This window comes from Aciditerrimonas ferrireducens (assembly GCF_023130475.1).
In the GTDB taxonomy this organism is placed as follows: Bacteria; Actinomycetota; Acidimicrobiia; order Acidimicrobiales; family UBA8190; genus Aciditerrimonas; species Aciditerrimonas ferrireducens.
Map to the genome: position 1 here is coordinate 1 of NZ_JAKHEX010000013.1, position 55,790 is coordinate 55,790.

Sequence of the window (55,790 nt, forward strand, 5' to 3'; positions counted from 1 at the left end):
CCTCGCCGCCCCCATCGTCGGCATCGCCCCCACCCCAAACGGCCAGGGCTACTGGCTCGTCGCCCAAGACGGCGGCGTGTTCACCTTCGGCAACGCCCCGTTCGAAGGCAACACCTACACCGACGGCCTGACGGGACTGGGGGGCAGCAACCCGCTCCCGTCCCCGGTCGTGGCCATGGCCGCCACCCCCAGCGGGGAGGGCTATTGGCTGGTGAGCCGGAGCGGCCACGTCTGGACCTTCGGCGACGCCCCGACGCTCGGCTCGACCTCCAGCGAGGTGACCCAGCCGATCGTCGCCCTGGTCGACGCCCCAGGCGACGGCATCCCGACCTACAGCGCAGCCTCGCCGGGCTCCTACGGCTACGACGTCTCGAACTACCAGTGCGCCGATCCTTTGCCGGCCAGCACCCAGCTGGGCATCGTGGAGACCACCGGCTGGGCGCTCTCGGCGCCCAACCCCTGCCTCCAGCAGGAGGCCGCCTGGGCCGGCAGCAACCTCGAGCTCTACGTCTTCCTGGCCTACGGCTCCTCGAGCCAGGACCAGCCGGGGTGCAACGGGAACGCCCAGTGCAACTTCGGGTACGAGGCTGCCCAGTACGCCTACCAGTACGCCCAGAGCCAAGGAGTCGACGTCGACGTGCCCTGGTGGGTGGACGTGGAGCCGGCCAACTGGTCCTCGAACACGGCCGCCAACCAGCAGGTCGTGCAAGGTGCCCTGACCTACCTCCAGGACGAAGGGGTCAACACGGTCGGCGTCTACACCTCCCCCCTCACCTGGAACGGCCTGGTGGGGAACTACCAGCCGCCGGTGCCCATCTGGCTGGCGTGGTACACGAACAACCCCCAGGGCAACTGCCAGAACGGCGTCTCCTACGCCGCGAGCGCGAACAACATGCTGCCGACCGGCGGGGTCCTGGTCACCCAGTACTCGGACCAAGTCCAGGTCGAGGGCAACGCCTTCGACGGCGACTACGGCTGCTGACGACAGGCCGCGGGCTCGCCCCCGGGGGTCGTGTCGGGCGAGCTCCGGACCCCTCGCTGGTCGTTGCCCCGCAGCAACACCCAGGTCGACCCTCGTCGCTCGAACCAGGTGAGGGACCCATGGGCGATCGGCAGGCCAAGGCGGGGGCGCCGGCTGCCCAGCCAGCCGAGCACGGCGGCCTCGATCACCCCCGCGTGGCACACCACCACCAGGTCCTGGCCCCGGTGCCGATCGGCCAGCGCCTGGAGGGCCGCGTGGGCCCGGGCCACGAACCCGGTCCAGCTCTCCGCCTCGGGGCCGAGAGGCTCGTCGGGGGCCAGGTCCCAGTCGGGGAGGGCCTCGCTCGCCGCCACCTCCGCCCAGAGCCGGCCGTCGAGCAGGCCTGGTCGCAGCTCGGCCAGGTCCTCCTCGACCTGCACCACCAGCCCTCCCCCACCCACGGCTGGCCGGAGCAGCTCGGCCGTCTCCCGTGCTCGGGGCAGCGGGCTGCTGTAGAGGGCGCTGGCCGCCCGGAGCTCGCCGCTGGCCGCCAGCCAGGCCGCCAAGCGGCGGACCTGGGCCCGGCCAGTGGCGCTCAGCCCCCGACACCCCTTCGGTCCCCCGACCACCCCGGCCACGTTGCAGACCGCCTGGCCGTGGCGGACGAGCACCAGCCGCGTCGGTCGGGCGCTCACGCCAGGTCGGCCACGAAGCGTTCCAGCTGCGCCAGGTTCCGCACCTCGACCACCTGGTCGCAGTAGGGGGCGTAGGCCCCGACCACCGAGTCCCCGGTCCCCCAGTAGGCCCGGGGCTCGGGGTTCAGCCAGTAGACGTGCCGGGCCCGCGCCGCCAGGTCGGCCAGGACCTCGGCCTCGGGGGTGTGGTAGTTGCTCCGGGCGTCCCCCAGGATGAGCAGGCTGGTCCGGGCGCTCACCTCGGCCCCCCAGCGCTCCTGGAACACCGTCAGGGCGTGGCCGTAGTCCGAGTGGCCGTCCAGCCAGACCACGTCGGCTTCGGTCGTGACCCGCCGGGCCGCTTCTGCGGGGTCCTCGGTCCGATCCAGGAGGTCGGTCACCTCGTCGATGCCGTCGATGAACACGAAGCTCCGCACCCGGCTGAACTGGCTGGCCAGGGCGTGGAGCAGGAGCAGGGTGAAGCGGGCGAAGGACGCCACCGACCCCGAGACGTCCGCCACCACCATGAGCTCGGGCTTCGCCGGCCTCGGGGGCCGCCAGTGCAGCGCCACGGGCACCCCGCCGCTCGACAAGGAGGCCCGCAGGGTGGCCCGGACGTCGAGCCGGCCCTCCCGGCCCTGCCGGCGTCGTCGGGCCAGCCGGACGGCCAGCCGGCGCGAGAGGGGGGCGATGGCCCGGTGCAGGGCCCGGAGCTCCTCGGCCGAGGCGTGCATGAAGTCGACCTGCTCGAGGAGCGGTTGGCGGACCGAGCGGTGCAGGGCTTGCGCACCCCTGTCGGCGACCAGCAGCCGCCGGATCTCGTCCTGGACCGCCCGCCGCAGGGCCTCGATCCGCTCGGCCACCTCGTCCTCCAGGAGCCGGCGTCGGAGCCCGTCGGTCGGCTGGCCGGCCTGGCCGGCGAGCGCCTCGAGCAACTGGGCCTCGATGCTCGCCAGGTCGAGCTGCCGGAGGGTCCGGTAGAGGTAGTAGGTGCCCCCGACCGGCCGGCCCGGCTCCATGCCCGAGAGCCGGGCCACCGCCTGGCGGGCCAGCTCGGCCACGGCCGCCTGGTCCCCGGCGAGCAGCGCCCTGACGAGGGCTGCGGCCAGGTCCTCGGGGCGCTGGGCGGCCCCCGGTCCCCCGCCGTCCCCGGGCGCGCCCATCGAGGCCGCGCCCCGGTTCGGCGACGCGGCCTCGGGCTCCGAGCCCTCGTCTTCCCCCAAGACTCCAGCACCGCGGGGAGCGAAGTAGACGGCGAAGGCCGTCTCGAACGCCGGGAGGTGGCTGGGCGACTTCACCAAGGTGGCCGCCAGGGCCTGGTGAAACGCTGCCCGGTCGGCCGCCGGCACGACCTGGACCGCCCGGGCGGCGTCGGTGGCCTCGGCCAGGGAGACCGGCACCCCGGCCGCCCGGAGCTCCTCCAGGAAGCCGGTCAGGACGTCCAGCATGCGACGTCCGCCTCAGTCGTCCCCGCCTGCTGCCGCCAGGTCCAGCTCCTTCATGGCCTTCTCCAGGTCGCTCCGGTACTTCAAGAGCACGTTCAAGGTGGCCCGGGTGCTGGCCGGATCCACCTGCTCGATGCCCAGCAGCACCAGGGTCCGGGCCCAGTCCAGGGTCTCGGAGACCGAGGGGTGCTTCTTCAGGTCCAGGCCCCGCAGGCTTCGCACCACCCGGGCCACCTGGTCGGCCAGCTCCTCGCCGATGCCCGGCACCCGGGCGGCCACGATGGCCCGCTCCCGCTCCAAGCTCGGGTAGTCCAGGTGGAGGAACAGGCAGCGCCGCTTCAGCGCCTCGGAGAGCTCCCGGGTCCCGTTGGAGGTCAGGAACACCAAGGGGATGCGGGTGGCGCGGATGGTCCCGAGCTCCGGGATCGTCACCTGGTGCTCGGAGAGGACCTCGAGGAGGAGGGCCTCGGTCTCCAGCTCGATCCGGTCCACCTCGTCGACCAGCAGGACCACGGGCTCGGGGCTGGCGATGGCCTCGAGGAGCGGTCGGGCGAGCAGGAACTCCTCGGAGAAGATGTCGGACTCCAGGTCGTGCCAGCGCCGCTCGGTGCCCTCGGGGTCCCTCGGGTCGCCAGCGGCAGGTTCGGTGCCCTCGGGCGCCAGGACCGCCTGGGCCTGGATGCGCAGGAGCTGCTTGCGGTAGTTCCACTCGTAGAGGGCCTTCGTTTCGTCCAGGCCCTCGTAGCACTGCAGCCGGACCAGGCGGCTGCCGGTCGCCCGGGCCACGGACTTCGCCAGCTCGGTCTTGCCCGTGCCCGCCGGCCCCTCGACCAGCACCGGCTTGGCCAGGCGGTCGGCCAAGTGGACGACCGTGCCGATGGCCTCGTCGGCCAGGTAGCCGACCTCGGCGAGGCGGGCCACGACGTCGGCCACCCCTCGGAAGCGGGCCGGGCCGGGGTCGACGAAACCCAGGTCCTCGACCAGGCCCCCGGTCGTCTCGAACCGGCCCCCGAGCGGGGCGGCGTCGCTCATGACCGCACCTGCCCCTCGCCCCGGATCTGGTACTTCACCGAGGTCAGGGCTCGAAGGCCCATGGGGCCCCGGACGTGGAGCTTCTGGGTCGAGATCCCGATCTCGGCCCCCAGGCCCAGTTCGCCGCCGTCCACGAAACGGGTCGAGGCGTTCACCAGCACCGCTGCCGCGTCGACCTCGGCCAGGAAGCGCTCGGCCGCTCGGAGGTCCTCGGTGACGATGGCCTCCGAGTGCCCCGTGGAGTACCGGGCGATGTGGGCCATGGCCTGCTCCAGGTCGTCCACCACCCCGACGGCCAGCTTCGGCCCCAGGAACTCCTGGGCGAAGTCCTCCTCGCTGGCCGGGCCGACCCCTGGCAGGATCCGCCGGACCCGCTCGTCGCCCACCAGCTCGACACCCTGGAGGGCCGCCGCCACCCTCGGCAGGAACGTCTCGGCCACCTCGGCGTGCACGAGTAGGGTCTCGGCCGCGTTGCATACCGAGGGCCGCTGGGTCTTGGCGTTCACCACGATGGCCTCGGCCATGGCCAGGTCGGCGGCCCGGTCCACGTAGACGTGGCAGTTGCCCTCGCCGTCGATGATGGTCGGCACCGTGGCGTACTGCCGGACCGCCGCCAGCAGCTGCCGGCCGCCCCGGGGCACCAGGCAGTCCAGCACGGGCAGCTGCAGGAACGCCCGGACCGTCTCGTGGTCCCCGGGGGGCACCGCGAGCACCGCGTCCTCCGGCAGCCCGGCCTTCGCCGCCGCCAGCCGCAGGAGCTCCACGATCTGCCCGTTCGAACGGGCCGCCGCCGAGGAGCCCCGGAGGACCACGGCGTTGCCCGCCTTCACCGCCAGGGCCGCAGCGTCGGCCGTCACGTTCGGGCGGTTCTCGTAGACCACGCCGACCACCCCGAGCGGTACCCGCACCTGGCTGACCCGCAGGCCCCCACCGGGTCCGCCTGGGCGGCCACCGCTCGCAAGCCCTCGGCCATCTGGGCCACCCGGGCCGGGGTGAGCCGCAGGCGGTCCAAGGCCGTGGCGTCCGCCCCGGCCGTCTCGGCTGCCGCCACGTCCTGGGCGTTGGCCGCCAGGACCTCCTCGCGGCGCTCCTCGAGCAGGGCTGCGGCACCGGTCAAGAACGCGTCCTTCGCCGCTCGCCGGGCCCGCGCCAGGGCCCGGGCGGCGGTCACGGCGCGCTCGCCCAGCTCGTCGAGGTCCTCGGCCATGGCCCCAGGGTACTCGGCCCCCACCCGCCGAGCCCGCACCCCTGATCTGCACTCCTGATCCGAGGGGCCTGGGCCCCGACCGGCCGGGAACGCCCCCGCCGCTGCCGGAGCGCTCAGAGGAGCAGCACGAGGTCGTCCCGGTGCACCGCCTCCCCCACCGACGGCGGCAGTTCGCTCGATCGTCGGCCGGCGGCTCGGCGCAGGGCTTCGGCGTCGTGGCGGCTCAGGCCCTTGGCGAACACCTGGCCGTCGCGCCCGGCGATCTCGACGGCGTCGTCCGCCCCGAAGTACCCCTCGACGGCCACGATACCGGCCGGCAGCAGGGAGGCCTCCCGCTGGACCAGGGCCTCCTTGGCCCCCTCGTCGACCACCAGTCGGCCCGCGGGCGCCACGGCGAAGGCGATCCAGAGCTTCCGGGCTGACAGCCGTCGAGGCCGGGCCCGGAACCGGGTGCCGACCCCGGGCCGCCCGGCCACCACGGCACCCAGCACCCCGGGCTCCTCGGCGGCAGCGATGACGGTCGGCACCCCGGACCAGGTGGCGATCCGGGCCGCCGCCAGCTTGGCCGCCATGCCCCCGCTGCCCACGGCGCTGCCCGGCCCGCCGGCGGCGGCCTCGAGGGCCTTGTCGATCTCGGCCACTTCGGCGATCAAGGACGCCTCGGCGTCGATCCGGGGATCGGCGGTGAACAGGCCCGGGGTGTCGGTCAGGAGGACCAGCAGGTCGGCGGCCACCAGGTGGGCCACCAGGGCAGCCAGCCGGTCGTTGTCCCCGAAGCGGATCTCGTCGTCGGCGGTCGCGTCGTTCTCGTTGACGACCGGCACCGCCCCGAGCGCCAGCAAGGCGGCCAGGGTCCGCCGGGCGTGGAGGTACTGCTGGCGGTGGCCGAAGTCCAGCGGAGCCAGGAGGACCTGGGCGGCCACCAGGCCGTGGCCCGCCAGGGCGTCGTCCCAGGCCCGAAGGAGCCGGTGCTGCCCGATGGCCGCCAGGGCCTGGAGGAGGCTCACGTCCCGGCCGTCCCGGCTCCGCTCCCGAGGGCCGCTCCCCTCGCTGGGCGCCGCCGAGTCGAGCCGTGGCAGCGGCCGCTCGCCGAGGACGGCCCGTCCGGTGGCCACTGCTCCCGAGCTGACCACGACCACGTCCGTGCCGGCCTGGCGCAGCGCCGCCACCTCGCCGGCCAGCTTGGCCAGGGCACCGAGGTCGGGCCCCCCCTCGGGTCGGGTGACCGAGGACGACCCGACCTTCACCACCACCGTCGCCCGGCCTCCCCCGGCACTCATCGGAGGTCCTTGCGCCGCGAGGGCCGCTTCGGCACCGGCACCACCACGTCGTCCCGGTGGTAGGTGAACTGGAGGGGGCCGAGGACGACCTCGTCGCCGTCCTGCGCCCCGGCTCGCCGCAGGGCCCGCTCAACCCCCAAGCGACGGAGCCGCCGCTCGACCAGCTCGAGGGCCTGGTCGCTCGTGAGATCCGAGAGGGCAACGGCCCGGCTGGCCGCCGCCCCCCCCACCACCCACCGACCAGGCCCGGCCGGCTCGACCACCAGGTCCTGCTCGAGGGGACGGTAGACGACCAGGGGGGGGCGAGGTCCTGGGCCCTCGGCGGCCCGGGCCTCCTCGACGAGCTCAGCCAGGCGGGTGAGGAGGGCCGGCAGCCCCGTGCCCCGGACCGCCGAGACGACCAGCTCGACCCCGGGGGGCGGGGTCGAGTCCCCGGCCAGGTCGGCCCGGGACCCCACCAGCACACGCGGCCGGGTGAGCAGCTCGGGCTGGTAGCGGCCCAGTTCCCGCAGGAGGATGTCGGCCTGGGCGGCCGGCGGGGGGGCCAAGCCGTCGGCCAGGTCCAAAAGGAGGCAGAGCACCCGGGCCCGCTCGACGTGGCGGAGGAAGCGGTGACCGAGCCCTCGCCCTTCGGCCGCACCCTCCACGAGGCCGGGCACGTCGGCCAGCACGAACTCGACCTCCTTCGGACCCTGCCCGACCCGGACCACCCCGAGGTGGGGCCGGAGGGTGTTGAAGGGGTAGTCGGCGACCTTGGGGCGGGCGGCAGAGACCCGGCTGATGAGGGTGGACTTGCCGACGTTGGGCAGGCCGACGAGGGCCACGTCGGCCACCAGGCGCAGCTCCAGGCGCAGCCAGCGGTCCTCCCCGGGCTCCCCCTGCTCGGCGAAGTCCGGGGCCCGGCGGCGGGCCGAGGCGAAGCGGGCGTTGCCCTGGCCGCCCCGGCCCCCGCGGGCGGCCCGCCAGCGATCCCCGGCCACCGCCAGGTCGGCGAGCACCGAGCCGTCGCGGTCCTTGACGGTGGTACCCACCGGCACCGGCACCTCCAGGTCGGCCCCGCGGGCCCCGTGGCGGCGCTTGCCCTGGCCGTGCCGGCCGTCGCCGGCCTTGCGGTAGGGCTGGTCCTGGAAGGCCAGCAGCGAGGCGTGGCTGGTGGAGGCGACCAGCCAGACGTCCCCGCCGTCGCCCCCGTCGCCGCCGTCGGGCCCGCCAAGGGGGACGTGGGCCTCCCGGCGGAACGCCACCGCCCCCGCCCCGCCGTCCCCGCCCTTCACGTGGAGCTGGGCCTCGTCGACGAATCCAGCCACCGCCCGATCCTAAAGAGCCCCGGCTAGCCCCGGAGCCGCTCGGCGCGGGCCTGGACCTCCCGACGGGCCCGGCCCAGGTCGACCCCGAGCACCTCCCCGTCCCGGACCACCTGTCGCCCCCCGACCCAGACGTCGCGCACCAGGTGGCTGGCGGCCGACCAGACCAGGCGAGCGGGGACCTCCTCGGGCCGAAGGATCGGGACCAGCCGGGGGTCCTCGGCCTCGAGGTGCACCAGGTCGGCGAGCTGGCCGCCGGCCAGGCGACCAGCCGGCAGCCGCAGGGCCCTCGCCCCACCGAAGGTGGCGAGGGTCAGCAGGGCCGGGGTCTCGACGACGCTCGGGTCCGCGGCCAAGGCCCGGGCCAGCAGGCCGGCCAGCCGCAGCTCCTCGAAGAGGTCCAGGTCGTCGTTCGAGGCCGGCCCGTCGGTCCCGAGGCCCACGGTCACCCCGGCCCGGAGCAGCGCCACGAGCGGGGCGCAGCCGCTGCCCAGCTTGGCGTTGCTCTGGGGGCAGTGGGCCACCGCCACCCCCCGCTCGGCCAACGTGCTCAGCTCGGCTCCCTCGAGCCAGACCCCATGGGCTGCCAGGACCGGGGCGTCGAGCACCCCGAGGCCCGCCAGGTAGGCCACCGGGGAGCAGCCCCGCTCGGCCCGGAGGGCCTCCACCTCCCGGCGGGTCTCGGCCAAGTGGATCGAGAGCAGCAGGTCCCCCTCGCACGCGGCCCGGCCGACGGCCACCAGGGCCTCGTCGGGCAGGCTGTAGGGGGCGTGGGGACCCAGGCCCACCTGGACGAGGCCGGCCCGGCCCTGCTGCTCCTCGACCAGGCCGAGGGCGGCCTCGAGCATGGCCTGCCAACGCCAGCGAGCCCCTCGCGCCGGCAGGTCCAGGATGCCCGGGGTGACCACGCAGCGCAGGCCGGCGTCCACGGCAGCGTCCAGCAGCGCCCGGTCGTGGAAGTAGGTCTCGCAGGTACTGGTCACCCCGTTGCGGAGCAGTTCGGCCGCCCCGAGGGTCATGCCCCAGTAGACGTCGTCGGGGGTCAGGCGGGCCTCCCGGGGCCAGATGGCCTCGGCCAGCCAGCGCTCCAGCGGCAGGCCGTCCCCCACCCCTCGCAGCAGGGTCATGGGGCTGTGGCCGTGGCTGTTCACCAAGCCGGGCAGCACGATCCCCGGGAGCTGCCGGACCGGCCCGTCGAAGGCGGGGGCCCCCTCGGGGGGGCCGGCGTAGGCGATCCGCTCCCCTGCCACGTCGACCACCCCCGGCGCCCAGACCGTCCCCGGCGGGTCGACCGGCACTACGTAGGAGGCCACCAGACGCCACCGGGCTGCCACGGGCGGGGGCACGGCGGGGCATGCTATCGGGACCGCTCGGGCCCGCCACCGGCGCCGACCCGGGCATCGACCGGGGCATCGACCGGGCGGCTCGCCCCACCCCGCCGGTCAGCGCCGAGGAGGACCGACCATGCCCGACCCCACCCCCTTCCGCCCGGCGGCCGAGCCGGGGCCGGCCGAGGCCCTGGCCCTCGCTGGGGAGGCGGCGCAAGCCCTGCGGGACGCCCTGGGGCAGGCCCCCCGAGCCGCGGTGGTCCTCGGCTCGGGGCTCGGCGCCGTGGCCGAGCAGCTCGGCTCGCCCGTCGGACCAGACCTCGACCTCGTGGCGCTCCCGGGCTTCGTCCCCGCGGGGGCGCCCGGCCACCGCCAGGCCGCCCGGCTGGTCGACGTCGACGGCACGCCCGTGCTCGTGCTGCTCGGGCGCGTGCACCTCTACGAAGGCCTCGGGGCGGCCCAGGTGGTCCACGGGGTCCGCACGGCGGTGCTGGCCGGCGCCGAGGTCGTCGCCCTGACGAACGCGGCGGGGGCCCTCGATCCGCACCTGCGGGTCGGCGAGCTGGCGCTCGTGGCCGACCACCTGGACTGGACCGGGGACCCCGGGCCCTTGAGCGGCCTCCAGCCGCCGCCCTTCCTGGACCTCACCGACGCCTGGTCGCCGCGCCTGCGCCTGGCCGCCCGGCACCGGCACCCTGGTCTGGCCGAGGCGGTCTACGCCCAGGTGCGGGGCCCCCAGCTCGAGACCCCCGCCCTGGTCCGGGCCCTGCGGGCCCTGGGGTGCGACCTGGTGGGCATGTCGACCGCCCTCGAGGCCGTGGCCGCCCGCCACCTCGGGGCCGAGCTGCTCGGCTTGTCGGTGGTCGTCAACCTGGCGGCCGGGGTCGACCCGGGCCCGGTGCACGTCGAGGACCTGGCGGCCCGCACCGCCGAGGCCGTGCCCGCGGTGGCCGACGTCCTGCGGACGGTGCTCGGGTCCGCGCCCCGCCGCTGAGACGAGCTCAGGCCGACTGGTCGCTGGGCAGCACGTCGACCAGCCGACGGTTCCGCCGGCTGGCGAAGCGGACCGTGCCGGCCCGCAGCGCGAAGAGGGTGTCGTCGCCGCCCCGTCCGACGTTCAGGCCAGGGTGGAAGCGGGTCCCGCGTTGGCGCACCAGGATGGCCCCGGCTGGGACCTGCATCCCGTCGAAGGCCTTGGCCCCCAGGCGCTTGGCCGCCGAGTCCCGGCCGTTGCGGGTCGAACCACCACCCTTGGTCTTGGACATCGCCTCCGTCCCTCTCTCCGCTGCCGTCCTGCTGTCCCGGCCGGCGCCCTGGACCTGCTCAGCCGGCTCGGACCTCGAGGATCTCGAGCTCGGTGTGCCGCTGACGGTGACCGAATCGCCGCCGCTGGTTCGTCTTGGGCTTGTAGGTGAAGCCCCGGATCTTCGGCCCGAGGCGCTCGCCGCGCACCCGGGCGGTCACCCGGGCCCCGGCCAGCTCGGCCGGGGTGGCGAGGACCCGCTCCCCGTCGACCACGAGGACCGGCTCCAGCTCGACCTCGGCTCCCACGGGTGCCGCCAGGCGCTCGACGAGCACGGTCGCGCCGGGCTCGACCCGCTCCTGCTTCCCTCCGCTGCGGACGACGGCGTACATAGCGGGGAGAGTCTAGCCCGCTGGCGAGGACCCCTCGGTTCAGAGCAAGGAGCGGTCCAGGACCAGGCCCCGGCCGCCGCAGACCTGGCAGGTCTGCGAGAGGGCCTCGACCAGGCCCTCCGAGACCCGCTTGCGGGTCATCTCGACCAGGCCGAGCTCGGAGATCTCGAAGACCTGGGTGCGGGTCTTGTCCCTGGCCAGGGCGGCCCGCAGGGCCTGGGTGACCTGCTCCCGGTGCTCTTTGTGCTCCATGTCGATGAAGTCGATGACGATGATGCCGCCGATGTCCCGCAGGCGGAGCTGGCGGGCGATCTCCTCGGCCGCCTCGAGGTTGTTCCGGAAGACGGTCTCCTCGAGGTTGGACCGGCCGACGTTCTTCCCGGTGTTCACGTCGATCACCGTGAGGGCCTCGGTCCGCTCGATGATGATCGAGCCCCCCGAGGGCAGCCAGACCTTGCGGTCGAGGGCCTTGTGGAGCTGCTCGTGGACGTGGAAGCGCTCGAAGATCGGCAGGCGCTCCTCCTCGGGGTCGTAGTACTCGACCCGGTCGGCCAGCTCCGGCTCCATCTCCTCCACGTAGCGCCGCACGGCCTCGTAGAGCCCCCAGTCGTCGATCAGCACCGCCCGGTAGTCCCGGTTCAGCTCCTCCCGGACGATCCGGACCGCCATGTCGGGCTCCCGGTAGAGCAGCTGGGGCTGGCGGGCCTCCCGGGCCGAGGCCTCGATGGCCTGCCAGCGGGCCAGGAGCCGCTGGACGTCGGCGGCGAGCTCCTCCCGGCTGGCTCCCTCGGCCGCCGTCCGGACGATGAGGCCGTGGCCCTCGGGCCGGACCTCGTCGAGGATTCGCCGCAGTCGACGCCGCTCCGCGTCGTCGAGGCGCTTGGAGATGCCGAACGTCCGGGAGTTGGGCACCATGACGGCGAAGCGCCCCGGCAGCGACACCTCCTGGGTCAGCCGGGCGCCCTTCGCCCCGATGGGGTTCTTCGTCACCTGGCACACGATGAGCTGCCCGGGCTCCAAGACGTCCTCGATCCGGGGCTGGGCCCCCGGCTCCCCTTCGACGTCCTCGGGGTCGTAGCGGACGTCGCCGCGGTAGAGCACGGCGTTCTTCGGGGTCCCGATGTCCACGAACGCTGCCTCCATGCCCGGCAGCACGTTCTGCACCCGACCCTGGTAGATGTTGCCGTCAATCTGGTGCACGTCGTCGGCCGCCCGGGACACCAGGTGCTCCACGAGGGTCCGACCCTCCAGGACGGCGATCTGGGTGGCCTCCGGTCGCACGTGGACGCACATCATGTAGCGGCCGACGGCCCGGCTGCGCCGCTCCCGGCGCCGCTCACCCCGGGGCCGGCTCGGCGGATTCGAGGCACCCTCGGTGGTGCCCGCCGGTCCCTCGGTTCCCCTGCCCGCCCGCCCCGCCGACGGGGCCGGGGGCGCCGAGACCGACGGGGCCGCCGACGGGCCCCGCCCACCGGCCACCCCACCGGAGCCGCCCTGCCCGCCGCTGCCTCGCCGCCGCCGGCGAGAGCGGCTGGCCCCCCCGGACGGGGGACCTTGGACCGGGGGCGCTGGCCGGGTGTCGCCGATGCGGGGCTTGGCCAGCACGGGGGGCGCTGGCCGGGTGTCGCCGATCCGAGGCTTGGCCGGGGCGGCCTGCCCGTTCGTCGGCCCCTCAGCCGGCCCCGGGACGGGACGGGCGGGGGAGCCGCTGGGAGCCGCCGGCGCAGGCCCCGGGACCGGCGGGCTGTCGTCGGCAGCCCCGGCCACCGGGGTGCCGGCAGGGTCGTCGGACATGGGAACGATCCTTCCTCGTGGTCACCGGGCCGCCCCCTCGGGGACGAGGGCCGGGGGCCCGGCATCGAGGGGCTCCCGCCGGGAGCCCTCGACGTTCGTCCATTGGTGGGTCCGGCGCACCAGGGCGCCGGGGATGCCCAGGGCGCGGGCCAGGCCGTCGGGGCGGGCACCGGGCACCCCGGTGGCCAGCTCGGCCACGACCTGGGGACCGGACGGTTCCGGGTCGGCCTGGGGGTCCTCGACCCGCAGCGCCAGCAGGCCGGGGCGGAGGTCCTCTTCCACGAGGGCCCCTCGCCGCTGTCGGGCCACCGGCACCGACTCCGCGTCCAGCAGCTCGGCCGCCCGCCGTCGAAGCGCAGCAGGGTCGGCCCCAGGGGCGAGGAGCTGCCACTCGCAGGCGGTCACGATCTGCTGGAGGGAGCGCGAGGATCCCTCGAGGACCGCGGCCGCCAGGACCGCCACCCCCTGGGGCAGGGCCGGCCCGAGCTCCCGGCGGACCAGGTCGGGGAGGGCCGGACCGGCCTCCAGGAGCCCAGGCGTGGGTTCGAGCCGCACGTCCAGGTACTCCGCCGTGGACTCGCACCCGGTGGGCAAGGCCAGCCCGAAGCTCAACAGGGGATGGGGGGAGAAGCCGGCGGAGTAGGCCACCGGCAGGCGGGCCCGGCGCAGGGCCCGCTCGAGGACCCGGGCCAGGTCCCGGTGGGAGAGCCAGCGAAGCTTGCCCAGCTTCGTGTACCGCAGCCGCAGCACCAGCCGGCCGTCCCCGCCCTGGTCGGTCACCGGCCGGCCCCCACCGGCAGGAACCGGACCGGGACCCGGCCCCCGCTCGCCAGGTCCTGGCCGGTGCCCTGGCTCCCCCCCGCGGGCGGCGTGGTCGAGGCCACGACGTGCTCCAGGCCGAACCCCGTGCAGGCGCCGCAGTCGTAGCACGGGGTCCACCGGCAGTCCTCCACCCCCTGCTCGGCCAGGGCGTCCTGCCAGTCCTGCCAGAGGAAGTCCCGGTGCAAGCCGGCGGAGATGTGGTCCCAGGGCAGGGGCTCGTCCTCGGCGCGCTCCCGGTGGACGAGCTCGTCGAGGGAGAGTCCCTCCTCGGCCAGGGCGTCCTCCCAGCGGGCCAGCTCGAAGCGCTCCGACCACTCCTGGAAGGTGCCCCCGGCCCGCCAGACCCGCTCGATGACCGCGCCCACCCGACGGTCGCCCCGGCTGAGCAGCCCCTCGACCGCCGAGGCCGCCGGGTCGTGCCAGCGCAGCGACGCCCCCCGGACCCCCCGCAGGGCGTCCTTCAGCAGCCCGACCTTGCGACGCAGCTCCTCGGGGGTGTCCTGCCGGGCCCACTGGAAGGGCGTGTGGGGCTTCGGCACGAACCCGCCGACCGACGCGGTCACGGTCACCGACCGGTGGTGGGCCCGGCCGATGGCCACGCAGCGCTTCGTCAGCTCGGCGATGCCGAGGACGTCCTCGTCGGTCTCGGTGGGCAGGCCGATGAGGAAGTAGAGCTTGACCCGCCGCCACCCCTGGGCGAAGGCCGCCTCGACGGCGGCGTAGAGGTCCTCTTCGCGAATCAGCTTGTTGATGACCCGCCGCATCCGCCACGTCCCGCCTTCGGGGGCGAACGTCAACCCGGTCCGCCGGGTCCGCTGGATCTGGGCGGCCAGGCCGACGGTGAAGGCGTCCACCCGCAGGCTCGGCAGGCTGACGGCCACGGGCCCGAGGCGGCCCGGGGCGTCCATGACCGCCCGCACGGTCTCCTCGATGCCCGAGAAGTCGGCGGTCGAGAGCGAGGTCAGGGCCACCTCGTCGTAGCCGGTCCGGGCCAGGCCCTCGCGGACCATCCTCGCGACCTGGGCCGCGGGGCGTTCCCGGACCGGTCGGGTGATCATGCCTGCCTGGCAGAACCGGCAGCCTCGGGTGCACCCCCGGAACACCTCGACGTTGAGCCGGTCGTGCACCACCTCGATGAGGGGCACGAGCTGCCGCTTCGGGTAGGGCCAAGCCGCCAGGTCGGCCACCGTCCGCTTCTCCACCCGCTCGGGCGCCTGCGGGAACCGCGGCCGCAGGCTCACGGGCCGCCCCGCCGGGTCCAGCTCGGGCTGGTAGAGGGCCGGGACGTAGACCCCGGGCACCTGGGCCAGGGCGAGACGCAGGGCGTGGCGACCCTCGGGCCCCGTCCAGTCCCCGCCGCCGAGCACCTCGGTCAGCTCCCCCACCACCTCCTCGCCGTCGCCCAGCACGAAGGCGTCCACGAAGTCGGCCAAGGGCTCGGGGTTGAAGGCGCAGTGCCCGCCGGCGAGCACCAGGGGATGGCTCGAGTCGCGCGCCGCGCTGCGCACCGGCAGGCCGGCCAGGTCGAGAAGGTTCAGGACGTTCGTGTAGGTGAGCTCGGCCGCCAGGTTGAAGGCGATGACGTCGAAGGCTGCCGCGGGCCGGTGGGTCTCCAAGGAGAACAGCGGGACCCCGGCCGCCCGCATGGCGGCCTCCATGTCCACCCACGGCGCGTAGGTCCGCTCGGCCGCCGCGTCGGGCCGTTCGTTCAGGATCTCGTAGAGGATCTGGAGCCCCTGGTTGGGCAGGCCGATCTCGTAGCTGTCCGGGTAGACCAGCAGCCAGGAGACCCGTCCCGGTCCATGGCAGGGCTCTTGGGCACCCAGCTCCCCGCCGATGTACCGGGCCGGCTTCTCGACCTGGGCCAAGAGGGGCTCGATCCGTGGCCACAGGTTCTCCATCGCTGCTCGCAGTCTAGGTCCCCGGCGCGCCGAACCGGGGAGATCGTGGCGTGCCGCGCGCCTAAGGCCACGTTCGGTGTTCCTGCGTCAGGTGCGGACGCGCCCGGGGGCCGCCGATCCCCCGAGTCCCGGGCCGGGACGGGCCGGCTCCTCGACCGGCAGGGCCCAGCGGACCGCCCGCAGCACGAGCGGTCCGAGGACCAGGCCGCCCACGGTCACCACCACGAGGGCTGGGGGCAGGTAGGCCGTGAGCGCCTTGGGCACCCCGAAGAGCGCCAGCAGCACCCCGCGCAGGACCGTCCCCGCCGCGGCGCCCGCCGCGACCAGGGGGACCGCCATCCAGAGCGACGGTCGAGCGCGGCCTGGCCGCAGGCTGCCGGCGGCGGCCCCGAGGAGGGTGCCGACGAGGGCCGAGAGGCCGAAGGGGGTGGGGAGGACCAGGTCGGTGACGAGCCCCACGACGAACCCGACGCTGGCCCCCCGATCCGGGCCGGCCAGCAGGCCCACGGCCACCGGCAGGAGAACCAGGAGATCCGGATGGGCGCCGGCCACGCGGACGCCGTCGAGCAGGGAGAGCTGGAGGACCAGGCTGACCACCACCACCAGGGACAGCCGGACCAGGGCTTCGAGGGGCAGGGGCTGGCTGCCCTCGAGGGGCGCTTCGACCTGGCTCATCCCGGCGGTTCCCAGGCCAGGACGTCGACGAAGCCCAGGCTCCCCAGGTCGGCGACCGGTCGGGCGCTGACCGTCGCCTGGGTGCCAGCCGCCGTGCTCCGGACGCTTGAGGTCGACAGCAGCTCCCCCCGGTGGATCGGCGCCCGGTTCGGGACGTAGTCGACCCGCAGGGCCGCACCGGGGCCCTGCCCGCTGGCGGCCGCCAGGGCCCCAGCGGTGCCGTAGGTCACCGAGACGACGCTGCGGGAGTCGGTGATGAGCTCGACCGTGGCCTGATGGCTGGCCACCTGGACGACCCGACCGACCAGCCCCAGCCCGTCCACCACCGGCATCCCGACCGCGACCCCGTCGTCCTGGCCCTTGTCCAGGGTGACCGTCGCCTCGAAGTTCGAGCTGCTCTGGCCGATCACCTCGGCGGTCACCGTCGGGATGGTGGCCACGTCGACGAAGGGCAGGTGCTCGAGCCGGGCCAGCTGGTCGAGCTCCCGGCGTTCGGTCCCCAGCCGGAGCACCTGCCCCTCGGCCCGGCGAAGCTCCAGGCGCAGCTCGGCGTTCTGCCGGGCCAGGGAGCCGTACTCAAGGGCACCGGCGAAGAAGTGGCCGACCGGGTGCAAGACGTCGTCGACCGCCCGTTCCACCGGGTTCAGGGCGTCGGCGGTCGAGCGGCGGGCCGCGTTGACCGCTCCGTGGAGCTCACCCCGGTAGTCGAGGGTCACCAAGACGGCCGAGACAACCACCAGGCCCAGGACCCGGAGCCACGTCCGGCGGACCCGGCGGGCCCGGCGAGGACGGGGCCGGGCCATGCTCAGGGCCGACCGGCCCGGCGACCGGCTCGTCGAGTCACCATCAAGCGGGCGAGGAGGTGATGAGGACCTGCTTCAGGGCCTCGAACTCCTCGAGGCACTGGCCGCTGCCGACCGCCACGCAGTTCAGGGGGTCGCGGGCCACCACGATGGGCATCCCCGTCTCCTCCTGCAGCCGGGCGTCGAGGCCGTGAAGCAGCGCGCCACCCCCGGTCAGCACGATGCCCTGCTCCATGATGTCGGCGGCCAGCTCCGGGGGGGTCTTGTCCAAGGTGACCTTCACGGCGTCCACGATGGCTGCCACCGGCTCCTCGATGGCCCGGCGGATCTCCTCGGTCGAGACCACCACCGTCTTCGGCAAGCCGGTCACGAGGTCCCGACCCCGGATCTCGGCGTGCAGCTCCTCCTCCAGGGGGTAGGCGGAGCCCAGGGCGATCTTGATCTCCTCGGCGGTCCGCTCCCCGAGCGCCAGGCTGTACTCCTTCTTGATGTAGGCGATGATCGCCTCGTCCAGCTCGTCGCCACCGATCCGGACCGACTGGCTGGTGACGATCCCCCCGAGGGAGATGACCGCGACCTCGGTGGTCCCCCCGCCGATGTCCACCACCATGTTGCCCGTCGGCTCGTGGACCGGCAGCCCGGCCCCGATGGCCGCTGCCATGGGCTCCTCGATGATGTAGGCCTTCCGGGCCCCGGCGTACTCGGCCGCCTCCATCACCGCCCGCTGCTCCACGCCAGTGATGCCCGAGGGGACGCAGATGACCATCCGGGGCTTGGCGAAGCGCCGCTGGTGGACCCGCTGGATGAAGTAGCGGAGCATCTTCTCGCAGATCTCGAAGTCGGCGATCACCCCGTCCTTGAGCGGCCGGATGGCCTGGATGTGGCTGGGGGTCCGACCGATCATCCGCTTCGCCTCGGCTCCCACCGCGAGCGGGCGGCCGTCTCGGACGTTGACCGCCACGACCGAGGGCTCGTTCAGGATGATGCCCCGGCCCCGGACGTAGACCAGGGTGTTCGCCGTTCCCAGGTCGACGGCCATGTCCCGGCCGAGCAGGAACAACCGGTTCTCTGCCATGGCAAGCCTCGCTCTTCGGATCGCTCGGGGAGGGGGTGCCCAGCGGGCCCGGCAGGCACGGACCGGAGCCCCGCCGGCGTCGGGCCAAGGCTAGGGGATCTGGACGGCTCGCTCAAGGCGCCAGGCCCCTCCGGCCCGCCAGTCGGCCTCGGGACCGGGCGACCCCCCGGCTCACGCCAGCTGCGGGAAGAAGAGGGCGATCTCGCGGGCGGCGGCCTCCGCGGAGTCCGACCCGTGGACCAGGTTCTCCGCCGTTTCGGTGGCCAGGTCCCCCCGGATCGTCCCCGGCGGGGCCTCGGCCGGGTTGGTCGGCCCCATCAGGGTCCGCAGGATCCGCCAGGTGTCCTTCGGCCCCTCCACCACCGCCACGAAGGCCGGCGAGCGGGTGATGAAGGCCAGGAGGTCGTCGTAGAACGGCTTGCCCTGGTGCTCGGCGTAGTGGGCGGCGGCGAGGTCCCGGGGGATGACCTCCAAGCGGCCGACCACCAGCCGCAGGCCCTTGCGCTCCAGTCGAGCCAGGACCTCCCCGACCAGGCCCCGCTCGACCCCGTCGGGTTTCACGATCAAGAGGGTGCGGTTCACGAGGGGGGCAGGCTAGTCGCCCGGCCGCCGTCGCTCCGACGCCATCACCCCCTGCTCGCCGGCCTCCGCCAGGAGCAGGGCACGGGCGGCTGCAACCACGTAGAGCGAGCCGCAGACCACGACTCGCCCGTCGGGCCCGGCGGCCGACCGGGCCGCAGCCAGGGCGAGGTCGACCTCGGGGAAGCTCACCGCGGCGACCCCGGCGCTCCGAGCCGCCGCCACCAGCTCCTCGGGCTCGACCCGGCGGGGCGACGGGGCTGGGACGCACAGGACGCTGGCCACCCCGGCGCGCCGCAGGGCCTGGACCATGGCCGTGGGGTCCCGGCCCTGGAGCAGGCCCATGACCGCCACCGTGGGGCCGGCCACCACCAGCTCTTCTTGGAGGGCGCGGCCCAGGGCCTCCATGCCGGGCACGTTGTGGGCCCCGTCGAGGACCACGAGCGGCTCGCGCCCCAGGACCTCCAACCGACCCGGGACCCGGACCCGGCCGAGGGCCTGGTCGACGACCTCGCGAGGCAGGGGCCCGTCGAAGAACTCCTCGGCCGCGGCCACCGCGGTGGCGGCGTTCACCCCCTGATGGGCGCCGTGCAGGCCGAGGAGCACCTCGGGGTAGCTGGCCCGGGGGCCGACCAGGTCGACCAGCCGGCCACCGACCGCCGGCCGGTTGGCCCGGCAGTCGAAGTGCTCGGGTCGGGTGACCAGCGTCGTGCCGATCTCGGCGGCCCGGCGGGCGAAGACCCCCCGGAGGTCCGGGGCCGTCTCGGCCACCACGGCGGGCGCGCCGGCCTTGATGATGCCGGCCTTCTCCCCGGCGATGTCGGCGAGGGTGGGCCCGAGGAGGTCCACGTGGTCGTAGCCGATGCTGGTGATCACGGCCACGTCGGGCCGGACGACGTTCGTGGCGTCCCAGCGGCCCCCCAGGCCGACCTCGACGACCGCCACGTCCACGCCGACGTCGGCGAACCAGGAGAAGGCCGCTGCCGTGAGCAGTTCGAAGCGGCTCGGCGGGGCGGGCAGCAGGGGCTCGAGGCGCCGCAGCTCTGCGAGGACCTCGGCGAGGTCCTCGTCCGCGATGGGTTCCTCGCCACGGGCGATCCGCTCGTTGACCCGGTGGAGGTCCGGGCTCGTGTAGACCCCGACCCGCAGGCCCCGGGCCTCCAGGAGCGCAGCGAGCATGCGGACCGTCGAGCCCTTGCCGTTCGTGCCGGTCACGTGCAGCACCCGGTAGGCGTCCTGGGGGTCGCCGAGGACGGAGCAGAGGGCCCGGATGCGTTCCAGGGTCGGGGGTGCCACCTTGCCCGGGAGGGTCTGCTCGAGGTTCGTGTGCTGGTCGAGCCACTCGAGGAGCGCCGCCAGCTCCCCGTCGGCTCCCGCCGAGGGCCTCGTCGTCACCGCCCGTTCAGGAGGCGACCCGTCGGGGCCGGGGCTTGGCGGGCTCCCCGTGGGGGACCAGCGTCGGGTGGACCCGCTCCAGCACCACGCTCCGGTCGATCACGCAGCGTCCGACGTCCTCCCGGCTGGGCAGGTCGTACATGACGTCGAGCAGGACCTCCTCCAGGATGGCCCGCAGGCCCCGGGCGCCGGTGCCCCGCAGCAGGGCCTGCTCGGCGACCGCCTCCAAGGCGTCCGGGGTGAACTCCAGCTCCACCCCGTCGAGCTCGAAGGACCGCCGGTACTGCTTGACCAGGGCGTTCTTCGGCTCGACCAGGATCCGGATGAGGGCCTCCTTGTCGAGGTTCGACACCGCGCCGACCACGGGCAGACGACCGATGAACTCCGGGATGAGCCCGAACTTCATGAGGTCCTCGGGCAGCACGTGCCGCAGGATCTCGTCGTCCCGGACCTGGCCGCTGCGGCGCACGTCGGCCCGGAAGCCGATGCCCTTGCGCCCGATCCGGCTCTCGATGATCCGTTCCAAGCCGGCGAAGGCCCCTCCGCAGATGAAGAGGATGTTCGTCGTGTCGATCTGGATGAACTCCTGGTGGGGGTGCTTGCGCCCCCCCTGCGGCGGCACCGAGGCCGTCGTCCCCTCCAGGATCTTCAACAAGGCCTGCTGGACCCCCTCCCCCGAGACGTCCCGGGTGATGGAGGGGTTCTCGCTCTTGCGGGCGATCTTGTCGATCTCGTCGATGTAGATGATCCCCGTCTCGGCCCGCTTCACGTCGTAGTCCGCCGCCTGGATGAGCTTCAGCAGGATGTTCTCCACGTCCTCGCCCACGTACCCGGCCTCGGTCAAGGCCGTGGCGTCCGCGATGGCGAAGGGCACGTTCAGCATCCGGGCCAGGGTCTGGGCCAACAAGGTCTTGCCGCACCCCGTCGGGCCGAGCAAGAGGATGTTGGACTTCGCCAGCTCCACGTCTTCGCCGCCCTGGGCAGCCCCGGACTGCACCCGCTTGTAGTGGTTGTAGACGGCGACCGAGAGGATCTTCTTCGCGTAGTCCTGCCCGATGACGTAGTCGTTCAGGAAGTTGAAGATCTCCCGGGGCTTGGGGAGCTCCTCGAAGGACAGCTCGTTGGTCTCGGCCAGCTCCTCGGCGATGATGTCGTTGCAGAGGTCGATGCACTCGTCGCAGATGTAGACACCCGGACCGGCGATCAACTTCTTCACCTGCTTCTGCGACTTGCCGCAGAAGCTGCACTTCACCAGCTCCCCACCGTCCCCGAACTTGGCCACCGGCGGTGCTCCCTTCCTCGCTGCCAGGCTAGGCGACGCCGACCGCCTCGGCGGCGGCCTCCGCGTCCCGGGTCGTCAGGATCTCGTCGATCAGGCCGTACGCCACGGCTTCCTCCGCCGTCATGACGAAGTCACGGTCGGTGTCCGCCGCGATCCGCTCGACCGGTTGGCCGGTGTCCCGAGAGAGCATCTGGTTCAGCAGGTCCCGCATCCGCAGGATCTCCCGGGCCTGGATCTCGATGTCACTGGCCTGGCCGCCCACCCCGCCCCAGGGCTGGTGCAACAGGATCCGAGCGTGAGGCAAGGCGAACCGCTTGCCCTTCGCCCCACCGCCCAACAGGACGGCTGCTGCCGAGGCCGCTTGCCCGAAGCAGAACGTCGAGACGTCCGGCTTCACGAACTTCATCGTGTCGTAGATGGCGAACAGGGCGGTGATGTCGCCACCGGGCGAGTTGATGTAGAGGTGGATGTCCTTGTCGATGTCCTCGTACTCCAGGAACAGCAGCTGGGCGCAGATCAGGTTGGCCACCGCGTCGTCGATGGGGGTGCCCAGGATGATGATGCGCTCCTTGAGCAGCCGAGAGTAGAGGTCGTAGCCCCGCTCGCCCCGGGCGGTCTGCTCGATCACGGTGGGGACCAGGTACCCGTGGGCTCTCACGCCTCGACCTCCACGTCGTTCCCCTCCCCTGCGGGCTCCTCCCCACCAGGCTCGTCGTCTGGACTGGGGGCCGCAGGGTCGCCAGCCTCCAGCACTGCCCGGTCGAGGGGGTTGCCGTCCTCGTCGACCAGGGCGACGTGCTCCTCGAGCCACGCCAACGCCTTCGCTTTTCTCCGCTCCGAGCGTACCGCGGCCAGTCGGCCGGTGCGCTCGAGCCGCTGGCGCAGCTCGGCCGGGGCCAACCCGAGCTGCCCGGCGGCCTCGGCCACGGCGTCGTCCAGCTCGGCCTCGTCGATTTCGATGCCCTCGGCGTCCGCCAGGGCCCGCAGGGCCAGGTCGGCCAGGACCGCTCGGCGGGCCTCCTCGCGCAGTTCGTCCCGCAGGGCCGCCTCGTCCCGGCCGGTGGCCTGGAGGAGCTGCTCCAGGGTCATGCCCTGGCCCGCCAGCTGGTGACCGAGCTCGTGGAGCCGCTCGTCGATCTCCTGCTCGACCAGGACCTCCGGGGGCTCCTCGGCCACCAGGGCCACCAGGGCCTCGAGGGCCCGCTCCCGGCGCAGGGCCAGCGCCCGGGCCTGCTTCACTCGCCGCAGGCGGGCCCGGAGGTCGGCTCGGAGCTCGGCCAGGGTCTCCTTGTCCGACACCTCAGCCGCCCACTCGTCGGTCGCCTCGGGCAGGACGTTCTCCTGGACCTCCTTCACCAGAACCCGGACCGTCATCGGCCCTTGCTCGGGCAGCTCGGCCTCGTAGGTCAGGACCTCCCCCGGCTTGGCCCCCCGGAGGTGCTCGTCGAGCTCGGGCAGGGCACTGGCGCTGCCCAGCTCGTAGACGTAGTCCTGCACGTCCAGGTCGTCGGCGCCCTCGCGACTGGCGTGGAGGTCCACCGTCACGAAGTCCCCGTCGATCGCCGGACGGTCCGCGGTCCGCAGCTCGCCATGCTGGCGCCGCAGGCGGGTGAGCTGCTCCTCGACCTCCTCGTCGTCCACGCTCAGGCCCGGCAGGGTCACCTCGAGGCCCTGGTAGCCGGCGACCGAGACCTGGGGCCGGACCTCCACGAGGGCGTCCACGGTCAGCGGTCCGGCGTCGGCCAGGCCTCGGACGTCGACCTCGGGCGCCCCGATCGGGTCGATGGCCGTCTCGGCCACCGCCTGGGCGTAGACCTCGGGCAGCAGATCGCTCACCGCCTCCTCCCGGAGGGCCAGAGGACCGCCCAGCCGGCTCTCGATCACCCGCCGGGGCACCTTCCCCGGCCGAAAGCCCGGGACCCGGACCTGCCGGCTCAGCCGGCGGACCGTCGCCTCCACGGCCCGATCCACCTCGGCGGGGTCCAGCTCGATGGAGAGCTTGACCCGGTTGCCCTCGACCGGTTCGGCGGTAGCTCGCATAAGGAGACCCGAGTGTACCGGCCCCCCGGCCCGCCGGCGGCCCTCTCGAGGGGCCGCCTGGGCGGCCCCGGACCCGTTCGCCCAACGACTCGCTCGCCAGGCGTCCTCCTTCGCGCCTAGCGTGTCGGCCGATGCCCTTGGGCCTGCCTGCGGCGCCCGGGCCTCCGACGGGGGGCGCGAGCGGTCCCACCACGGTCGGTCGCGACGCGCTGCTGGCCCAGGTGGCCTGGCTGGCCCGGCAACTGGCGCTCGCCGCGGCCCTGGCCGGCGACCCCAGGACCCCCTACGAGCCCGGCCAGGTGCTGGCCGAACTGGTCGGTCGGGTCGCCGAGACCGTCCGGGCCAAGGCCCACGTGGCGGCGGCCGCCCCGGCCCCCGGCGACACGGCGCGAACCTGGTCGGTGGGCTTGCCCCCCGAGGAGGCCGCACAACTGGTCCGTGGCCTGGGGGCCGGGCGCCACGCGCCGAGCGCCGAGCTGCTCGTGGCTCCCATCGCCTCGGACCGCCGCCACTTCGGCTGGCTCTGCGCCCTCGGCCCGGCCGAAGGCGCCTGGTGGCCGACCGATCAGCAGACCCTGGAGGTCTTCGCCCAGGGCACTGCCCACGCCCTCGAGACCTTGGCGGCCCTCCACGACCTCCGTCACGCGGAGAGCACCGCCCGGGCCCTCTTGGACCTGGCCCACCGCCTGGCCCAGGTCTTCGGGGTCGAAGAGGTCGCCGAGACCCTGGCGTCGGCCGTCGCCGAGGTCACCCAGGCCGGCCGGGCCTCGACGTGGCTGTGGGACCCCCACGAGGGCGCGCTCGTGCGGGTGGCGGTGGCCGAGCCGGTCGCTGGCCGTCAGGAGGCGAGGGCCACGACAGGGGCCGAGCGCGTCGCCCTGCGACCCGAGGACGACCGCTTGGCCTGGCAGCTGGTCACGACCCGGTCGACCGTCGTCGCCGACCTGGAGGAGGTCGGTCCGACCGTGGCCGCCATCCTCCGCCGCAACGGCTGCCGTTGGGTGGCGGCGGTGCCGGTCGTGGCCGGCGGCGAGCTGCTCGGCGCCGTCACGGCGGCGTACACCAGCGAGCCCCCGGCGCTCAGGCGGGGGCCCGGCGAACTGGTCGAGCGCCTCCAAGGGCTCGCGGACCAGGCGGCCACCGCCATCGCCAACGCCCGCCTGCTCAGCCAGATGCAGCACGTGGCCTGGCACGACCCCCTCACCGGCCTGCCCAACCGCCGGCTCCTGGAGGACCGCACCGCCCAGGCCCTCCGCCAGGCGGAGCGCACCGGGCAGGCCGTGGGCCTGCTCTTCGTCGACCTGGACCATTTCAAGACGGTCAACGACACGCTGGGCCACAGCGCGGGGGACCAGGTCGTCACCGAGGCTGCGGACCGGCTCCGGAACCTGGTGCGCACCCAGGACACGGTGGCGCGCTTCGGCGGCGACGAGCTGGCCATCCTCCTGCCCGAGGTCAGCGACCCGGCGGCCATGGAGCAGCTGGCCGAGCGGGCCCTGGCCGCCTTGGCCGAACCCTACGAGCTGCCCACCGGGCCCCTCACCGTCACAGCATCCATCGGCCTGGCGAGCGCGCCGCCGGTCGAGCGGAGCTTCGCCGCCCTCCTGCAGGCAGCCGACCTGGCGATGTACGAGGCGAAGCAGGCCGGCCGCAACCGGGTCCGGCGGGCGAGCCGGCCCCGGGCCCTCCCGCTAGGAGAGGGAGCCACCGGGGCGTCGACGGTCCCCGGCGCTGCCCTGGCCGACCAGCCCTTGCCCTGCACCCCCATCCTCCGGCTGGCCGACCACGCGACCATCGGGGTCCTCCTGGAGCCCGCCCCCACCTGGCCGGCGGCCATGTCCCTCCTGGCAGGGTCCCTGGCCGTCCTGGCCAGCTGGCCCACCACGCCCCCCAGCGCCCTGCTGCCTGTCCCCGCGGCCGAGCTCTTGCGTCCCGGGCACCTCCACCAGCTGCTCCGGACGGTCCAGGACGCTGGTGTGCCCCCCGAACGGGTGGTCGTACTCCTCGAGACCAGCACCCCGCCCGACGACATCGACGACCTCGACCTGGCCACCTTGACCCGCCGCCTCGGCCGGGTCGGCATCCGGTGCGCCCTCCCCTGGGCGCTCGGCCGCCGCCCGGGGATCCTCGAGGCGGCCCGGCCGGCCGTCGTGGTGGTCGAGGCGCCTGCCCTGCGAAGCGGCTGGCGCCCCGAGGACGACTGGCGGGGGCCCCTCGGCTCGGTGCCCCCGGCCCGCATGGCCCTCGGGCTGCGCGACGCCCTCGACCTGGCGGCCGCCGGGGACCTCGGCGTGAGCGCGGCGACCGGCCCGCTGTTCGGGCCGACCCGCCGGGACCTTCGCGACCTGTTCCACCAGGCGGTGGCGGCGGCGTCCCCGGCCAGGACCGAGGAGCACCCGACACCCCCCGCCTAGGGCTGGACCGGGCTCGCCCGCCGCAGCGGCCCCCGCCCGGCAGCCGACCGATCCCCGAGCAGCTCGGGGAGCCGGCCGGTCCCAAGCGCCCAGGCGGCACCCTCCCGGAGGCCCCACTCGCTGACCACCAGGGAGCCGGCACCGAGCACGCGCACCACCCCGCTCACCACCGCAGCCCCCGGGGCGACCGTCCCGACCCGTCGGGCCGGCATGCCCGGCAGGCGGGCCCGCTCGGCCACCGGCAGCTCAGCCAGCCGGCGGGCCAGCTCGGCCAGCTCCCCCGGGCTCAGGGCGACCTGGTGCACCGAGCCCTGGCGGCGGACCGGAGCGGTGGCCAACCGGGCGAGGGCCTTGGCCGTCCCTCCGCTCAGCACCACCCGGTCCCGGGGCACCCCGTGGCGCTCGATGAGCTCGGGCCAGCCCACCACGGCCGCTGCCGCCCGCCGCTCCAGGCGCCGCCGGGCCGCAGCCCCGAGGGGGTCCCGCCAGGCCAGTTCGCCGGCCAGCCGGGCGGCCCCCAGCGGGGCCGAGGCGCTCGCCAGCACGCGCCCGTGGCGTCCCACGGCCAGCTCGAGGCTCCCGCCCCCCAGGTCCAGGCTCACCATGCCCCGCTGGTCGTGCCAGATCGCCTGGTGGTGCCCGAACGCGCACAGGGCCGCCTCGGCCGGGCCGCTCAGCACGAAGACCGGGAGCCCGAGGGCCTCGCTCAGGTCCTCGACCAGGGAAGCCCCGAGGGGGGCGTCCCGGAGGGCGGCCGTGGCCAAGGCCGCCCGCCGCACCGGCGCCCAGGGCTCGGCGGCCTTCGCCAGGCCCCGGGCGGCGCGCAGGGCCCCCTGACGCACCACGGGCCACGGTGCACTGCCCCCACCGAGGGCCTCGCCCAGGTGGACCCCCGCCCGGTGACGGGCCACGGGTTCGAGGCCACCGGCGGTCGACACCTCGGCCACCAGGAGGGAGAACGAGCTGCTCCCCAAGTCGAAGACCGCCACCCGCGGCGACATCGGCCGGACGCTACCGGCTCCGCTCCCCACGCGGCGAGCCGCGCGAGCATGGGCCCGTGGAGGTCTGGGAGGTCCATCGTCCCGGTCCGCTGGCCAGCGGACCCCTCCGGCGCGCCACGCGGCCCGACCCTCGCCCGGGGCCGGGCCAGCTGCTCGTCGAGGTTAGGGCCTGCGGGGTGTGCCGCACCGACCTCCATGTCGCCGAGGGCGACCTCCCGGTCCACCGCCCCGCCGTCGTCCCCGGCCACCAGGTCGTCGGTCGGGTCCTGGCCGCCGGACCCGGCGCCTCCCGGTTCTCGCCGGGGGACCGGGTCGGGGTGGCCTGGCTGGCCTGGACCTGCGGCCGCTGCCGAGCCTGCCGTCTGGGGCGGGAGAACCTGTGTCCCGAGGCCCGCTTCACCGGCTGGGACCTCGACGGTGGCTACGCGGAGCTGCTCGTGGCCGAGGAGGCCTTCGTCTACCGCCTCCCCGAGGGGCTCTCGGACCTCGAGGCCGCCCCCCTGCTCTGCGCCGGCATCATCGGCTACCGGGCCCTGCGGCGAGCCGAGCTGCCCCCGGCCGGTCGGCTCGGGATCTACGGCTTCGGCTCCTCGGCCCACCTGACCGCCCAGCTGGCCCTCCGCCAGGGCGCCGAGGTCCACGTCGTGACTCGGTCCGAGGCCGCCTGCGAGCTGGCCCTGGCCCTGGGCTGCGCGTCGGCCCACACCGCCGGACCTCCGCCGGTCCCCCTGGACGCGGCCCTGGTCTTCGCCCCGGCCGGGCCGGTCCTGGCCGACGCCTTGGCCGCCCTGGCCCCCGGCGGCGTGGCCGTGTCGGCCGGCATCCACCTGAGCGACCTGCCGCCCCTTTCCTACCAGCGCCACCTCTTCCAGGAGCGGGACCTGCGGAGCGTGACCGCCAACACCCGGGCAGACGGGGAGGCGTTCTTGGCCCTGGCGGCCCGCCTGGGGGTCCGGGCGACCACCACCGCCTACGGCTTCGAGGAAGCCGACCAGGCCCTGGCCGACCTGGCCGGGGACCGGCTGACCGGCAGTGCCGTGATCCGCCTGGGGTCGGAGGCCTGATGCCGGCGGCCGCCATCCTCGCCGTCGTGGTCGCGGGCTTCGTGGTCCTCGACGCTGCTGCCCTCGTCGTGGTCCGACGCTCGCTCCGAGCCCCGGCCCGGGCGCTTGCCCGCTCGGTGCTCCGGCACGTCCGGCGGCCGGTCCAGCTCCTTGTGCCCCTGGTCGCCCTGGAGATCGCCCTCACCGCGGTCCGCCTCCCCAGTCAGCTCCGCAGCGACCTCCTGCGGGGCGTCGGGGTGCTCGTGGTCCTGGCCTGCGCCTTCCTGGTGGTGCGGCTCACCGCCGTGCTCGAGGAGCTGCTCCTCAGCCACTACCGGACCGACACCCCCGACAACCTGCGGGCCCGCCAGGTCCACACCCAGATCCAGGTGCTCCGCCGGGTGGTGGTCTTCGCCGTGGCCGTCGTCGCCCTGGCGATCGTCCTGCTCAGCATCCCGGCGGTCCGGGCGGCCGGCGCCGGCCTGCTGGCCTCGGCCGGCATCGCCGGGGTGGTCGCCGGCGTGGCGGCGAAGCCCACCGTGGCCAACGTCGTCGCCGGGATCCAGATCGCCATCAGCCAGCCGATCCGGGTCGACGACGTCGTGGTGGTGGAGGGCCACTGGGGCCGCATCGAGCAGATCGCCCTGACCTACGTCGTGGTCCGCATCTGGGACCTCCGACGCCTGGTCCTGCCCATCTCCTACTTCGTCGAGCAGCCCTTCGAGAACTGGACGAAGTCCCGCGCCGACCTCATCGGCTGGGTCCACCTCGAGGTCGACTTCAGCGCGCCCGTCGACGAGCTGCGCACCGAGCTCCACCGGATCCTCCGGGCCTCGCCCGACTGGGACGGCAACGTCTGGTCCCTCCAGGTCACCCAGGCCGGGACCAGCACCATGCAGCTCCGGGCCCTCATGAGCGCCAAGGACTCCTCGACCGCCTGGAACCTCCAGTGCGCCGTCCGGGAGCAGCTCATCGACTTCCTCCGCCGCCACCACCCCGGCGCCCTGCCCCGCCTGCGGACCACCGCCGGACCCGACCCGGCCCTGGAGCAGCACGCCGGTGACGAGCAGAGCGCCCGCGGTCCGGCCGGCACCCTCGGCCGGCTCCTCGAGGGCACGCCCCCCGGTGCCGCCGCGGCCGCCTCGAGCCGGCCTGCCTCCGGGGTGCCCGGCAACGGCGGACCCGGCCGAGATTCCCCCGGCCCCTGAGGGCCCGCCGCGCCGGGCCTCAACACCCGGCGGCGGGCGCGACCCGCTGAGCCTGGAGCAGCTCGCCGGCCCGCAGGACGACGAGGTCGCCGTTGCGGACCATGGGCCAGGGGGTGCCCGGGGCGCAGGCCGCAGCCCAACCGTGCTCGACCAGGGCCCGGGCCGCCCGGACCACCCCGCCGTGGCTGACCACCACCACTGCCCCACCCCGCTCGGCCGCCCCCTCGGCCAGCCGAGCCAGGACCGGGCCGATCCGCTCGAGCAGCTGCCGGACCGACTCGCCGCCCGGCGGGGCAGCGTCGGGGTCCACCAGCCGACCGGCGCGAAAACCGCTCCAGGCGGTCGGCAGGGGGGCTGGTCCTCCCTCGGCCACCCCGAGGGCCCGCTCCCGGAGGGCGGGCTCGCGCACCGCTACCACGCCCCGTGCTCTGGCCAGGACGCTGGCGGTCTGCTCGGCCCGGCGCTGGTCGGAGCTCACCAGCCCGGCCAAGGGCAGGTCCCGCAGCCGCCAGGCCACCGCTGCCGCCTGGGCCCAGCCCCGAGGGGTGAGGGGTGGGGCGAGGGTTTGGCCCTGGACCAGCCCTCGGCGGTTCCAGGAGCTCTGGCCGTGGCGGACCAGCACCAGCACCGGCACCCCGAGATCCTGCCACCCGCCGGCGCTGCGCGAGACTGAGCGGCCAGACGGGGAGTGGCGCAGCGGTAGCGCACCTGCTTTGGGTGCAGGAGGTCGGGGGTTCAAATCCCCCCTCCCCGACGCGGTGACCAGGCGGAGCGACGGCGAGGAGGAGGCGATGGCGGCCGAGGCGGCCCAGGAGCAGGCGGTGTCGACCGAGGAACCCAGGACCGAGCCGACCGGTCCCGGCTACGAGGACCTCGGGGTCCCGAAGGCCCAAGTGGCCCGCTGGCAGGAGCTGGGCTTCGGTCCCTTCGAGGCCGCCTTGGCCCATGCCGACGGCTTCACCCCGGCCAGCGCACCGGGGGTCCGGCACCTCCTGGCCGAGACCGCCGAGCGCTGGGCGGCCGTCGGCCTGGCCAGCGCCGAGGGCCTGGCCTGGCACCGGGCCGGCTTCCCGCCGGCCGAGGCCCGCCGACTGCTCGACGCCGGGGTCAGCCTCGAGGAGGCCTGGACCGCCCGGACCGTCAGCCGGCTGCGCCGGCGCCGCCCCCCGTCGGCCCGGCGGTCGGCGGCCCCTCCGTCGGCGGCGTAGGCCAGAGCTCCTCCACAAGACGCCGACGGAGCAGCTTGCCGGTCGGGGTGCGGGGCAGGGCCGGCACGAACCGGATCTCCCGCGGGCACTTGTAGCCGGCCAGACGCTCCCGGCAGAACCGGGTGAGCTCGCCGGCCAGGTCGTCGCCGGGAGCGTGGTCGGGGCGCAGCTCGACCACCGCCACGACCCGCTTGCCGAGGTCCGGATCGGGCGCCCCCACGACGGCCGCGTCGGCCACCGCCGGGTGCTCCACCAGGACCTCCTCGACCTCCCGGGGGTAGACGTTGACCCCGCCGGTGATGACGAGGTCGGTCCGCCGGTCGCTCAGGTAGAGGTAGCCGTCCTGGTCCAGGTAGCCCAGGTCCCCCAGGGTGCTCCAGCCCCGGGGGTGGAACGCCGCCCGGGTCCGCTCGGGGTCCCGGTGGTACTCGAAAGGCGGGCTGCCCTCGAAGTAGATCGTCCCCACCTCCCCTGGTGGCAGCTCCTCCCCGTCGGGGCCCACGATGTGCACCGCCCCGGCCACCGGCCGGCCGACCGACCCGGGCCGAGCCAGCCACTCCTCGGGGCCGATGGCGCAGAAGCCGTTGCCCTCCGAGCCGGCGTAGTACTCGTGGAGGATCGGTCCCAGCCACGCCATGGCCCGCCGCTTCACCTCGACCGGGCAGGGCGCGGCGGCGTGGACCACCACCTGCAGGCTCGAGAGGTCGAAGCTGCCCCGGACCTCCTCGGGGAGCTCCAGCAGGCGAACCAGCATGGTCGGGACCACCTGGCTGTGGGTGACCCGGTAGCGGGCCACGGCCTCCAGCCAGCCCCGGGGATCGAAGCGGTCCATGACCACCACCGTGGCCCCGAGCCGGTGGGCGGCCATGGTGAAGCCCAGGGGCGCCGCGTGGTAAAGGGGGGCGGGCGAGAGGTAGACGCTGTCCGGGCCGGCTCGGTAGAGCACCTGGAGGAGGCCGTCCAGGGTGGTCCGCTGCCCGAAGGGCGCCTGGCTCAGCGGCCGCCGGATGCCCTTGGGACGACCGGTGGTGCCCGAGGAGTAGAGCATGGCCTGGCCCTCGAGCTCCGGCGAGCCTGCTGGGTCCTCGGCGGTCAGCGCCGCGAGGTCGAAGAAGCCCTCGAGCGGGCCCCCGGCGGCCACCCGCAGGGCCGGCGGCTCGAGCACCGCCGAGGCCGCATGGGCGAGCTCGGCGAGCTCGGCGTCCACCACCAGGGCCTGGGCTCCGGCGTCCTGCACCAGGTAGCTGGCCTCCCCGGCGGTCAGGTGCCAGTTCACCGGGACCCAGTAGGCGCCGAGCCGCTGGAGGGCCCAGGCCACCTCGAACCAGGTCGCGCCGTTCCGCAGGGCCATGGCCACCGTGCTGCCCGGCCCGAGCCCCCGGCGGACCAGGGCCGCGGCCAGCGCCCGGGACCGACGGTCGAGCTCCTCGTAGCGCAGGACCCGGCCACCCCAGGCCTCCACCACCGCCGGGTGGTCGGGTCGCCATGCGGCCTGGCGAGCCAGGGACCCCGCCGCGACCGAGGCCGGGTCCTGCCGGGCGTCAGTGTCCGTCACCTCGCTCATCCCCCCTCCTCCTTCGCTGCTCCCCTCGAGCCTGCCCGAGCCGGTCCTCCGATCAGGACCGCTCGGCGGCGTCCCCCCGGCCGCCCCCGCTGCGCCAGGCTTCCAGCCGGGTCCGGACCTCCCGACGCCGGGCGTTCAGCTCCGCCACGGTCAGCCCGCTCGTCGCGCCGGGGGCACCGAACGATGCGGCCACCCCGGCCAGGTCGACGGGCACCGGCGCAGCGGGGTCCATCCCCAAGTCGGCCGCCAGCTGGGCGCCGTGGCGGGTCTGGAAGTAGCGCACCAGGCCGACCACCTCGGCCAGCACGTCGAGGTCCGGGGCCATCGCCGCCAGAGCACCGTCCAAGAAGACCAGGTCCTTGACGAAGAGCACGAGGGCCTTCGGCAGCCGAGCTCCGAGGCCCAGCAGGGCAGAGACCACCTGACGGACCTCGGCGACGAGCTCCTCGACGCTCACCGTCAAGGGGTCCAGGGGCGGACGGTCCAGTCCGAGCGCCGCGATGACCTCGGCCGTGGTCCGATCGGCCGGCAGGGCCCCGAGGGTCTGGAGGGCCTCGACCTGGCCGGCCACGTCGTTCGTCGTGACCGCCAGCAGCAGCCGCACCAGGGCTCGGCGCTCGGCGGGACCGAGCCGGCCGGTGATGCCGAAGTCCAGCAGGCCGACCCGGCCGTCCCGGAGGACTACCAGGTTGCCGCCGTGGAGGTCCCCGTGGAAGACCCCCGCGACCATGGCTCCTTCGAGGAGCGACACGAGGGCGACCCGCAGGGCGGCTTCGGGGTCCACCCCCGCCTGGCGCAGCACCTGGCCGTCGCCCCAGGGCAGCCCGAAGAGCCGCTCCATGACCAGGACCCGCCGAGTGACCAGCTCCCGGTGCGGCCGGGGCACCACCAGCTGGTCCTGGCCCATGGCAGCGAGCACCCCGGCCACCTCCAGCATGTGGGCGGCCTCCAGCCGGAAGTCCAGCTCCTCGACGATGGTCTCGGCGAAGACCTCGACCAGGCCCGGCGGGTTGGCCAGCGCGGCCACCGGGATGCGGCCCACCAGCCGTTCGGCCAGCCAGGCCATCATGGCCACGTCCCGCTGGACCCGCCCCTCGATGCCGGGCCGCTGCACCTTCACCACCACCGGGGTCCCGTCCCGCAGCTCGGCGGCGTGCACCTGGGCGATGGAAGCGGCGGCCAGGGGCTGGGCGTCGAAGGACCGGAACGTCTCGCTCAGGCTGGCCCCGAGCTCCGCCTCGACGACGCCCCGGATCGCCCCGAAGGCCACTGGGGGGACCTGGTCCCGGCACTTGCGCATCTCGGCCACCAGCTCGGCCGGGAAGATCCCCTCCCCGGCGGAGACGATCTGGGCCAGCTTCACGTACGTCGGTCCCAGCCGCTCGAACGCCCGGCGGACCCGGGCGGCGAGCACGGCCCGGGACCGCGCCGTCCCCCGGGCCGTGAGCCACCATCCCCCAACCGCCGAGCCCAGGTGCGCCACTGTGCTCGCCAGCCGCGGGGCCGGGGGCAGCCGCCGGTGGGCCAGGGCCCGCCGGGCCACCCCAGCCGCCTCCTCCCGCAGCCCCTCCACGCCGGTCAGCCAGCCCGCGTGGTCGCCCGGCTCGACCCAAGGGGAGCGGGCAGGACCGGACGGCGCCGGGCCGTCCTCCGATGCGGGCTCCACGCCCCGACCGTACCGCCCGAAGCGGCCACCTTGCCTCCCAAGGCGCCGGCCCTGGGTCCTTCCGCCGCCCTGGCTAGACTCGGCGAGCTCCCGGGCGAAGATCCTCGGTCGGGAAGCCAGGCCCCTCGGGGCCGTTGCGGGCGTAGCTCAATGGCAGAGCTCCAGCCTTCCAAGCTGGTGATGCGGGTTCGATTCCCGTCGCCCGCTCGCAGCGCGCGTGGCCCGCTGGCTGCGCTCGGAGCGGATCAGGCGCAGGCGGCTCGACGGGTCAAGGCCGTCCGGGCTCAACCTTCCTGCCCGAGCTCCTCGGCCAGCTGCTTGGCCCGGGCCAGGGCCTCGGCAGCATCCAGGCCGGCGGCGGCGGCCAGCCAGCAGCTCACCGGGGCGGCCGTCCGCTCGGCGGCGTGGGCCGCCACCCCGGCCAGGGCCAGGATCTGGTCGACCAGCTCAGGACTCGGGGGTGCCACCCCCAGGGCTTGGGCGAAGCGCTCGGCCCACTGGGCAGTCGTCGTGCTCATCGCCGGCAGGCTACCGGTGCGCCTCGCTACGCTCCCCTCGGCGCCCAGGTGGTGCGAGCAGCGGATGCTGGCTGTCGCCGGTGTCGGGACGGCAAGACAGGGAGGGGCGAGGCGGTGGCCTGGTCAGCGAAGGTCCTGACGGTGTCGGACAGCGTGGCCGCCGGACGGGTGCCCGACGGCGGCGGCCAGGCCGTCGCCGAGGCCATCGAGGCCGCCGGGGGGCAGGTGGTCGAGCGGGCGGTGAGCGCGGACGGCCGGTCGGAGGTTGCGGCGGCGCTCCGCCGCCTGGCCGAGGGGTTCTGCGGCCTCGTGGTCACCACGGGCGGGACCGGCTTCGGACCTCGGGACCTGACCCCCGAGGCCACCCTCGACGTCGTCGATCGGCGGGCGCCGGGCCTCGCCGAGGCGGCCAGGGCGGCGAGCCCGAAGGGCCGACTGTCCCGGGGGGAGGCCGGCACGATCGGCCGGGCCCTCGTCCTCAACCTGCCGGGGTCCCCGGCCGGCGCGGTCGAGCAGCTCCGGGCAGTGCTCGACGTGGTCCCCCACGCCCTGGCCCTCCTGGCCGGCGAGCAGCCCCATCCGCACCAGGCCCACCAAGGCCATCGGCCCCCTGGGGCCTGAGGACGGCGCTGGCCCGGACCAGCCCGGGGCCCGGCAGCCGAACCGGGTGCTCAGCCCCCCGAGACCGGGGGGAGGACCGCCAGCTCGTCGCCGGAGGCCAGGGGGGTGGCCCGGTCGGCCGGCTCCCCGTTGCGCCAGAGGGCCGAGCGCTCGAGGACAGCGGCCAAGTTCGGGCCGCAGCGGGCCAGGACCTCCTCGAGGGCCCGGGCGACATCGTCGGCGTCGACGCTGAGGCTCCGACAGCCGGCGGCCTCGGCGGCGGGGCCGAAGAACCGGACAGTGACGACCGCCATGGGCTCCGCCTCAGCCGCCGATCATGGACATCGAGCGCTGGGGACGCAGGAAGCCGGGATCGTCCATGCCGTGGCCGGCCCGCTTGGCCCCGACCGCGGCCCGCAGGACCTGGGCGATGGCCTCGTCGCTGGCCCCGTCGCGCAAAAGCTCGCGGACGCTGCGCTCGTCGTCGGAGAACAGGCAGTTCCGGATGGCCCCGTCGGCCGTCAGGCGGAGCCGGTCGCAGCGGCCGCAGAAGGGCCGGGTCACCGAGGCCACCACGCCGATCTCCCCCCGTCCCCCGTCCCGGAAGCGGTAGCGCTCGGCGGGGGCCGACGGGTCGGCGTCGGGGACCGGTTCGAGGGGCCAGACGGCGTCGATCTCGGCCAGGACCCGCTCGGCCGGCACGACCTGCTCCCGGGCCCAGCGCCCCTCGGCGTCGAGGGGCATGAACTCGATGAACCGCACCACCCGGCCGGTCCGCCGGGCGAAGGCGGCGAAGTCGACGATCTCGTCGTCGTTCACCCCGGCGAGCAGCACGACGTTGACCTTGAGCGGGTGCAGACCGGCCGCCTCGGCGGCGTCCATCGCCGCCAGCACCGTGGGCAGGTCGCCGCGCCGACGGATGGCAGCAAAGCGCTCGGGCCGCAGGGAGTCGCAGCTGACGTTCACCCGCTGTAGGCCGGCTTCGGCGAGCGGCTCGGCCAGCGCCGCCAGCCGGGTCCCGTTCGTGGTGAGGGCCAGGTCCTCGAAGCCCACGGCAGCCAACTGGGCGACCAGGGTCGGGACGTCCCGCCGCACCAATGGCTCCCCGCCGGTGATCCGCACCGAGCGGACCCCGAGGGCCTTGGCGACCCGTGCCACCCTCGTGATCTCCTCGTAGGTCAACAGCTCCTCTCGAGGCCGGAAGGCCACCCCCTCCTCGGGCATGCAGTAGACGCAGCGGAAGTTGCAGCGGTCGGTCACCGAGATCCGCAGGTCCCGGTGGACCCGCCCGAAACGGTCGACGAGAGCCTCGCCCTCGGGGAGCGGTTCCTCGGGTGCGCCGCGTCGGCGCAGGAGCCGGACCGGCACCCCGGTGGCGCCGCTCATCGCCGAGGACCCCCGCCGCTCCCGGCAGACGCCAGGTCCGCCACTCCGAGCGACTCGGTGAGCCCGGGGCCCGGCAGGTCGTCCGCCTCCACCAGCAGCACCGACACCGGCGCCCCCGCGGGCAGGCCCGTCCCGTCGGGCACGACGGCCAGGCCCTGGGCGGCGGCCATGCCGTGGAGCTGGTGCGACGCCTGGCCGCCGGCCGAGCGGACGCCCAGGGTGCCGTCCTCCCGGATCCGGCACGCCACCCGCAGGAAGTGGACCTTCCCGTCGGGTCGACGGGGCAGGGGCTCCTCGGTCACCCCGGCCAGGACCGGCCGGTCCACCCGGGCGTGGCCGGCCAGCCGGCGCAGCGCCGGGCGGACGAAGAGCTCGTAGGAGACCAGGCTGGACACCGGGTTGCCGGGCAGGCCGAAGAGGGGGATCCGGCGCGAGCCCAGCCGCCCGAAGCCGAAGGGCTTGGCCGGCTTGATCGCCACCTGCATCCAGGCCATCTCGCCCCCGCTCACCTCGTCGAGCACCAGCCGGACGACGTCACGGTCCCCGACGCTGACCCCGCCGCTGGTCACGAGGGCGTCGCAACGCTCGGCCGCCTCCCGCAGCGCCCGGGCCACGACCGCCTCGTCGTCCCGCAGGATGCCCAGGTCGAGGGTGGCGAAGCCGTCAGCGGCCAGCCGCGCCAGGAGCGCGGGCCGGTTCGAGTCCCGGATCCGCCCGACGGCCAAGGGCCCGGGGTCCTCGCTCAGCTCGTCCCCCGTCGACCAGACCCCGACGAGGGGCCGGCGGACCACCTCGACCTCCCGGACCCCGATGCTGGCCAGCACGCCGAGGGACGCCGGGTTGAGCACCTCGCCGGCCCGGAGCACCACCTGGCCCGCCCGCAGGTCGTCACCCGGCCAGCGCACGTGCTCCCCGGGCGGGACGGCCTGGGCGATCCGGACCCGGTCCGGGCCGGCGGGCTCGGTCAGCTCGACCATGCAGACGGCGTCGGCCCCCGCCGGCAGCGGCGCGCCGGTCATGATCCGCACCGCGCCGCCCGGGGTGACCGGGACGTTCGGGGCCTGGCCGGCCAGGACGGTGCCGAGGACCTCGAGGACCACCGGGGCCTCTGTCGTGTCCTCGGCCCGCAGCGCGTAGCCGTCCATGGCCGAGTTCGGGAACGAGGGCACGTCGCTCGGGGCGACCACCTCGGCGCCGAGGACCCGACCCCGGGCGTCTGCGAGGGGCAGGCGTTCGGTCGGTAGGGGTTCGAGCGGACCGAGGACCCGCTCGCGGGCTTCCGCCAGCGGCAGCAGCATCAGTGACCCCTTCCCGACCGGGCCTCCGCCCCGATCCCGGCCTGGTCCCTCGACACCGTGCCCGCCCGCTCGTGCCGCGCACCGTCGGTGTGGTGCGGGTCGTCGGCGTGGTGCGGACCGTGGTCGTGAGCCGGCCACCGAGGCGGGCTGGGGACCGCGTCTGGCGTGGTCAGCTCCTCGGCACACGAGCCCCAGTCGACGCCGCCGGCCCAGGACTCCCGCTTCCAGATCGGGACGGTCCGCTTGATCGCGTCGATGAGGAACCGCCCGGCGACGAAGGCCTCGGGTCGATGCGGCGCCGTGGCCACCACGAGGACCGAGGCCTCGCCGACCGCCAGCGGCCCGATCCGGTGCTGCAGGACCAGTCGGCCGAGTTCAGGCCACCGCCGACGGGCCTCGGTCGCGACCGCCCATAGGGCCGGCTCGACCTGCTCCTCGTAGGCCTCGTAGGCCACTTCCGTGACCCCGGGCCGCCCCTCGGCGTGGTCCCGGACGGTCCCCATGAACAGCACCAGGCCCCCGCAGCTCGGCGTCACGGCCCAGCTCGCCGCCTCGCCCGGGGCGAGGGGGTCCCTGGTGCAGCGCACCCAGGTGTCCCCAGCCGGCGGATCGACCACGCAGCGATGCTACCGCCGGGGGTTCCCGAACCGCACCGTGTCGGCCGGCGCCGCCGGCCGGTCCAGGCCACGGGCACCCGACGACCCCGTGCCCCCCGACCCGACTTCCACGGAACCGGCCTCCACTGGCCCGGGTCCCAGGGGGCCGAGGCCGGCGAGGTCTTCGGGCCGGTCGGCGTCGACCAGCTCGACCCGCTTCTCCTCGGGCCAGTCGTCCACCGGCACCAGGGTCGTCTCCGGATCCCTGAGCAGGGGCCGCAGGGACCGCTCGCCGGCGGCCAGGGCCAGGGCAGCCCGGGCGAGCGCCGACCCCGACCAGCGGGCGCAGAGCGGCTGGGGCCGACCCCCGAGGACCGGCACCACCGACCCGGAGCCGGGCCGTTCGAGCAGCCATCGGACGGTCCGGGTGCTCAGCCGGGGCAGGTCGCAGGCCGCGACCACCACGGGCCCCTCGACGCCGATCGCTGCCAGCCAGGACCAGCCGGCGACCAAGCCGGCGAGCGGACCGGCACCGGGCGGCTCCTCCCGAGCCACCGGCAGCCAGGGCACGGCCCCCGGGCCGACCTCCACCACGGGACCGCCGACGGCCGCCAGGGCCCGGGCCACCCGCCACGCCAGGGGAACCCCACCGACAAGAAGCGTGGCCTTGTCGACACCCATGCGGCGGCTGGTCCCGCCGGTCAGCAGCACTGCTCCCCGACCAGCGGTCGGCGCACCCGTCACGAACCCGTCCTGCCCCGACCGGCTTCCCGCACCCCGGGGCCGCGGGCCGATCAGGCCGGCTGCTGGGGCAGCGCCGAGGAAGGACTGGTCGAGGAACCGTCCTGCCCCATCGGGGGGATGCCGGCGGGCAGGCCCGGCCGCACCAGCTCCGGGTAGCTGCGCGCGTCGAAGGCGGCGATGAACTGGCGGACGGCGCTCGGCAGGGGCACCACCACCGACCGACGCCACCAGCCGCTGCGTTCCACCAGGACTTCGCTCTTGCAGACCTTGACGCCCCGCACCCGTGGATCGGCACTGACGACCGCACCGAGGTAGACCGCAACGGCACATTCCCGGGAATTGGCGGGGACGCCCCGCACGCCGGCTGCGGCCAGCGAAGCCGCCACCTCCCCGGGCGTGGCGCCCAGGGAATGCAGCAGCGCTGCCGTCTGCTGCCGGACGACCGTCCGTTCGCTGCTCCGTCTCACGGGCACCTCCCGTTTGCTTGCGCTCGGGTGGCCCCACCTGGCACGACCAGCCGGCCTGCCGGCACCTGCCCCGGATGGGGCGCCCCTCCCGCTTCCATTCTCCCACCCCTCACCGCCCCGGTGGCAAGGGGAATTTCGCCGAGCCCACCCTCAGGGGGTCTGAAGAGCGTCGACCAGGGCGGACCGGAGGGCCGCCTGGCGAGAGGGCAGGCGGATGGGCTGGCCGCTGGCCCGCTCGACGACGTAGAAGACGTCCACCGCTTCGGCCCCGAGCGTCTGGGCCCGGGCGGCCACGACGTCGAGGCCGAGCTCGGCGAGGGCTCGGGTGAGGTGCCAGAGCAGGCCCGGGCGGTCGGCGGTGCGGACCTCAACCACGGTGGCCGACGCCGACGCCCCGGGCTCCAGCTCGACCGAGGTGACCGGGGGGTAGGCCTGGGCCGGTCGTCGACCGGGCCCGTAGGTCCGGGCCCGCTCCGCCAGCCGTTCGGCCAGGGGGAGCCGGCCCCGTCGGGCGGCCTCGACCTCGTCGGCCAGCCGGTCCCACGACGGCCACCGGCCGAGGACCGGTTCGCAGACGAAGCGCTCGAGGGCGACGCCGTCCACGGCGCTGACGTCCGCCGAGCGGACGTCGAGCCCTTGCAGGCTGAGGACCCCGGTGACCGCAGCCAGGAGGCCCGGCTGGTCGGGGGCGGCCACCACGACGACCGGCGGCTCGGCGTGGAGCACCGCCCGGCCGAGGTCTCGGGCCCGGGCGGCCAGCCGGCGTTCCTCGGGCGTCGGCTGCCGACCGACGGGCCGGTCGCTCGGGGGCTCGCCCCGGAGGACCGCGGCGGTGGCGGCCACCAGGTCCCGGACCAGCCCGGCCTTCCACGGGGTCCAGGCGGCCGGCCCGGTGGCCCGGCCGTCGGCCTCGGCCAGGCAGGCCAGCGCTTCGAGGGTCTCGCGGTCCTCGACCTGGGCCGCCACGTGGGCGACGGTGGCCGGGTCACCGAGGTCCCGACGGGTGGCGACGTCGGGCAGCAGCAGGTGGAGCCGCACCAGCCGGCCGAGCCGTTCCTGGTCCTCCGGGGGGAGACCCATGCGTTCCCCCATGGCCCGGGCCAGCTCGGCGCCCACCTCGACGTGGTCGCCGGGGTAGCCCTTGCCGATGTCGTGCAGCAGGCACCCGAGCAGGACCAGGTCCGGCCGAGCGGTGCGCTCGGCCCGGGCGGCCGCCCGGGCGGCGGTCTCGAGGAGGTGTCGGTCGACGGTGTAGCGGTGGTAGGCGTTGCGCTGCGGCTTGTTCGCCACCGCCCGCCATTCGGGGAGCAGGTGGCGCAGCAGGCCGTAGCGCTCGAGGGCCTCGAGGGCGTCGACCGCGGGCGCCCCGGCGGCCAGGACACGGACGAGGCTCTGGCGGAGGGTCGCGGGCCAGGGGACCGGAACGCGCCGCGGGGCGGCTGCGAGGCGGGCCAGGGAGGCCCGCTGGATCGGCAGGCGCCGCTCGGCGGCCACCGCCCCCAGGCGCAGGGCCAGGCTCGGGTCGGCCAGGTCGGCCTGGTCGGGGTCGAGGGCCACCTCCCGCCCTGCCGGCCGCTCGGCCCAGGTGACCGGGAGGATGGCCACCCCCGGCTCCACCCGCTCGGGGCTCGGGCCGCCCCGCCGGGCCGACCAGCGCCGCCGGGGGGCGCCCGAGGCGGCCAGGACCCGCTGCCAGAGCTGCTGACCCTCGACGGCGATGGTCCGGCCGGCTTCGGCCACCTGAGCCATGAGGGCGTCGGCGTCGCGCAGGCCGAGGGCGGCCGCCACGTCGTCCTGGGCCTGGAGGACCAGCCGGTCACGACTGGCCGGGTGCCGACGGTGCAGCTCGGCCCGCACCCCCAGGAGCTGGCGCCGACTGGCCCCGAGCGCGGCGAGGTCCACCACGTCGGCCACCTCCGGCCGCCCCTGGCCGAGCGCCAGGAGCACCTCGGCGTCCCGGAGCCCGCCGCTCGCCTCCTTGAGGTCCGGCTCCAAGAGGAACGCCAGGTCCCCGAGCCGCTCGCGCCGCTCGGCGGCCTGGTCGGCCAGCAGCGGGGCGAGGCGGGCGCTACTGGCCGCCCACTGGGCCCGGGCCTGCTCGCCGACCCGCGCGGCAAGGACCGGGTCCCCGGCCACCAGTCGGAGGTCCAGGAGGCCGAGCTGGACCCGCAGGTCCTCTCGGGCGACGGCCAGAGCCTCCGCAGGCCGGCGGACCGCGTGGTCCAGGCGGGCCCCGGCGTCCCAGATCGGGTACCAGAGGGCCTCGGCCACCGCCTCGACCCCGTTCCAGCCGTCGTGGAGGAGCAGCAGGTCGAGGTCGCTGCCCAGGCAGAGCTCCCGGCGGCCGTAGCTCCCCAGGGCACAGAGGGCGAGACCCGGCCGTCCCGCCCCCCTTGGGCCGACAGCCGCCTCGAAGAGCCCAGTCAGCCACTGGTCGACCAGGTCGGTCAGGGCACCGAGCAGCCCGTCCCCGACGACGGCCTCCTGGTCGGCCACCCGCTGGCCCAGCGCCGCCCAGGACACCGGGCGGGACCGTAGCACCGCGGCCCGAGCACCCGTCCTCTCGACTGGCGGGTCAACGACGTGTCACGATCCGGCCATGCCGGAACGGTCGTGGTGGGGCTGGGGCACCGACACCGGGGCGCTGTCGGACGAGGAGGTCGAGGGGATCGCCGAGGTCCTCCGCCGACGCTTCGGCGTCGAGGCCCGCCGCCGCCGGCCACCGGCGGTCAGCCAGCTGGACCTGCCGGCTCCCCGGGTGAGTCCGCCCCGGTCCCTGGCGGAGATCGCCAGCATGAGCGCCCAGGACCGTGCCGGGCACGCCATGGGCAAGGCGTTCCGGGACGTCGTCCGGGCCCTCCGGGGCCAGCTCGACCACCCCCCCGACGCCGTCCTGCGGCCCCGCACCGAAGCCGAGGTGGCCGCCGTGCTCGACTGGTGCAGCTCGGCCGGGATCGCCGCCGTCCCCTACGGCGGTGGCAGCAGCGTGGTCGGGGGGGTGGAGCCCGACGTCGGCGAGGACTACGCCGGGGCGGTCTCGGTCGACCTCGGGGCCCTCGACCAGGTCCTGGAGATCGACGAGGTCTCCCAAGCGGCCCGGGTCCAGGCCGGGGTCCTCGGGCCGAGCCTGGAGGCCCAGCTGCGGCCGGCGGGCCTGACCCTCCGGCACTTCCCCCAGTCCTTCGAGTTCTCCACCCTTGGCGGCTGGGTGGCCACCCGGGCGGGGGGCCACTTCGCCACCGGGCCGACCCACATCGACGACCTGGTCGAAGCCCTCCGGGTCGTGACCCCGGCCGGCACCCTCGAGACCCGCCGCCTGCCGGGCTCGGGGGCCGGGCCCTCCCCCGACCGGCTCTTCCTCGGCTCCGAGGGGAGCCTCGGGGTCATCACCGAGGCCTGGGTCCGCCTCCGGCCCCGGCCCCGCTTCCGGGCCGGGGGTTCTTGCCGGTTCCCGGACTTCCTCGCTGGCGCCCAAGCGGTCCGGGCCCTCGCCCAGTCCGGCCTCATGCCAGCCAACTGCCGCCTGGTCGACCCGGCCGAGGCCCAGGTGAACGGCATCGGGGACGGCCACGAGGCGGTACTCCTGGTCGGCTTCGAGTCGGCCGACCACCCGGTCACCGCCTGGGCCGCCCGGGCCGAGGAGCTGGTCCGGGACCACGGCGGGGTCCCCGAGGGCAGCTGGACCGGCGGGGAAGCCACGGCCGAGGCGGCACCAGGGCGACCCGACGCGAGCGCCGCCTGGCGGGACGCCTTCCTCCGGGCTCCCTACGTCCGGGACGTCCTCGTCCAGCTGGGCATGGTCTGCGAGACCTTCGAGACTGCGGTGACCTGGGACCGCTTCGAGCACCTCCACGCCACGGTCACCGAGGCCGTCCGGGGAGCCCTCGAGGAGGTCGGGGCCGGCACCGGGGTCCTCACCTGCCGCTTCACCCACGTCTACCCCGACGGGCCCGCCCCCTACTTCACTCTCGTGGCCCCCGGCCGGGAGGGTGCCGAGCTCGAGCAGTGGGACACCGTGAAGGCCGCCGCCCAGGAGGCCGTCCTCGCCGCCGGCGGCACCGTCACCCACCACCACGCCGTCGGCCGGGTCCACCGCCCGTGGTACGACCGGCAGCGCCCCGCCCTCTTCGGTGCCGCCCTCCAGGCGGCCAAGGCCACCCTGGACCCCGCGTGGGTCTGCAACCCCGGGGTCCTCGTCGACAAGCCCTGAGCCAGGTCCCTGGGTCGACAGGTCCCTGGGCCGCGAGCACCCCGGCCCGCCCCCGCCCCTGACCGGGCCCCTCGGCCGCCTTGGCTAGGCTCGCCCCCACGGCGGCGTGGCCGAGTGGTTCAGGCAGGGGCCTGCAAAGCCCTTCACCCGGGTTCGATTCCCGGCGCCGCCTCGCAGCGGGGCGCGCGAGGCCGGCCGGGCCGCCCGACGACGAGCAGGGACGGGGGTAGGGATGGCGGCGTGGAGGCCAGGAGCGGCGAAGGGTCGAGGCCCGAACCGAGCGAGCCGGGCCGCCGGCTCCAGGGCTGCCTCTGCAGGGGCCGCGCTGGTGGCCACCTGGCGCTGCGCCGCCCGGCCCGCCGCCCTCGGCCTGGCCGCCAGCCGGGGCCTCCTGGGGCTGGTGGCCCTGGTGCGCCCGAGCGTGTCGGCCCGGCTCTGGGTGCGGGACGAGGACGCGGCCTCCCCGGGGGGGCGGGTCCTGGCCCGGGCCCTCGGGGGACGGGACCTGGCCCTGGCCCTGGGGTGCCTCCTGAGCGCCCGAGCCGGTGAGCCGATCCGCGGCTGGGTGGAGGCCGGCGCCCTGGCCGACAGCGGCGACCTCCTGGCCACGGTGGCGGCCTGGCGGTCCCTGCCCCCGGCGCGGCGCCGAGCCGTGGCCCTCCTGGCCAGTGGGGCCGCCGTGCTCGGCTGGGCCGCCGCACCGCTGGTCGACCGCGGCACGGCCCCCTCCCGAGCGGCTCGTCGTCCCTGGGACCGGCTCCGCCGGACCTGATGCTGGCCTTCGTGACCACCGCCCGGGTGCCCCACGACACGGGACCCTGGCACCCCGAGCGGCCGGCCCGCCTGGCCGCTGTGCAGGACGGCCTGGTGGAAGCGGCCCTGGCCGACGCCGTGGTGCCCGTGAACCCCCGGCCGGCCAGCCCCGAGGAGCTCCAAGCGGTCCACGACGCCGCCTACCTGGCCCGTCTGGCCCGCGTGAGCGCCGAGGGCGGCGGGGCCCTGGACCCTGACACGGTGGTCGGCCCGCGGTCCTACGAGGCTGCGGTATTGGGAGCCGGCGGGGCCCTGGCCCTCGTCGAGGCCCTCGAGGCCGGCCGGGCCGAGGTCGGCCTGCTGGCCGCTCGCCCCCCCGGACACCACGCCACCGCGGACCAGGCGATGGGCTTCTGCCTGATCAACCACGTGGCGGTGGTGGCGGCCCACCTGCGCCGGCGGGGTGAGCGGGTGGCGGTGGTCGACTGGGACGTCCACCACGGCAACGGCACCCAGGCCATCTTCTGGGACGACCCGGGGGTCCTCTACTGCTCGACCCACCAGGACCCCCTCTACCCCGGCAGCGGCGGGCTGGCCGAGACCGGCGGGCCCCACGCCCCGGGGGCCACCGTCAACGTGCCCCTGCCCCCCGGGGCGACCGGCGACGTGGTCCTTCGGGCCTTCGACGAGGTCATCGGTCCCGCGGTCGCCGAGTTCGGGCCCACCTGGGTGCTCGTCTCGGCGGGCTTCGACGCCCATCGGGCCGACCCGCTGGCGGACCTGCAGCTGAGCGCCGGGGACTTCGCCGAGCTGGGTCGCCGGGTCCGGGAGCTCGCCCCCCGGCCGGGCCGTCTGCTGTTCGTCCTGGAGGGCGGGTACGACCTCGACGCCCTCCGGCTCTCGATCGGGGCCACCCTGGCCAGCGCCCTCGGCGAGCCCTACCGCCCCGAGCGGCCCACCAGCGGCGGGCCCGGCGCCGAGGCGGTGCGAGCCGCTGCCGCTCGGCACGCCGAGCTGGCCAGCGAGCGCCGTCCCCGCCTGATACCCTGATGGGTATGTGCAGAGCGGTGACGTGCAAGCGGTGCGGCCGGCCCACCTGGGCGGGCTGCGGCCGTCATGTGGAGCAGGTCCTCGGTCACGTGCCCCCCTCGAAGCGTTGCCAGTGCGACGCGAAGGGCGGGAGCGCCTCGTCGGCCGGCGCGGCCAGGCCCGGCCTGCTGGCCCGGCTGCGGGGGGCCAGGAGCCACTAGCTCCGCGGCACCCCCCGGTCGAAGACCTCGGGGTGGCGGGCCAGCTCGCACCTGGTCCGCCGGATGTGCCCCTCGAGGAGCCGACCGGCGTCCACCGGGTCCCGGCGCCGGAGGGCGTCGAGGAGCAGGTCGTGCTCGGCGTTCACCACCCAGTGCCGCCGGGGGCCGCTCAGGGTCATGTAGAGGCGCCGGTAGTGCTGGGTGGCGTTCCAGAGCCGCAGCACGGTGCCGGCCAAGGGCTCGGTGGTGCACCCGGCGTAGACGGCCAGGTGGAGCTCCCGGTCCAGGCGCAAGAACGCCTCGACCCCCGGCCAGGTCCGGATCCGCTCCTGGAGCTCCCCGAGTCGGTCCAGGTCCGCCGGCGAGAGGTTGGGCAGGCTGACCTCGAGGGCCAAGGGTTCGAGACGCTCCCGCATGCGGTAGAGCAGGTCGACCTCCGCCGGGCTCCGCCAGGGCACCCAGGCCCCCCGGTTGGCCTCGGTCTCCACCAGGCCCTCGGCCGCCAGGGTCCGCAAGGCCTCCCGGACCGGGACCCGACTGGTCCCGAGCAGGGCCGCCAGCTCCTCCTGGCGCAGCCGGCTCCCCGGCGGGAGGCGCCCGTCGAGGATCGCCTCGCGCAGCTCGGCCACCACCCGGTCGCTGGCGACGCCGACCGCCAGCTCGGCCGCCCCGTCCCCGCTCACCCCGAGGCCGTCCCACCCCCAGCGGCCAGGTGGGCCGCCCAGGCCGCGGCCGTGCCGCCGACCCGGTCGAAGGCCTTGCCGCCCGGGTAGGAGACCAGTTCGAACTGCATCCCCCAGGGAGCCCGGAAGTAGACCCAGCGCTGGCCCTCGCTCGGCCCGCTGCTCCTGGTCGGCTCCCCCATCACCTCGACCCCTCGCTCCTGGAGCCAGGCCACCGCCTGGTCCATGTCCTCCACGTAAAGGGCCACGTGGTGCCCGCCCACGTCGCTGTTCCGGGGCGGCTCCTGTCGCTGATCCGGCGCAGCGTACTGGAACACCTCGAAGATGACCTGGCCACCCAGCCGGAAGAAGTGCAGGCGCTCCATCCGAGCCCCGGGATCGACCCCCAGGTGCTCGACCATCCAGGCCCCGTCCCGCTCGAAGGGCCCGAGCGAGTAGAGGTACTCGCAGCCCAACACCTCCTCCAGCCAGGCCCGCGCCGCCTCGAGGTCCGGCACCGTGAACCCCACGTGGTCCAGCCGCACCAGGCCCGGCACGCCCCGGGCCCCCGCCGGCCCCGTCGCTCCACTCCCCGTCATGGATCCATTCTATGCCCAACATCGGCACAGTCCCAGGAGGATCTGCGAACTTGCCTTGACATTGGATCCAATCGTGACAGACTGGCGGCGGAGGAACGATGCCGACACGTCATGCCCTGCAGCTGGCCGTCCCCTGGGAGCGGGTGGAGGCCACCGAGGAGGACTGGGAGACCGCCGAACCGGGCCTGCTCGGCACCATGTGGACCCAGCTGGTCCTCGTCCGGCACTTCGAGGAGCTGGTCCTGCGCCTGGCCGCCGAGGGCCTGGTGCACGGACCGGCCCACTCGAGCATCGGCCAGGAGGGGGGTGCGGTCGGTTCGGTCCTGGCCCTGGCCCCCGGCGACACCGTGACCGGGTCCCACCGGGGCCATCACCAGTTCCTGGCCAAGGCCCTGGCCCACGTCGCCCCCGGGGGCCTGGACCCCGTGGCCCCCTTCCCCGACGAGATCCGGCGCGTGCTGCTGCGGACCCTGGCCGAGATCTGCGGCCTGCGGCGGGGCTGGGGCGGCGGGCGGGGCGGGTCGATGCACCTGCGCTGGTGGGAGGCCGGCGCCCTGGGCACGAACGCCATCGTGGGCGGCGGGGTGCCCATGGCCGCCGGGTCGGCCTTCTGCCACCGGCGGGCCGGCACCGGCGCGGTCACGGTGACCTACCTGGGGGACGGCGCCATGAACATCGGGGCCACCCTCGAGACCCTGAACCTGGCGGCCGCCTGGCACCTGCCGCTGTGCTTCTTCGTGGAGAACAACCGCTACGCCGTGGCCACCACCATCGAGGAGGCCACCGGGGAGCCCCGGCTCTCGGCCCGGGGACCGGGCTTCGGGGCGCGGAGCCTGCAGGTGGACGGCATGGACCCCCTTGCCACCTACCTCGCCATGCGCTCGGCCCTCGAGCACCTGCGCGCCGGGGACGGCCCGGTGCTCCTCGAGGCCGAGACCTACCGCTACTACCACCAGAACGGTCCCTTCCCGGGCAGCGCCTTCCGCTACCGCAGCCGGGAGGAGGAGGACGCCTGGCGGGCCCGGGACCCCCTGGGCACGCTCGCGGCGCGGATGGTGGCCCGGGGCCCGTGGTCCGAGGACGACCTGGGCGGCACCCGGGCACGAGCCGAGGCCCTGCTCCAGGAGGTGGCCGAGGAACTCTTCGAGCCCGACCCGTCGGGGCGGCCCGGGACCCGTCGACCCCGGCCGAGCGAGCTGCCCGACCCGGCCACCGTCGACCAGGGCATCCGCTCGGACCTCTCGGAGCTGGCCGACGCGCCCCTCGCACCGCCCGAGGGGCCGCCAGGGCCCCGCCAGACCCTGCGGTTCGTCGACGCCATCGCCGAGGTCCTCCGCCGCCGCATGGCCGAGGATCCCCGGGTGCTCGTGCTCGGCGAGGACGTCCACCGCCTGGGCGGGGGGACCAACGGGGCGACCAAGGGGCTGGCCGAGGCCTTCCCGGACCGGGTCCTTGGCACCCCGATCAGCGAGAACGCCTTCTGCGGCCTGGCCGGCGGCATGGCCCTCGACGGCCGGGCCCGGCCCGTCGTCGAGCTCATGTACGCCGACTTCCTCTGGGTGGCGGCGGACCAGCTCTTCAACCAGATCGGCAAGGTCCGCCACATGTTCGGCGGGGACCGGGGGGTGCCGCTGGTGCTGCGGGCCAAGGTGGCCATGGGCACGGGCTACGGCTCCCAGCACTCCATGGACCCCGCGGGCATCTTCGCCACCTCGGCCGGGTGGCGCATCGTGGCCCCCTCCACCCCCCTGGACTACGTGGGCCTCATGAACACCGCCCTGCGCCTGGAGGACCCGGTCCTGGTCCTCGAGCACGTCGACCTCTACCCCCGTCAGGACGAGGCGCCGGTCGAGGACTGGGACTTCTGCCTGCCGCTCGGCGCGGCTGCCGTCAGGCGGCGCGGCCAGGCGGTCACGGTGCTCGGCTACCTGCAGATGACCCACGAGGTCCTCCAGGCGGTCGAGTCGACCGGGGTGGACGCCGAGGTCATCGACCTGCGCTGGCTGGACCGGGCCAGCCTGGACTGGGCCACGATCGAGGCCAGCGTGCAGCGGACCAACCGGGTGCTGATCTGCGAGCAGGGGCCCCTCGGCCCGTCCTGGGGCGCCTGGGTGGCCGACGAGCTCCAGCGCCGCTGCTTCGACTGGCTGGACGCCCCGATCGCCCGGGTGACCGGTACGGTCTCCTCCCCCACCATCTCCGAGGTCCTCGAGCGGGCGGCCATCGCCCGGGCCGAGGAGGTGGCCCGGGCCCTCGTGGCCCTCACGGGAGGTGCTCGTGCCTGAGCTGCTCCGCATGCCCGAGGTGGCCGCCGGCACGGGCTCGGCCCGCCTGGCCCAGTGGCTGGTCGAGGAGGGCAGCCAGGTGCCCGCCGGTCAACCCTTGGCCCTGGTCGAGACCGACAAGGCCAGCGTCGACCTCGACGCTTCTGGGCCGGTCCGGGTCGTGCGCCGCCTGGCCGAGGCCGGCCAGGACCTGGAGGTCGGCGCGCCCCTGGCCCTCCTGGCCGCCTGGGACGAGCCCCTCGAGAACCCCGAGGCCGCCCTGGTGGCATTCGGGCTGGCGACCGTCGGGCCGTCGGCAGCGGCCCCCGGGGAAGCGAACCCCGCAGCGGCGACCCCCAGAACGGGACAGCCCCCGGCGCCCTCCGAACCAGGCCCGGTCAGCGCCGGTCGCCGATTCGCCAGCCCCCTCGCCAGGCGGCTGGCCGCCCGGGCCGGCATCCCCCTCGAGGCCATCGAGGGCACCGGACCCGGAGGGCGGGTGGTGCGCGCCGACGTCGAGCGGGCGATCGCCACCCGAACGGCCCCCGTCCCGGCGGCTCCGGTCCCGCCGGCTCCGGCCACCGTGCCCGCGCCGGCGTCGTCGGCGGAAGAAGCCGTCCAGCGGATCCCCCACAGCCGCCTTCGCCTGGCCATCGCCAGTCGCCTGAGCGCCGCCAAGGCCGAGGTCCCCCACTTCTACCTCCGCCGCACGCTCCGGGCGGAGGCCCTCGAGGCGTTCCGGGCCGACCTGCGGTCCGCCGGCGTCGAGGTCAGCCTGACCGTCCTGCTCGTGAAGGCCGTGGCCCTGGCCCATCGGCGGGTCCCTGCCCTGCACGTCCGCTGGACCCCCGACGCGCTCGAGGTCCCCGACCGGGTCGACGTGGGCGTGGCGGTGGCCGTCGAGGGCGGTCTGGTGGCCCCGGTGCTACGCGACGTGGACCGGCGCTCCCTCGGCCAGCTGGGGCGAGACCTGGCCGACCTCGCCGAGCGGGCTCGAGCCGGTCAGCTCCGACAGGCCGAACTGGAAGGGGGCACTATCACGGTCTCGAACCTCGGCATGTTCGGCACCGAGGAGTTCGCCGCCGTCCTGAACCCGCCCCAGGCGGCCATCCTGGCGGTCGGGGCGGTCCTGGACGCCCCCGTCGTCGACCCGGACGGCGCGCTGCGGGCTGGCCGGGTCCTCCACTGCACCTTGTCCGTGGACCACCGGGTCGTCGACGGGGCCGACGCCGCTCGCTGGATGGCCGCCCTGGGCGCGGTGCTGGAGCGGCCCCTGGCCCTTGCTGGCTGAGCCGAACCGGCGCCGTCGGGCAGCGATCGAGCTGAGCTGGCGACCCCCGGACCGGTTCCCGGGTCGTCAGTCGCTGTCGGTCTTCGCCACCAGGACGTGGCAAGGGGCGTGATGGGCCACGGTCGCCGGCACCGAGCCGAGGACCCGGCGGGCCCCGGTCATGCCCCGGTTGCCGACCACGATGCAGTCCGCGCCGACGGCCTCGGCAACCTTCAGGATCCCCTCGGCTGCCGAACCGCTCTCGACGTGGCAGCGAACCTCGAGACCGCTCAGCTCCTTCGCCAGGGCCTCGAGGGCTTCGAGGGCCGCTGCCTTCCGCAGCGCCGTGCTGCCGGTGGGATCGGCCACCGCCACCGACGCCCCGACCACCCCGATGGCGTCCCGCTCGGGCACCACGGTCACGAGCTCCAACGCCGCCCCGAACCGGCGGGCCACCTCGGCCGCCAGATCGACCGCCCGACGGGCCCGCTCCGAGCCGTCGGTCCCCACGACCACCCTGTCGAACATCGGCCCACCCCCTCCCGGTCCGCTGCCGCCCCCCGAGGCCGGCGAGCGCAGCCTACCGCGAGCCTGCACCCGCGCCCCGGTCCTTCGGCTCGGCGTCTCTCGCCCGGGGAGCTCGCTGCGGACGCCGCGCCCCGGCTCAGGCCGCGCCGCTGATCGCCAGATTGACCTGCTTGGCCAGCGCCTCGAGGTCTCCTCCGACGGCGAACTCGGCCGCGACCTCGCCATGGCGCATGACCACGACCCGGTCGCTCACCGACAACGCCTGAACCGTGTTGTGCATGATGAGCAGGATGCCGATGCCGCTCTGGCGGGCCTGGCGCACGTAGTCGAAGACCTTCTCCGTCTCCTTCACCGAAAGGGCAGCGGTCGGCTCGTCGAGCAGGAGGACCCGCTGCTGGAAGTGGACCGCCCGGCCGATGCTGAGCGCCTGGCGCTCTCCTCCCGAGAGACCCTTGACCTCTTGGTCGACCGAGGAGAGGTTCCGCAGCCCGATCTCGTGGAGGGCCTGCGCGGTCTCGGCCCGCATGCGCTTGACGTCCAGCCGCCCACGGTGCCGGAGCTCGCTTCCGAGGAAGAAATTGCGCCAGACGTTCATGGTCGGCACGAGGGCCAGGTCCTGGTAGACGGTGGCGATGCCCCGCTCCCGGGCCTGCTTCGAGTTCCGGAAGCGAACCGCCTGCCCGTCGAGGCGGATCTCTCCCGAGGTCGGGGCGAACACCCCCGAGATCATCTTCACCACCGTCGACTTCCCGGCCCCGTTGTCACCGAGCAGCGCCACCACTTCGCCGTGGCCGAGGGAGAAGCTGACGTCCCGGACCGCCACGACCTGTCCGAACCGCTTCGAGATCCGCCGCAGCTCCAGCGCCGCCGGCCCGGCCTCCGAGGGCCCCGGCACGCCCGTCTCCCGGCGATCCTCCGGCGCACTGGCCGGCGGGTTGCCGACCACCGCCGTCAGGGCACCGTCGGTCCTCTGGGTTGCGGACGATTCCATGCCTACCTCCCCGAGTTCCGCCGGAACAACGCGTGGACGAACCGCGAGGCGCCGACGGTCTTGACCTGGGCGATGACCGCACCGATGAGGACAATGCCCACGAAGAGCTCGTAGTACTGGGTCGACGCGCCCGAGAGCACCAGCCCGACGGTCAGCACGCCGAGGAAGAACGAGCCCAGGACGCCGCCGAAGATGGTGCCGACTCCGCCGAAGAGGGCGGTGCCCCCGATGACCGCTGCGGCGATGGCCTGCAGCTGGAGGCCCGAACCCGCGGTCACCTCCATCGAGCCCAGGTGGCAGAACAGCACGATGCCGGAGAACGCCGAGAGGGCGGAACAGGCCACGAACAGGACGATCTTCGTCAAACCAACCCTGACCCCGGTGCCCCGGGCGGCCTCTGGGCTCCCTCCGGCGGCGAAGACGTGGTTGCCGAACGAGGTCCGGTGCAGGATCCACGCCGCCACGGCGGCAAGCCCGATCCACCAGACCACCTCCCACCGGAAGCCCAGGCCGCCGACGTGGGCGCTGAACACCGAGAAGACGTGCGGCAGAGGCGGGAGATACGAGACGGGGGAAGCCCCGGTGATGAGGAGGATGAACCCGGCGATGGCGTAATAGGTGCCGAGGGTCGTGATGAACGACGGGATGCCGAACACCACCGTGATGATGCCGTTGATCAGCCCGATGGCACCGGCGAGCAGGAGCGTCACGATGATGGCCGGGAGGAACCCGATGTGCTTGTCGAGGCCGGCGAACGCGAGGCCGCCGACCACGAAGACCTGCCCGACCGACAGGTCGAACTCCCCGCCGATCATCAGCATCGTCACGCCGATGGCGATGAAGCCGACCTCGGAGCTGGCGTCGAGGGCCCCGCCGAGGTTCGTGGCGCTGAGGAGCTTGCCACCGCTGGTTCCGGTGAGGACGGCCAGCACCGCGACCAGGACCCCGATCACGGCGATCATCCGGCCGCTCACGTAGCTCGTGAGCGGCCGAGGGACAGACGGGAGGGGCGGCGGGCTCGCCGAGTCCTGCGCCGTGGTGGCGTTGGCCAAGTCTGCGCTCATCTCAGACCCCTCCCGTCTGTCACCTGACCGTCCGGTTCCGCCCTGGCGATCAGATCCCGGTGTTGCTCACGACCGACGGGTTGAACCAACCCTTGGCGATGTCGTTGGCCGTGTGGGTGACGAAGACCGGACCCGTGTCCATGTTGATCGGGTAGGCCTGGTAGCGCACCGCGTCGTAGAGGTCGACCAGAGCGTCGTAACCCTGCAGGAACGGCTGCTGGTCGACGGTCAGCTTCACCCAGCCGTCGATCATGTAGGTGTTGGTCACCGCGTCGTCGTCGAAGCCGACCATGGGCAACTGGGAGGGCTTGAGCCCAAGGGCCTGGGCGGCGTCGACCACTTCCTCCTCGCCTGCGCTGCCGAGGGCCACCACGAGGGTCGGCCGCGAGTGGGTCTGGAGGAACGACTTCACGATGCCAGCAGAGGTCGGCACGCTGTAGTCGAGGTTCAAGACGCTCACCTTCACCCCGAGGGGATCGACCACACTCTCCACACCCTGATACCGGGCGTTGCAGGTCGTGTTCGTGTAGCACTGGTCGGCCACCATGATCGTGTCACCGCTCGTCAGGTGGTACTGGCTGACCAGCTGCTTGCCCAGGTCCACGCCGGCGGTGTAGTTCGGCTGCCCCACATAGGCCTCGACGGGGTTGACCGAGTAATTGTTGTTCGGCGGGATGCTGTTGTAGGCGATGATCGGGATGTGCAGGCTCCGGGCCCGCTGGATGTTCGCCGAGAGGGCAGAGGCGTAGGGCACCGACACGGCGATGCCCGCAGGGTGCGAGTTGATGATGGTGGTGAGCAGCGAGTTCTCCTGGGCCTCCTCACCGGAGCACCGCAGCGGGTCCTCGATCTTGAGCGACACGCCCAGCTGCGCCGCCGCAGCCCGTGCCCCGTTGTTCACCGCACCCCAGAACGGGTTCGAGGGGCAGCTCTGATACAGCTCGTAGAACGTCCCCTTGACCGCCGAGGCAGTGGCCGACGCCGAGCTGGTCTTCGAGCTCGAACTCGAACTGCTCGAACAGGCGGCCAGTCCGAGCGCGGTCATCGCCAGCACCGCTGGCATGAGCAGCCCTCGGATTCCCTTGCGTTTCCACGTTGCGCGCATCGCCTCCCCCTCCGTGCTCCGGCCGGATCGCCTTGGCCTCGAGCCCCCTGCTTCACGTCCTGAGGGACGCCACGACCGGTCCCCGGCCGAGCACTTCCCCTCCCGGCGCCGGGTCGTGCTGCGAACCCCCCGGCAGCCGTCCGGACCCGAGCCCGGCTCTCGCCTCACCGATCCCTCCCCTTCATGGCAGCCCGAGTTATTATCGAGCCGCACCGAACTGCAACATAGCGACGAGGACATGGGGTGTCAAGTACGATCGCCCCGACCCGCAAGGGATTTCCCGCACGTTCTTCCCGAGGCTCGATGCCCCGGGAGAGGGTCTGGTCTGCCATGCGTGGTGCGTGGGCCCAGGGGTCCACGGAGGGGAGGGATGGGTGAACCACAGGCTGGCCTCGGCGGCTCCCACCAGGGCGGACCATCGAGCGGTCCACCGGAACAACCTCGAGGTGGTCCTCCGCCATCTTGGGACCGTCGGTCCCGACTCGAGGGCCGGCATCGCCACACGGGTCGGGCTGACCCCCTCGACCGTGTCGCGCCTGGTCGCCGAGCTGCTCGACCTCGGGCTGGTCCGGGAGGTCGCCGACGCCCCTTCGAGCGACACGCCGCGTCCTGGCCGGCCCGCCATCCAGCTGGAGCTCGATGGTCGGCACATCCTGGCGCTGGGCGCCGAGATCAGCGTCGACCGGATCACGGTGATCGGCACGGACCTGGCGGGTACCGTCGTCTATCACCGTGATCGCGTCTTCGATGCGGCCCGTTCGGGTCCCGAGGCGACAGCGGCCGCCGTCGGTCGCCTGTGCACCCGGGCCGTCGACACGGTCGTGCGGAAGTCGCCCGCCCACGTCACCTTGGCGGGGCTCGCGGTCGCCGTGCCCGGCCTGGTCGAGGTGGAGACCGGGGTGGTCACCGAGGCTCCGAACCTCTACTGGCGGGGCTTTCCTTTCGGGAAGGTCCTGGCCGAGGTCTCCGACCTCCCACCCGAAGCCATCGTCTTGGGCAACGACGCGAACTTCGCAGCCCTCGCCGAGTACCGCATCGGCTCGCGGGCGGGGACGCCGAACCTGATCTACATCACCGGCGAGGTCGGTATCGGCGGTGGGGTGATCGCTGCTGGCCAGGGACTGCTCGGGTCCCACGGGCACGGGGGCGAGATCGGGCACATGAAGCTGGACCCCAAGGGGGCCCGCTGCGGCTGCGGACGACGGGGCTGCTGGGAGGCCCTGATTGGCCTGGACGCGCTGCTCCGGGAGGCCGGTCTGGACGACGAGCCGACGCCCCCACAGGGCCGTCGCTCGGCGAGGACCGCCGGAGCACCGGCCAGGGCAACGGGTCGAGGACCCCGACAGTGGTCGGCGTCGACCAGGGCGGCCCGGGTCGCCGAGCGGGCCCGCGCCGGGGATAAGCGCACCCTCGCCGCCTTGGAGACCCTGGCTCGCTGGGTGGGCATCGGGGCCGCGAACCTGGTCAACATCTTCGATCCCCAGGTCATCATCCTGGGTGGCTACTTCCGGCACGTCGCCGAGTGGATCTTGCCCACCGCCCGCCAGGTCATGGTGGAGGGCGTGCTCGCTCCCGACGCCGGTGGCTGCGAGCTGGCGATCTCCTCCCTCGGGTTCGAGGCAGCGGCGCGTGGTGCTGCCCTGCACATGATCGACCAGGTCATCGCCGACCCCGCCCGGCTGGCCGTCCAGGCCTACCCCAAGTGGGGGGTGCCGGGCCCGGCCCGGCAGCGGGACCGGGCCCGGCGTCGGGTCAGCGAACCCCGAGCAGCAAGTCCATGACCAGCTGATCGAGCCGTTCGTGGTGGTAGCCCTGCTGGGCCAAGGCGTCGAGCCACGTCGGGTCCGCGCGCTTCTGCTCGACCTGCTGGCGCAGACTGGCGATCGCCTCGGGCGTCGTGCCCTCGGGGGAGGTGGGCTCGGCCAGGCGATCGGCCTTCGCCGCAACGAGGGCCTCTTGGATCTCGGGGTCCTCGGCGAAGCGTCGGGCCTTGTCGGCCAGGATCAGGTACGTCCGCATGCTGGCGGCGGCGAACTCCCAGACCCCCTCGGGGTCCTCGGTCCGGTAGGCGTGCGAGTCGAAGTGCCGCATGCCGTCCCAGTGGGCGTCCTCGAGGAGCTTGACCAAGAAGAACGCGTCCCGGATGCCT

54 protein-coding genes and 3 tRNA genes (1 of these 57 running past the window's edge) are annotated in these 55,790 nt (G+C 74.8%); 17 read left to right on the plus strand and 40 right to left on the minus strand.

The window, feature by feature from the left end:
• On the plus strand, nt 1-982 hold a 982-nt coding region (locus tag Acit_RS08300), incomplete at its 5' end, for a glycoside hydrolase family 25 domain-containing protein (RefSeq protein ID WP_248107972.1).
• On the opposite strand, the gene Acit_RS08305 is transcribed toward Acit_RS08300, so the two are convergent.
• The 8 genes from Acit_RS08305 to Acit_RS08340 form a co-directional block, all read right to left on the minus strand.
• A complete protein-coding gene (locus Acit_RS08305; RefSeq protein WP_248107975.1) occupies nt 970-1,656 on the minus strand; it encodes a histidine phosphatase family protein in 687 nt (228 codons plus the stop codon). The two genes, Acit_RS08300 and Acit_RS08305, sit on opposite strands and share 13 nt — an antisense overlap.
• On the minus strand, nt 1,653-3,083 hold the full coding sequence (locus Acit_RS08310; RefSeq protein WP_248107977.1) for a vWA domain-containing protein: 1,431 nt from the start codon (nt 3,081-3,083) through the stop codon (nt 1,653-1,655). Before Acit_RS08310 ends, Acit_RS08305 begins: the two co-directional genes overlap by 4 nt.
• Nucleotides 3,084-3,095: 12 nt before the next feature.
• Nucleotides 3,096-4,112, minus strand: coding sequence for an AAA family ATPase (locus Acit_RS08315; protein ID WP_248107979.1), 1,017 nt, complete (start codon nt 4,110-4,112; stop codon nt 3,096-3,098).
• Nucleotides 4,109-5,020, minus strand: a complete 912-nt coding sequence (locus Acit_RS08320; RefSeq protein WP_248107982.1) for a glutamate-5-semialdehyde dehydrogenase — start codon at nt 5,018-5,020, stop codon at nt 4,109-4,111. The genes Acit_RS08315 and Acit_RS08320 overlap by 4 nt, the downstream gene beginning before the upstream one ends.
• Nucleotides 4,966-5,319, minus strand: coding sequence for a hypothetical protein (locus tag Acit_RS08325; protein ID WP_248107984.1), 354 nt, complete (start codon nt 5,317-5,319; stop codon nt 4,966-4,968). Before Acit_RS08325 ends, Acit_RS08320 begins: the two co-directional genes overlap by 55 nt.
• A gap of 113 nt (nt 5,320-5,432) precedes the next feature.
• Complete coding sequence (proB, locus tag Acit_RS08330; RefSeq protein ID WP_248107987.1) at nt 5,433-6,599, minus strand: glutamate 5-kinase; 1,167 nt, start codon at nt 6,597-6,599, stop codon at nt 5,433-5,435.
• Nucleotides 6,596-7,906: a GTPase ObgE gene (gene obgE, locus Acit_RS08335; protein WP_248107989.1), complete on the minus strand. Its 1,311-nt coding sequence runs from the start codon at nt 7,904-7,906 to the stop codon at nt 6,596-6,598. Before obgE ends, proB begins: the two co-directional genes overlap by 4 nt.
• 23 nt (nt 7,907-7,929) lie before the next feature.
• Nucleotides 7,930-9,249 carry an amidohydrolase family protein gene (locus Acit_RS08340; RefSeq protein WP_248107991.1) on the minus strand — a complete coding sequence of 440 codons (1,320 nt, stop codon included), beginning with the start codon at nt 9,247-9,249 and terminating at the stop codon, nt 7,930-7,932.
• 118 nt (nt 9,250-9,367) lie between these two features.
• Between Acit_RS08340 and Acit_RS08345 the strand changes: the two genes are divergently transcribed.
• A complete protein-coding gene (locus tag Acit_RS08345) occupies nt 9,368-10,225 on the plus strand; it encodes a purine-nucleoside phosphorylase (RefSeq protein ID WP_248107993.1) in 858 nt (285 codons plus the stop codon).
• Between the two features lie 7 nt (nt 10,226-10,232).
• Here the strand turns inward: Acit_RS08345 and rpmA are convergent, their stop codons facing one another.
• The 13 genes from rpmA to tig form a co-directional block, all read right to left on the minus strand.
• Nucleotides 10,233-10,496 (minus strand): 50S ribosomal protein L27, encoded by a 264-nt coding sequence (gene rpmA, locus Acit_RS08350; protein ID WP_248107995.1) that lies wholly within the window; start codon nt 10,494-10,496, stop codon nt 10,233-10,235.
• 58 nt (nt 10,497-10,554) lie between these two features.
• Complete coding sequence (rplU, locus tag Acit_RS08355) at nt 10,555-10,866, minus strand: 50S ribosomal protein L21 (RefSeq protein ID WP_248107998.1); 312 nt, start codon at nt 10,864-10,866, stop codon at nt 10,555-10,557.
• Nucleotides 10,867-10,905: 39 nt separating this feature from the next.
• Entirely contained in the window at nt 10,906-12,660 is a 1,755-nt protein-coding gene (locus tag Acit_RS08360; protein ID WP_248108005.1) for an Rne/Rng family ribonuclease, read from the minus strand.
• A gap of 21 nt (nt 12,661-12,681) precedes the next feature.
• Entirely contained in the window at nt 12,682-13,440 is a 759-nt protein-coding gene (locus Acit_RS08365; RefSeq protein WP_248108007.1) for a TIGR03936 family radical SAM-associated protein, read from the minus strand.
• Nucleotides 13,437-15,383, minus strand: a complete 1,947-nt coding sequence (locus Acit_RS08370; RefSeq protein WP_248108009.1) for a TIGR03960 family B12-binding radical SAM protein — start codon at nt 15,381-15,383, stop codon at nt 13,437-13,439. Before Acit_RS08370 ends, Acit_RS08365 begins: the two co-directional genes overlap by 4 nt.
• An 87-nt stretch (nt 15,384-15,470) precedes the next feature.
• Nucleotides 15,471-16,058, minus strand: a complete 588-nt coding sequence (mreD, locus tag Acit_RS08375) for a rod shape-determining protein MreD (protein WP_248108011.1) — start codon at nt 16,056-16,058, stop codon at nt 15,471-15,473.
• The gene (mreC, locus tag Acit_RS08380) at nt 16,055-16,861 is read right to left on the minus strand and encodes a rod shape-determining protein MreC (protein ID WP_248108013.1); all 807 of its coding nucleotides are present in this window, start codon (nt 16,859-16,861) and stop codon (nt 16,055-16,057) included. The genes mreD and mreC overlap by 4 nt, the downstream gene beginning before the upstream one ends.
• Before the next feature lie 43 nt (nt 16,862-16,904).
• Nucleotides 16,905-17,936: a rod shape-determining protein gene (locus Acit_RS08385; protein ID WP_248108015.1), complete on the minus strand. Its 1,032-nt coding sequence runs from the start codon at nt 17,934-17,936 to the stop codon at nt 16,905-16,907.
• A 171-nt stretch (nt 17,937-18,107) separates the two neighbouring features.
• Nucleotides 18,108-18,518, minus strand: coding sequence for a nucleoside-diphosphate kinase (gene ndk / locus Acit_RS08390; RefSeq protein ID WP_248108016.1), 411 nt, complete (start codon nt 18,516-18,518; stop codon nt 18,108-18,110).
• Nucleotides 18,519-18,530: 12 nt separating this feature from the next.
• Nucleotides 18,531-19,910 (minus strand): bifunctional folylpolyglutamate synthase/dihydrofolate synthase, encoded by a 1,380-nt coding sequence (locus Acit_RS08395; protein ID WP_248108018.1) that lies wholly within the window; start codon nt 19,908-19,910, stop codon nt 18,531-18,533.
• A gap of 7 nt (nt 19,911-19,917) precedes the next feature.
• Nucleotides 19,918-21,192: an ATP-dependent Clp protease ATP-binding subunit ClpX gene (gene clpX / locus Acit_RS08400; RefSeq protein ID WP_248108020.1), complete on the minus strand. Its 1,275-nt coding sequence runs from the start codon at nt 21,190-21,192 to the stop codon at nt 19,918-19,920.
• 28 nt (nt 21,193-21,220) lie between these two features.
• A complete protein-coding gene (locus tag Acit_RS08405; RefSeq protein WP_312710320.1) occupies nt 21,221-21,850 on the minus strand; it encodes an ATP-dependent Clp protease proteolytic subunit in 630 nt (209 codons plus the stop codon).
• A complete protein-coding gene (gene tig / locus Acit_RS08410; RefSeq protein WP_248108022.1) occupies nt 21,847-23,232 on the minus strand; it encodes a trigger factor in 1,386 nt (461 codons plus the stop codon). The genes Acit_RS08405 and tig overlap by 4 nt, the downstream gene beginning before the upstream one ends.
• A 131-nt stretch (nt 23,233-23,363) precedes the next feature.
• Between tig and Acit_RS08415 the strand changes: the two genes are divergently transcribed.
• Entirely contained in the window at nt 23,364-25,646 is a 2,283-nt protein-coding gene (locus Acit_RS08415; RefSeq protein WP_248108035.1) for a diguanylate cyclase domain-containing protein, read from the plus strand.
• On the opposite strand, the gene Acit_RS08420 is transcribed toward Acit_RS08415, so the two are convergent.
• On the minus strand, nt 25,643-26,647 hold the full coding sequence (locus tag Acit_RS08420; RefSeq protein ID WP_248108043.1) for a Ppx/GppA phosphatase family protein: 1,005 nt from the start codon (nt 26,645-26,647) through the stop codon (nt 25,643-25,645). The genes Acit_RS08415 and Acit_RS08420 overlap by 4 nt on opposite strands.
• 56 nt (nt 26,648-26,703) lie before the next feature.
• Between Acit_RS08420 and Acit_RS08425 the strand changes: the two genes are divergently transcribed.
• Both Acit_RS08425 and Acit_RS08430 read left to right on the plus strand, forming a co-directional pair.
• Entirely contained in the window at nt 26,704-27,711 is a 1,008-nt protein-coding gene (locus Acit_RS08425; protein WP_248108045.1) for a zinc-dependent alcohol dehydrogenase family protein, read from the plus strand.
• Nucleotides 27,711-28,898 (plus strand): mechanosensitive ion channel family protein, encoded by a 1,188-nt coding sequence (locus Acit_RS08430; RefSeq protein ID WP_282436619.1) that lies wholly within the window; start codon nt 27,711-27,713, stop codon nt 28,896-28,898. Before Acit_RS08425 ends, Acit_RS08430 begins: the two co-directional genes overlap by 1 nt.
• A 19-nt stretch (nt 28,899-28,917) precedes the next feature.
• Here the strand turns inward: Acit_RS08430 and Acit_RS08435 are convergent, their stop codons facing one another.
• Nucleotides 28,918-29,532, minus strand: coding sequence for a histidine phosphatase family protein (locus Acit_RS08435; RefSeq protein ID WP_248108047.1), 615 nt, complete (start codon nt 29,530-29,532; stop codon nt 28,918-28,920).
• 48 nt (nt 29,533-29,580) lie between these two features.
• On the opposite strand from Acit_RS08435, the gene Acit_RS08440 reads away from it, so the two are divergent.
• Nucleotides 29,581-29,652: transfer RNA gene (locus Acit_RS08440), tRNA-Pro, on the plus strand.
• A 37-nt stretch (nt 29,653-29,689) separates the two neighbouring features.
• A complete protein-coding gene (locus Acit_RS08445) occupies nt 29,690-30,106 on the plus strand; it encodes a hypothetical protein (protein ID WP_248108049.1) in 417 nt (138 codons plus the stop codon).
• Here the strand turns inward: Acit_RS08445 and Acit_RS08460 are convergent.
• Nucleotides 30,039-31,670, minus strand: coding sequence for an AMP-binding protein (locus tag Acit_RS08460; protein ID WP_282436620.1), 1,632 nt, complete (start codon nt 31,668-31,670; stop codon nt 30,039-30,041). The two genes, Acit_RS08445 and Acit_RS08460, sit on opposite strands and share 68 nt — an antisense overlap.
• Before the next feature lie 52 nt (nt 31,671-31,722).
• A complete protein-coding gene (locus Acit_RS08465; protein WP_248108051.1) occupies nt 31,723-33,336 on the minus strand; it encodes an ABC1 kinase family protein in 1,614 nt (537 codons plus the stop codon).
• Nucleotides 33,337-33,472: 136 nt separating this feature from the next.
• Here Acit_RS08465 and Acit_RS08470 point away from each other — a divergent pair.
• A tRNA-Gly gene (locus tag Acit_RS08470) sits at nt 33,473-33,543 on the plus strand.
• Between the two features lie 77 nt (nt 33,544-33,620).
• On the opposite strand, the gene Acit_RS08475 is transcribed toward Acit_RS08470, so the two are convergent.
• Nucleotides 33,621-33,854 (minus strand): DUF6457 domain-containing protein, encoded by a 234-nt coding sequence (locus tag Acit_RS08475; protein ID WP_248108053.1) that lies wholly within the window; start codon nt 33,852-33,854, stop codon nt 33,621-33,623.
• A 114-nt stretch (nt 33,855-33,968) separates the two neighbouring features.
• Between Acit_RS08475 and Acit_RS08480 the strand changes: the two genes are divergently transcribed.
• Nucleotides 33,969-34,475: a MogA/MoaB family molybdenum cofactor biosynthesis protein gene (locus Acit_RS08480; RefSeq protein ID WP_248108054.1), complete on the plus strand. Its 507-nt coding sequence runs from the start codon at nt 33,969-33,971 to the stop codon at nt 34,473-34,475.
• Between the two features lie 50 nt (nt 34,476-34,525).
• On the opposite strand, the gene Acit_RS08485 is transcribed toward Acit_RS08480, so the two are convergent.
• From Acit_RS08485 to Acit_RS08515, 7 genes are all read right to left on the minus strand, one after another.
• Nucleotides 34,526-34,768 carry a MoaD/ThiS family protein gene (locus tag Acit_RS08485; protein ID WP_248108056.1) on the minus strand — a complete coding sequence of 81 codons (243 nt, stop codon included), beginning with the start codon at nt 34,766-34,768 and terminating at the stop codon, nt 34,526-34,528.
• Nucleotides 34,769-34,778: 10 nt separating this feature from the next.
• Nucleotides 34,779-35,840, minus strand: a complete 1,062-nt coding sequence (gene moaA / locus Acit_RS08490) for a GTP 3',8-cyclase MoaA (RefSeq protein ID WP_248108058.1) — start codon at nt 35,838-35,840, stop codon at nt 34,779-34,781.
• The gene (locus tag Acit_RS08495) at nt 35,837-37,138 is read right to left on the minus strand and encodes a molybdopterin molybdotransferase MoeA (protein ID WP_248108060.1); all 1,302 of its coding nucleotides are present in this window, start codon (nt 37,136-37,138) and stop codon (nt 35,837-35,839) included. Before Acit_RS08495 ends, moaA begins: the two co-directional genes overlap by 4 nt.
• A complete protein-coding gene (locus tag Acit_RS08500) occupies nt 37,138-37,755 on the minus strand; it encodes a molybdenum cofactor biosynthesis protein MoaE (protein ID WP_248108062.1) in 618 nt (205 codons plus the stop codon). Before Acit_RS08500 ends, Acit_RS08495 begins: the two co-directional genes overlap by 1 nt.
• A gap of 9 nt (nt 37,756-37,764) precedes the next feature.
• Nucleotides 37,765-38,478 carry a molybdenum cofactor guanylyltransferase gene (mobA, locus tag Acit_RS08505; RefSeq protein WP_248108064.1) on the minus strand — a complete coding sequence of 238 codons (714 nt, stop codon included), beginning with the start codon at nt 38,476-38,478 and terminating at the stop codon, nt 37,765-37,767.
• 50 nt (nt 38,479-38,528) lie between these two features.
• Nucleotides 38,529-38,951 (minus strand): hypothetical protein, encoded by a 423-nt coding sequence (locus Acit_RS13635; protein WP_248108066.1) that lies wholly within the window; start codon nt 38,949-38,951, stop codon nt 38,529-38,531.
• 144 nt (nt 38,952-39,095) lie between these two features.
• Nucleotides 39,096-41,468 (minus strand): [protein-PII] uridylyltransferase, encoded by a 2,373-nt coding sequence (locus Acit_RS08515; RefSeq protein WP_248108068.1) that lies wholly within the window; start codon nt 41,466-41,468, stop codon nt 39,096-39,098.
• Between the two features lie 76 nt (nt 41,469-41,544).
• On the opposite strand from Acit_RS08515, the gene Acit_RS08520 reads away from it, so the two are divergent.
• The 5 genes from Acit_RS08520 (at nt 41,545) to Acit_RS14060 (ending at nt 45,158) form a co-directional block, all read left to right on the plus strand.
• Complete coding sequence (locus Acit_RS08520; RefSeq protein WP_248108070.1) at nt 41,545-43,155, plus strand: FAD-binding oxidoreductase; 1,611 nt, start codon at nt 41,545-41,547, stop codon at nt 43,153-43,155.
• 100 nt (nt 43,156-43,255) lie between these two features.
• Nucleotides 43,256-43,327, plus strand: a tRNA-Cys gene (locus Acit_RS08525).
• A gap of 156 nt (nt 43,328-43,483) precedes the next feature.
• Nucleotides 43,484-43,927 (plus strand): hypothetical protein, encoded by a 444-nt coding sequence (locus Acit_RS08530; RefSeq protein WP_248108072.1) that lies wholly within the window; start codon nt 43,484-43,486, stop codon nt 43,925-43,927.
• A complete protein-coding gene (locus tag Acit_RS08535; protein WP_248108074.1) occupies nt 43,927-44,958 on the plus strand; it encodes a histone deacetylase family protein in 1,032 nt (343 codons plus the stop codon). Before Acit_RS08530 ends, Acit_RS08535 begins: the two co-directional genes overlap by 1 nt.
• 5 nt (nt 44,959-44,963) lie before the next feature.
• A complete protein-coding gene (locus tag Acit_RS14060) occupies nt 44,964-45,158 on the plus strand; it encodes a DUF8730 family Cys-rich protein (RefSeq protein WP_512700037.1) in 195 nt (64 codons plus the stop codon).
• On the opposite strand, the gene Acit_RS08540 is transcribed toward Acit_RS14060, so the two are convergent.
• Both Acit_RS08540 and Acit_RS08545 read right to left on the minus strand, forming a co-directional pair.
• Nucleotides 45,155-45,841, minus strand: a complete 687-nt coding sequence (locus tag Acit_RS08540; protein ID WP_248108076.1) for a GntR family transcriptional regulator — start codon at nt 45,839-45,841, stop codon at nt 45,155-45,157. The genes Acit_RS14060 and Acit_RS08540 overlap by 4 nt on opposite strands.
• Nucleotides 45,838-46,419 (minus strand): VOC family protein, encoded by a 582-nt coding sequence (locus tag Acit_RS08545; RefSeq protein ID WP_248108078.1) that lies wholly within the window; start codon nt 46,417-46,419, stop codon nt 45,838-45,840. Before Acit_RS08545 ends, Acit_RS08540 begins: the two co-directional genes overlap by 4 nt.
• Before the next feature lie 98 nt (nt 46,420-46,517).
• Between Acit_RS08545 and Acit_RS08550 the strand changes: the two genes are divergently transcribed.
• Nucleotides 46,518-48,704: an alpha-ketoacid dehydrogenase subunit alpha/beta gene (locus Acit_RS08550; protein ID WP_248108080.1), complete on the plus strand. Its 2,187-nt coding sequence runs from the start codon at nt 46,518-46,520 to the stop codon at nt 48,702-48,704.
• The gene (locus Acit_RS08560; protein WP_312710352.1) at nt 48,697-49,974 is read left to right on the plus strand and encodes a dihydrolipoamide acetyltransferase family protein; all 1,278 of its coding nucleotides are present in this window, start codon (nt 48,697-48,699) and stop codon (nt 49,972-49,974) included. Before Acit_RS08550 ends, Acit_RS08560 begins: the two co-directional genes overlap by 8 nt.
• Nucleotides 49,975-50,040: 66 nt before the next feature.
• On the opposite strand, the gene Acit_RS08565 is transcribed toward Acit_RS08560, so the two are convergent.
• From Acit_RS08565 to Acit_RS08580, 4 genes are all read right to left on the minus strand, one after another.
• The gene (locus Acit_RS08565) at nt 50,041-50,481 is read right to left on the minus strand and encodes a universal stress protein (RefSeq protein WP_248108082.1); all 441 of its coding nucleotides are present in this window, start codon (nt 50,479-50,481) and stop codon (nt 50,041-50,043) included.
• A 136-nt stretch (nt 50,482-50,617) separates the two neighbouring features.
• On the minus strand, nt 50,618-51,472 hold the full coding sequence (locus tag Acit_RS08570; RefSeq protein WP_248108083.1) for an ATP-binding cassette domain-containing protein: 855 nt from the start codon (nt 51,470-51,472) through the stop codon (nt 50,618-50,620).
• 2 nt (nt 51,473-51,474) lie between these two features.
• Nucleotides 51,475-52,536 (minus strand): ABC transporter permease, encoded by a 1,062-nt coding sequence (locus tag Acit_RS08575; protein WP_248108085.1) that lies wholly within the window; start codon nt 52,534-52,536, stop codon nt 51,475-51,477.
• Nucleotides 52,537-52,585: 49 nt separating this feature from the next.
• The gene (locus Acit_RS08580) at nt 52,586-53,641 is read right to left on the minus strand and encodes a substrate-binding domain-containing protein (RefSeq protein WP_248108087.1); all 1,056 of its coding nucleotides are present in this window, start codon (nt 53,639-53,641) and stop codon (nt 52,586-52,588) included.
• Nucleotides 53,642-54,015: 374 nt separating this feature from the next.
• Between Acit_RS08580 and Acit_RS08585 the strand changes: the two genes are divergently transcribed.
• Entirely contained in the window at nt 54,016-55,422 is a 1,407-nt protein-coding gene (locus Acit_RS08585; RefSeq protein WP_248108089.1) for an ROK family transcriptional regulator, read from the plus strand.
• On the opposite strand, the gene xylA is transcribed toward Acit_RS08585, so the two are convergent.
• On the minus strand, nt 55,394-55,790 hold the 3' end of the coding sequence (xylA, locus tag Acit_RS08590) for a xylose isomerase (RefSeq protein WP_248108091.1). It continues 794 nt past the right edge of the window; the window shows 397 of its 1,191 coding nt (coding positions 795-1,191); its start codon lies off the right edge, out of view — the gene reads right to left on this strand; its stop codon occupies nt 55,394-55,396. The genes Acit_RS08585 and xylA overlap by 29 nt on opposite strands.

Excerpts from the sequence above, each read along its gene's own strand:
- Acit_RS08310 (WP_248107977.1), bottom strand. The coding sequence starts at position 3,083 with ATGCTGGACGTCCTGACCGGCTTCCTGGAGGAGCTCCGGGCGGCCGGG.
- Acit_RS08315 (WP_248107979.1), bottom strand. The coding sequence starts at position 4,112 with ATGAGCGACGCCGCCCCGCTCGGGGGCCGGTTCGAGACGACCGGGGGC.
- Acit_RS08325 (WP_248107984.1), bottom strand. The coding sequence starts at position 5,319 with ATGGCCGAGGACCTCGACGAGCTGGGCGAGCGCGCCGTGACCGCCGCC.
- proB (WP_248107987.1), bottom strand. The coding sequence starts at position 6,599 with ATGAGTGCCGGGGGAGGCCGGGCGACGGTGGTGGTGAAGGTCGGGTCG.
- Acit_RS08345 (WP_248107993.1), top strand. The coding sequence starts at position 9,368 with ATGCCCGACCCCACCCCCTTCCGCCCGGCGGCCGAGCCGGGGCCGGCC.
- rpmA (WP_248107995.1), bottom strand. The coding sequence starts at position 10,496 with ATGTCCAAGACCAAGGGTGGTGGTTCGACCCGCAACGGCCGGGACTCG.
- rplU (WP_248107998.1), bottom strand. The coding sequence starts at position 10,866 with ATGTACGCCGTCGTCCGCAGCGGAGGGAAGCAGGAGCGGGTCGAGCCC.
- Acit_RS08360 (WP_248108005.1), bottom strand. The coding sequence starts at position 12,660 with ATGTCCGACGACCCTGCCGGCACCCCGGTGGCCGGGGCTGCCGACGAC.
- Acit_RS08370 (WP_248108009.1), bottom strand. The coding sequence starts at position 15,383 with ATGGAGAACCTGTGGCCACGGATCGAGCCCCTCTTGGCCCAGGTCGAG.
- mreD (WP_248108011.1), bottom strand. The coding sequence starts at position 16,058 with ATGAGCCAGGTCGAAGCGCCCCTCGAGGGCAGCCAGCCCCTGCCCCTC.
- mreC (WP_248108013.1), bottom strand. The coding sequence starts at position 16,861 with ATGGCCCGGCCCCGTCCTCGCCGGGCCCGCCGGGTCCGCCGGACGTGG.
- Acit_RS08385 (WP_248108015.1), bottom strand. The coding sequence starts at position 17,936 with ATGGCAGAGAACCGGTTGTTCCTGCTCGGCCGGGACATGGCCGTCGAC.
- tig (WP_248108022.1), bottom strand. The coding sequence starts at position 23,232 with ATGCGAGCTACCGCCGAACCGGTCGAGGGCAACCGGGTCAAGCTCTCC.
- Acit_RS08415 (WP_248108035.1), top strand. The coding sequence starts at position 23,364 with ATGCCCTTGGGCCTGCCTGCGGCGCCCGGGCCTCCGACGGGGGGCGCG.
- Acit_RS08420 (WP_248108043.1), bottom strand. The coding sequence starts at position 26,647 with ATGTCGCCGCGGGTGGCGGTCTTCGACTTGGGGAGCAGCTCGTTCTCC.
- Acit_RS08430 (WP_282436619.1), top strand. The coding sequence starts at position 27,711 with ATGCCGGCGGCCGCCATCCTCGCCGTCGTGGTCGCGGGCTTCGTGGTC.
- Acit_RS08445 (WP_248108049.1), top strand. The coding sequence starts at position 29,690 with ATGGCGGCCGAGGCGGCCCAGGAGCAGGCGGTGTCGACCGAGGAACCC.
- Acit_RS08460 (WP_282436620.1), bottom strand. The coding sequence starts at position 31,670 with ATGAGCGAGGTGACGGACACTGACGCCCGGCAGGACCCGGCCTCGGTC.
- Acit_RS08475 (WP_248108053.1), bottom strand. The coding sequence starts at position 33,854 with ATGAGCACGACGACTGCCCAGTGGGCCGAGCGCTTCGCCCAAGCCCTG.
- Acit_RS08485 (WP_248108056.1), bottom strand. The coding sequence starts at position 34,768 with ATGGCGGTCGTCACTGTCCGGTTCTTCGGCCCCGCCGCCGAGGCCGCC.
- moaA (WP_248108058.1), bottom strand. The coding sequence starts at position 35,840 with ATGAGCGGCGCCACCGGGGTGCCGGTCCGGCTCCTGCGCCGACGCGGC.
- Acit_RS08495 (WP_248108060.1), bottom strand. The coding sequence starts at position 37,138 with ATGCTGCTGCCGCTGGCGGAAGCCCGCGAGCGGGTCCTCGGTCCGCTC.
- Acit_RS08520 (WP_248108070.1), top strand. The coding sequence starts at position 41,545 with ATGCCGGAACGGTCGTGGTGGGGCTGGGGCACCGACACCGGGGCGCTG.
- Acit_RS08535 (WP_248108074.1), top strand. The coding sequence starts at position 43,927 with ATGCTGGCCTTCGTGACCACCGCCCGGGTGCCCCACGACACGGGACCC.
- Acit_RS14060 (WP_512700037.1), top strand. The coding sequence starts at position 44,964 with ATGTGCAGAGCGGTGACGTGCAAGCGGTGCGGCCGGCCCACCTGGGCG.
- Acit_RS08545 (WP_248108078.1), bottom strand. The coding sequence starts at position 46,419 with ATGACGGGGAGTGGAGCGACGGGGCCGGCGGGGGCCCGGGGCGTGCCG.
- Acit_RS08550 (WP_248108080.1), top strand. The coding sequence starts at position 46,518 with ATGCCGACACGTCATGCCCTGCAGCTGGCCGTCCCCTGGGAGCGGGTG.
- Acit_RS08565 (WP_248108082.1), bottom strand. The coding sequence starts at position 50,481 with ATGTTCGACAGGGTGGTCGTGGGGACCGACGGCTCGGAGCGGGCCCGT.
- Acit_RS08570 (WP_248108083.1), bottom strand. The coding sequence starts at position 51,472 with ATGGAATCGTCCGCAACCCAGAGGACCGACGGTGCCCTGACGGCGGTG.
- Acit_RS08575 (WP_248108085.1), bottom strand. The coding sequence starts at position 52,536 with ATGAGCGCAGACTTGGCCAACGCCACCACGGCGCAGGACTCGGCGAGC.
- Acit_RS08580 (WP_248108087.1), bottom strand. The coding sequence starts at position 53,641 with ATGCGCGCAACGTGGAAACGCAAGGGAATCCGAGGGCTGCTCATGCCA.